Genomic DNA, 57,124 nt, shown 5'->3' with positions numbered 1-57,124 from the left:
CGCGACCGCGACAGTGCCGATCGAGCAGATGAACGAGAAGATTCCGCTCATCGTTCCAATCAACGTCCCCCAGTGAATCATGAGGTTTATTAATAGGGTAGCGAAGTGCAATAGTGCCTGACTATTACGATTGCCGAGCAACCGAAGCCGATGTTTCGGCGGGACCATCGACAACAGAATGAACTCGAACAGCACATTCATCGCTCCGAACAAAATCACTGCATCGATCATTGGATGCTCCTATTTAAGTAGCATGAGAGCTAAGCCCCATGCGGGTTTGCGCCGCGCACGAAGTGCGCAGCTACTAAATCAATAGCGCGAGGCCTAAGCCCCGCGTGCGTTTTCAGTGCGCGGCCTCAACGAGGCGCGACGTTGCGTGGCTGCCCACGCGCGTCTTCTCCCACACGCGCCCTGCGCGGTCGGTGTAGCGCGACACGGTGGGTGTCGCGGCAGGCTTGGCCCCGCGCGTGTTGAGCGCGGCCTCGAGCTCGGCGATGCGCGCCTTCTGGTTGACATACACAGTGCGTGCGGTGTCCAGCCGTGCATTGAGCGCGGCGATCTGTGCCTCGGCGGCGATGAGTGCTTTGGACTTGGCCATGAATCTCTCCTAGATAAACGATTTCGGTGAGCCCCATGGGCCCATGCTCTTCGGGGTTTGTGTTGAGCCCCGAGGGGCTCAACACTGCGTTACGCAGTGACGCGGCGCTTGGACTTGGTGACGGTGATCGCCACGGGCGCTTGGCGCTGCGCAGCCAGGGCCAGCCGACGCTCGGCCAGTTCGCTGGCCTTCGAGGTGTAGCCCTCGGTGGTACCGGCGAGGACGTCCTGGCCGAAGCGGCCTGTGCCCTGCGCGGTGCGGATGGCGGCATGTGCCGTGTAAGCGGCGCTCTTGCCGATAGCTGCGCCAATGGAACGGCCGAAGGTGGTGGAAGCGGACATGGTGGAACTCCAATGAAGATGAAAGAGCAAGATCGCTCAAACAACGCACACAGACGACCAGCTTGCTGGTCGTGGTATTCGGGCTTAGGGTCCCCTATCCCGGAGCTGGAAGCCGAATCCGAAGTGGGGTAGCGGATCGGCGCGGGGTAGGGGAGAGCCTCACGCAGCCGCCCGCAACAAAAATTTTCCAAAAAAACCCCGCACCCAGATTCTTGCTATCGTTTCTATAGCACGTAATCTTTCATCTACAATCGACGACGATGCCAAAAGCCACCGCACCAAAGACCAAGCCCGTGAAAGCCACGCGCCCCCGCGCCAAGGACCAAGATACCGGGCGCAAGGTCGCCGTGCGGGCCAAGTACCCAGAGACCACGACCATGGCCGCCGCCGCCCTGGTCCCGGCAGACAAGCCCCTCACCACCCAGCAACGTGAGTTCGTCAAGCACTGGGCCGCGGGCGACAGCATCCCGAACGCAATGGCCCGCGCTGGGTACAACGACCAGCCCTCCTACGGCTACCGTATGGCCAAGATGCCCAACATCCTGGCCCTGTACAACGAAGAAAAGCGCCTCTACGAGGAGGCGAGCCAGATGACCCGCAAGCGCGTGATGGACATGCTGGTCGACGCCTACGACATGGCCAAGCTCATGTCCGAACCGGCGTCGATGGTGTCCGCTGCGCGCGAGGTGGGCAAGATGTGCGGCTACTACGAGCCGGTCAAGACCCAGGTGAACGTGACCGTGAACGGCCAGGTCAGCATTGACCGCATGAGTCGTTTGTCTGACGACGAATTGCTGAAGATCATCGAGCAAGGAGCCATGAATGACCCCCAATCAGCCCTCGGGTATGACCCCCAAGAACCCTGAGCCCCACCAAGGCCTGTTTGGCCGTATCTGGGCCCGTTGGCAGCGCATCCAGCGCCCAGCCCCTGCCACACCCTACTCCCCGGGCCTGTCGGCCCTTGTAGACCCGTTCCTGGCCACCGAGGCTGTCTCCGAGGCCAACCGCCCCGGCGCCGTGGCCCAGGCCCAGCGCACCCGGCAGCTCATGGACCGCGTCTGCGCCGTGAACAACGCCAACGTGACCCGGGACTACGGCACCCACACCGAGGACCTGACCCACGTCGGCATGGTGCCGCCCGACCTGAGCGGCGACGAGCTGGCCGACGCCAAACGCCTGCTGGACGTTCGTGTGGCCGCCGAAGAGCCCGCAAGCCCCTAAACCACCCTGCACGAAGGCGCCACGCTGGAAAGGATCACATGATTCGAGGATCAGATGGCCTTGACTACGAAGACCTCGCCGCGCGCCTCGTCGGCGAACCGGCCAAAACGAGCCGCAACAACGTCCTCACCGCCCCCTACAGCCAAGCCTTCAAAGACGCGTTCCGCGAAACCTTCGACCGCCACGAAGCGCAAAGCTGCTCCGCGCTCGAGTGCCACCGCGCTGCCTTCGCCCACGCCTGTATCACCGCCGGCCGCGCCTACCTCTAGCCCAGCCCCAGCCCTCACCGCCCACCAGGCGGCGCAGGTCGAGATCGCCGCCCGGGTGCTGGCCAAGCGCCGGCTGCTGCCGTTCGTGCAGCGCCTGAACCCGCGCTACGATGCTGGCTGGGTCCACAAGGACATCTGTCGACGCCTGGAGAAGTTCAGCGACGACGTGGCCAAGGGCCTGAGCCCCCGGCTGATGATCCTGATGCCGCCGCGGCACGGCAAGAGCGAGCTGGCCTCCCGGATGTTCCCCGCCTGGCACCTGGGCCGGCACATGGACCACGAGGTGATCGCCTGCGCATACAACGTGTCGCTCGCCATGTCCTTCAGCCGCAAGGTCAAGGAAGCCATGGACGACCCGTCCTACCAGAGCGTGTTCGAGGCCCGGCTGAACCCTGAATTCCGCTCCAACGAGGAGTGGGGCCTGGCCAACGGGCGCGGCGGCTACGTCGCAGCCGGCGTGGGCGGCGGTATCACCGGCAAGGGCGCACACGTCCTGGTCATCGACGACCCTATCAAGAACGCCGAGGAGGCCGACAGCGCCGACGTGCGCGAGAAGTTGTGGGATTGGTACGGCTCCACGGCCTACACCCGGCTGGCCCCCGGCGGCGGTGTGCTGGTGATCCAGTGCATGACGGGCGACACACCCGTGAGGCTGCCCGATGGCACCGAAAAACGCCTCGATGCGCTGCGTGCGGGGGACGAAGTTGCGACCTATGACGACGGGCGCCTCGGTGTCTCCACAGTCGCGGCCTGGAAGAGCAATGGTCGTGATTTAGTCTACAAAATCACGATGAACTCCGGTAAGATGGTGCGGGCGAACGGCCGGCACCCGTTCCTCGTTTCCACCGACGGAGGGCTCAAATGGGTAAGGACGAAGCACCTGACTACGGACCACACAATCGTGGCCTGTCTGGACAGCGGGGGAAGTGGACTGGCAAGACCTGCGCTGCAGACGGGTGCGAACTCCCCGCCAAATGCCGCGGCCTCTGCGCTTCCCACTACGGGAAGAAAAAATGGGCTGATGGGCACCGCCCGCCGTCCGTCAACCCAGTGTCCCAGCGAGAGCGGCACCTCAAGCACCGGTACGGCCTCACGCCTGAAGCGCATGCTGAACTCCTGGCTGCGCAGGGCGGCAGATGCGCTGTCTGCGGCGACCTCGAAGACGACCGGACGCCCGGGCACTGGCGCGGGAAACTCTGTGTCGACCACGACCACGACACCGGTAAAGTCCGTGGGCTGCTGTGCAACGACTGCAACGCCGCCGCAGGGCACGCCGGTACCGAGCGCGTCGCCCTCGCACTGGCCGAGTACCTCCGACTTCATGCTGGACGGCGTCCGCAGCGTGGAGCTGGCCGGTGAGGAGGAGGTGTTCGACGTCCAGATCGACCGGACCGAGAACTTCATCGCCAACGGCCTGGTGAGCCACAACACTTGGTGGCACGACGACGACTTGGCCGGGCGCCTGCAGACGGCCATGGCCACGGACGACGAGGCCGATCAGTTCGAGCTGGTCAAGTATCCGGCGGTGGCCGAGGCCGATGAGTACCTCAGCCTCTCCACCGACCTGATCGAGTACGACGTACCCAGCCTGGTCCCGGGCGCGGACGGAGTCTACGCCTCGACGGAGTCCGGGGAGAAGTTTCGCCCGCTGCGCGCCAAGGGCGAGCCCCTGCACCCCGAGCGCTACGACCTGGTCAAGCTCAACCGCATCAAGAAGACCATCCCCGCGCGGTTCTGGGCGGCTCTGTACCAGCAGAACCCGGTGCCAGACGACGGGGCGTACTTCACGAAGGAGAACTTCCGCCGTGGGCAGCCGCCGCAGCTGCGCAACTCGAATATCTTCGTCGCATTCGACTTCGCCATCAGCGAAAAGAAGCAGAACGACTACACCGTCGGGGTCGTCGGGCTGCAGGACTATGACGACGTCCTCCATGTGGTGGACATGGTGCGGTTCAAGAGCGGTGACGGCATGTTCATCGTCGAGTCGATCTTGAATCTTTGTCAGAAATGGTATAGTCCGCACCTACAGCTTGGGTTCGAGGACGGGCAGATTTTCCGCGCCATCGAGACGCTCCTCAAAAAGCGCATGCGGGAGCGCAGGTTCTACCCCTCGTCCGTGCTGCTGAAACCCATCACCGATAAGATGGCCCGGGCGCGACCGCTCCAAGGGCGCATGCAGCAAGGGATGGTGAGTTTTTCCGACAGCGCCGAATGGTATGAAGGCGCACGGGCAGAGATGCTGCGCTTCCCGGCCGGTGTGCACGACGATCAGGTCGACGCGCTGGCTTGGATGGCGACGATGGCGGTCAACAAGGAGCCTCCACGCAGGCCGAAGACGAAGGAACCAGAATCATGGCGCAAGAAACTCAGCGTGGCCGGCGGGGTGGTCAGTCACATGTCGGCGTGAACCTATGAGCTGCCCCCAGTTCGTCGCCGACAGCATGGCGCTGCGCACCGCAGCCCACCTGGCCCACCTCTCGACCGAATCCTACGCTCAGCACGTCGCCCTCGGCGACTTCTACAGCGCCCTCCTGCCGCTGATTGACCAGTACGCCGAGGTCTACATGGGCACCGAGAGCCGGATCAAGTCGTTCCCTGCCACCAGCCTGCCCTCGGGCAACCTGATCTCCAGCCTGACTGCATACCTCGACAAGATCGCGGCCGAGTTGGCCGAGGACGGCAAGAACCAGGCCCTGGCCAACATCCTGGACGAGCTGCAGGCCTTGACGGCGCAGACCTTGTACAAGCTGAGATACCTGAAATGAGCGCGCCCTCCCCACAAACACACGAAACCGGCCTGATCGGCACGGCGGACCACTCGCGCGAGCGGGTCCGCCACCATGACACCTAAAGAAAAGAAGGCCGCCTACGACCGGGAGCGCCGCTCCCGCCTCAAAGAGGAGATCGCCGCCCAGAAGCGCAACAAGTTCGAGGAGGCTCGCCATGCCGATTGACACGCAACTGGCTACGAAGCAATGGACGCGGTTTTGTTGGTGCAGGGACAACGGCCACGCCCAGTTCGTCCAGAAGGCCGAAAAGTGCGATGCCTTCTTCCGGGGCGACCAGTGGGACCGCGCCGACAAGGCCCGCCTGGAGGCCGTGCGCCGCCCGGCACTGACGATCAACAAGATCCTCTCCACGATCAGCAACGTGCTGGGCGAGCAGATCTTCAACCGGGCCGAAACGAGCTTTCGGCCGCGCTCCGGGGCCCCCAGCGAGGTCGCCGACATCCTCACCAAGGTCTTCAAGCAGATCAGCGACAACAACCAGCTCGACTGGAAACGCAGTGACATGTTCGCCGACGGCGCCATCACCTCCCGGGGCTTCCTGGACGTGCGCATCGGCTACGGCGACAGCATGCAGGGTGAGGTGGTCGTCGACAACCTGAACCCCAAGAACGTCATCATCGACCCGGACGGCGAAGAGTACGACCCGGACAGCTGGAGCGAGGTGTTCACGACCAAGTGGGTCACCGCCGACGACATCGCGGTGCTCTACAACAAGGATGACGCCGAATACCTGCGCAACCGCGAGCAGAGCTTCTTTCCCTACGGCTACGACAGCATCCAGGCCTTCCGCGACCGGTTCGGCGACCGGTTCAACCCGATGTACACGGGCGACTACGACAACAGCTCGGTGATGCGCAACATCCGCCTGATCGAGCGCCAGTACCGCCTGCTGGACCGCCAGAAGCACTTCGTCGACCCCGCCACGGGCGACATGCGCCCCATCCCAGACGACTTCGACCGCAACAAGATCGCCCTGATGACGAGCCAGTACGGGCTGCAGGTCACGACCAAGCTCGTGCGCCGCATCCGTTGGACGGTCATTGCCGACAACGTGCGCCTGCACGACGACTGGAGCCCCTACAAGCACTTCACGGTGGTGCCGTTCTTCCCCTACTTCCGCCGCGGTACAACGATCGGCTTGGTCGAGAACCTGCTGGGCCCCCAGGAGCTGCTGAACAAGGTCTCCAGTCAGGAGCTGCACGTCATCAACACCACGGCCAACAGCGGCTGGAAGGTCAAGACCGGCTCGCTCACGAACATGACCGTGGAAGAGCTGGAGGAGAAGGGCGCCCAGACCGGGCTGGTGGTCGAGGTCAACGACGTCAACGACATCGAGAAGATCCAGCCCAACCAGGTGCCCACCGGCCTGGACCGCATCACCTACAAGGCCGAAGAGCACATCAAGACGATCTCCGGCGTATCGGACTCTGCCCAGGGCTTCGACCGCGAGGACGTGGCCGCCAAGGCCATCCAGGCCAAGCGCCAAGCCGGCGCAACGAACCTGGCCAAGCCGATGGACAGCCTGTCGCGCACCGACCACATCCTGGCACGCAACATCCTCGATCTGGTGCAGCAGTTCTATACCGAAGAGCGCATCATGACGATCACCCACGACGAGGCCACGGGCGAGACCGAGACCTTCGCCGTGAACGAGGTCTCCCCTGAAGGCCAGATCGTCAACGACTTGACCCTGGGCGAATACGACGTCGTGGTCAGCTCCGTGCCGCGCCGCGAGACTCTGGAAGACAGCCAGTTCGAGCAGGCCATGGCCCTGCGCGAGATGGGCGTGATGATCCCCGACAGCGTGCTGATCGACTCCAGCCGCCTGATGAACAAGAAAGACATCATCAAGCAGATGCAGGGCGACCAGGAGAGCCCCGAAGCCCAGGCCGCAGCCGAGCTGCAGCGCCGCGCCCAGGAAGCCGAAGTCGGCAAGGCCGAAGGCGAAGCCGCCCAGAAGCACGCCGATGCCCAGCTCAAGGGCGCCAAGACCCAGGAGACGATCGTCAAAGCCCAGGTCCTGGCCAACACGCCGCCGGATGCCCCAGACGCCGGCAATCCTGAGCTGGAGGCGGCCAAGGCCCAGCACGAGGCCGACCTGGCCGAGCGCGAGTTCGAGCACCGCCGCGTGCTGGACTACCAGAAGCTCGGCCTGCAGCGCCAGCAGCACAACGACAAGCTGTCCCTCCAGGCCCAACAGCAGGCCCAGGAGCGCCTGGACAAGCGCGCAGAAGCATCCCGCGAGGCCGCCATGGCCGCACAGAAACCCCAGACCACCCAACCAACCAAAGGACTCCGATGAACCCGCTCTTGCAGAAACTCCTCTCGCGCTACATGGCCCCGGCGGGCGATGATGGCTCCGACACCGGCGGCTCCGGCGTGACTGACCGGGGCGACGACTTCGTCTCCACGGAAGACGAGCCCGCGCCGGCCGCAAAGCCCACCCCCAGCGCCGCGGACTCGGACGACGACATCGACCCCGAAGACCCAGACGCCGACCCGGAGGCCGAGGAAGAGACCAAGGCCGAGAAAAAGCAGCGCGAGCAGCGCATCCCGCTGTCCCGCCACAAGGACTTGCTGGAGAAGGAGCGCGCCAAGCGCGCCGACCTGGAGCGCCAGCTGTCGCAGTTCCAGCGCGGCACCGAAGTGGCCTCCCTGAACCAGGACATCACCCAGGCCGAGGAATCGATCCTGGCCATGGAGAAGCAGTACAACGCCCTGCTGGGCGAAGGCGAGCTGGACAAGGCTGCGGCCCTGATGTCCAAGATCCGTCAGGCCGAGCGCAGCATCGGCGACGCCAAGAACGACATGAAGATCGCGGCGGCCGAAGCCCGCGCCACCGAACGCGCCCGCTACAACGTGGCCCTGGAGCGCATCGAGGCTGCCTACCCCAGCCTGAACGAAGACCACGCCGACTACGACGAAGGCTTGATGGAGGACGTGATCGACCTCAAGGGCGCCTACGAGCGCAAGGGCTTGACCCCCACCGCCGCCATGCAGAAGGCCGTAGACAAGCTGCTGGGCACCTCGACCAAGAAGCAGGAAGCTGCCATCGACACCACGCCGCGCGTGGCCGACAAGGACGTGGCCGCCGAGCGCAAGAAGGACGCCGTGAAGAAGACCCTGGACGCCGTAGGCAAGACACCGCCCAGCACGACCAAGGTGGGCATGGATAGCGACAAGGCCGGCGGCTCCCTGACCGCCAAGGACGTCATGAAGCTGAGCCAGGACGACTTCCGCAAGCTGCCAGACGACGTGCTGGCACGGATGCGCGGCGACGAACTGTGACCCCACGCAAATAAATCACGGCGGCGCTTCGGCGCCGCTTGTCGTTTATCTTTTTTGGATTAGAATGCGGCTCATCGGTTAAAGGCAAAGATCCCGACAGCATCTTTCCACTTTCGTTGGTCGAGACGACACATCGGCAAAAGGCAGGCCCTCCAGGCCGATCGTTTGTCTACCAATGAAAGGGCGCCACCATGGCACTCACCAACTTTGGACTGTTGACGTCCGAACAGAAGACCGTCTGGTCTATGGACCTGTGGAAACAGGCCCGTAACCACTCCTTCATCAACCGCTTCCTGGGCAAGGGCCCCAACAGCCTGATTCAGCACATCACCGAGCTGAAGAAGTCGGAAAAGGGCGCCCGCGCAGTCATCACGCTGCTGGCCGACCTGACCGGCGACGGCGTTGCCGGCGACCGCACGCTGGAAGGCAACGAAGAGGCGATGCAGACCTTTGACCAGGTCATCCGCATCGACCAGCTGCGCCACGCCAACCGCCACGAAGGCCGCATGGCCGACCAGAAGTCCATCGTCGAGTTCCGCGGCAACAGCCGCGACGTGCTGAGCTACTGGCTCGCCGACCGCATGGACCAGCTGGCATTCCAGACCATGGCCGGCATCAGCTACGCCAAGAAGCCCAACGGCGCCAACCGCATCGGCTCCGACCTCCAGTTCCTGGAGTTCGCTGCCGACGTGGCTGCTCCGACCGCTGCCCGCCGCCTGCGCTGGGACGGCACCTCGGCCACCAAGACCCTGGTGTCCGCAGCTGCCAGCTCCGGTGTGGCCGCCACCGACACCCCGATGTGGGAAATGTTCGTGCAGCTCAAGGCCTACGCCAAGGACCGCTACATCCGTGGCGTGAAGGAAGACGGCGGCGAGGAAACCTTCCACGCCTTCCTGACGCCCCAGGCCATGGCCAAGCTGAAGATGGACCAGAACTACATGCTCAACCTGCGCCACGCGCAAGAGCGTGACAAGGCCAACCCGCTCTTCACCGGCGCGACCGTGAAGATCGACGGCATCTACCTGCACGAGTTCCGCCATGTGCCCAACACCACCGGTGCGGCCAGCGGCTCGAAGTACGGCGCGGTGGGCACGGTCGACGGCTGCCAGGTCCTGTTCTGCGGCGCACAAGCCCTGGGCATGGCCGACATCGGCGCACCCGAGTGGAACGAGAAGGGCTTCGACTACGAGAACTCGCAAGGTATCTCGGTGGGCAAGATCCTCGGCTTCCTGAAGCCCAAGTTCGGCAACATCTACGAGAACGGTTCCGTCGAAGACTTCGGCGTGATCTCGTGCTACGTGGCTCAGTAAGGAGGGCATCACCATGGCTCTGAAACAAGCAACCCGTGGCGCACAGCCCGTCATGTCGGCTGAATTCGTGTTCAGCTTCAACGACACCATGAAAGACACCGCCGGGGCCCTCAAGACCTTCGGCTCCGTCTACACCGACGCCGGTGTCTTCGAGGTCATCAACCTGCCCCAGGGTGCGGTGGTGGTCGGCGGCGAACTGATCGTCGAAGAAGCGGGCGTGGGCCCTACGGCCTACACCGCCGCTGTCGGCACCTCGGCCTCCGCCGCTGCCCTCTTGGCCGCAACGACCTTGCTGTCCGCAGCCGGTACCCGGGTCGCCCTGACCGGTTTGGGCCTGGCGGCTGTGGACGGTAAGAACGTGCGCGTGACCATCGCCTCGACGGTGGCCAACGCCACGGCCGGCAAGTTCCGTCTCCGCGTGAACTACACGACCGACGGCCGTATCACCGAAGTCAACCCGAACTGATCGGGACCATGAAGACGGGGCCTTAGCGCCCCGTTCTTCCATCACCTGGAGATCGTTATGAAGTTCACCCTCAACCGCGACCGTGTCCACGCCTCCGTGCTGGGCCTGTCCGTCGAATTCAAGAAGGGCGTGCCCACGCACGTCCCACCCGAGCTGTACGCCGAGGTGCAGGCCTTCGGCGCCGTGCCCGACGACGAGATCGAAGACGCGCCCAGCGCCGTCAAGACCAACGAACCCCAAGACCCGAACAAGCGCAAGGACGACGTCTTCGCCGCGTTTGAGATGCTGGCCCTGCGCAACTCCCGCGAAGACTTCACTGCCGGCGGTGCCCCGCACGGCGGCGCCCTCGAGTCGATCCTGGGCTGGAAGCTCGGCGCCAAGGAGCGCGACATCCTGTGGGCTGAGTTCAAGGTCGGCAAGGACGACTGAGCGTCATGGACACGACAGAACTCCTCGGCCTGTTCCGCGCAGAGATGCGCGACCAGGAGCAGCCGTACCTGTTTGCGGATGAGACGGTCTACGCCTACATCAACGCAGCACAGGTGGAGTTCTGCCGCCTCACAGAAGGCATCGAGGACGGGCGCAGCTTCAAACTGAGCGTCGTGCCCGGCTCCGAATGGTATCCGCTCAACAAGCGCATCCTGAAGTTGCGCAAGGCCTACCTCGCCAGTACGGGGCGCCCGGTTGACATCGTCAACCAGGAGCGCACCGAGCAGGGCGGTATTCGTTTTGACGGTCGCCCCGGACCCCTGAAGGCTCTGGTGACCGGTATCGAGAAGGGCATGCTCCGCGCCTGGCCCCTGCCGAACGAGGCAGCCGAGGTCGCGCTGGACGTGTTCCGCCTGCCAAAGCCGGTGGGCGAGGGGGACTCTTTCGAGATTGAAGATCAGCACCACATGGCGTTGCTGTACTGGGTCAAGCACCTTGCATACAACGTCCATGACGCCGACACCTTCGACCGCCGCAAGGCCGAGGACTACGAGGCGAAGTTCTTAGCCTACTGCGAGCGCGCCGACGCTGAGCAGACCCGGGCAAGGCGCCAGGTCGGCTCTACCCAATACGGAGGCCTGTGATGGCCATCAAAAAAGACCCCAACGCAGTCCTCGACTACACGGTCGATTGGACGGACTGGCTCGCCCCGGTGGCGGACGTGATCGTGTCCGTCGATTGGGTTCCGAGCGCGGGTGTCACCGTGGTTTCATCCTCTAACACAAGCACCACCGCCACGGCGTTTGTCTCCGGCGGCGTGGTGGACGCCGACGAGTTCGTGACCTGCCGCATCACCACGGCAGGCGGGCGCACCGACGACCGCACCATTTATTTCTCCATGACCGAACGCTGAAGGAAGCACCATGTCCGTCATTTACTCTGCCGCCACCAAGACCGCCCGCATGAACGCCGTGGTGACCACTATTGGCGCCTCTGGCAAGCTCAAGCTGTTCACTGCAGCCGATGCACTGCTGGCCACATTCCCCCCTGGCGGCCACGGCTGGCACGGTGTCTGGCTCCGTGCTGACGCTCTCGGACGCCAACGGCGCCACGGCAGGCATCCTGAACACCACCGCCTCGGCGGCCGGCACGGCGGCCAAGGCCAGCATCACCACATCGGCCGATGTGGATGTGGTTACCGGCCTGACCGTGGGCACGCTGCTGGCCAATGAGGTGGGCGCCACAGTGCATGTCTATGCCGTGGCCACAGGCAACAAGGTGGTGACGAAAACCGCGCAGACATCCGATGCATCCGGGGTCATGGCCGTGACGGACGCCGCCTTGGTGGCCGCCACTGAATACCGCTGCGTGATCGTGCTGGCATCGGGCGCCGAAGGGCTGCAGAAAGCGACCGCAGCATGAGCACCCGCGTCGATACCACCAGCCTGATCGCAGGCGCTACCGTCTGCGGCCACCGTGGCCTCGGGGTGCTGGGATCGACCATTCTTCTGACCACCGGCACCGGCACGCACGGGCCTGGGGTTCTTTACAACGATGTAGAAACGGGCGACGAGGGTAAGGAGTTTCGCGCCTACGTGACGACGCCGCCGGCATCGGGCACGTTGGTGATGGACGAGGACGGGTCTTTCGACTACACAGGGGCACTGCCGGCATCCTTCGCTTACCAGCTCTATGTGGATGGGGTTGCCATTGGCACGCCTGCCGCAGTGACCATGGGTGCAGCCACGTCGAACACGCTGGCCGCTACGGAAGCCGGGGGCGATACCTTTGCTGCAACAGGCGGTGCGCTGGTGCAGGGCGCGCTGGCGGCGGCAGAAGTTGGCAGCGATACCGCAGCGATGGCGGGCGGCGCATCTACCATTCAGGGCGCTATGGCGGTTTCCGAAGCAGGCAGCGATGCATTCGCCGCCACGGCATCGGCAACAGCGAGTGGGGTGCTGACGGCAACCGAATCCGGCAGCGATACGGCGACCGCGACAGGATCGGCCTTGGCGGCTGGCGCGCTGGCGGCCGTGGAGTCTGGTGCGGACACCTTTACCGCATCCACCAGCACGACGGCCGCACTATCGGGCACCTTGGCCGCCACGGAATCGGGCCAAGATGCCGCAGCGTTGTCTGGCGCAGTGCTGGCGCAGGGTAGTGTGGCCGCCGCGGAGTCCGGTCCGGACATTGCAGCGCTCGCTGGAGCGACGCTGGCGCAGGGCAGCATGTCCGCCACGGAAGCCGGACCGGACATTGCCGCCCTGGCAGGCGTTGCCGCTGTCCAAGGCGCATTGACCGCCACGGAGTCGGGGCCAGACAGCTTCTCAGCCACGGGCGGCGACATTGCAAGAGCGCAGGGCGCCCTGGCCGCTACAGAAACAGGTTCGGATGCGGCGGCGGCTTTTGTCACCGCGCTGGTTTCGGGCGCCATGGCCGCCATCGAATCCGGGGCGGACACGCTCTATGCCGCGGGCTCGCTGCCAACATCCAGCGGGGCCATGACCGCACAGGAGGCAGGCGGCGACACGGCATCAGCCACTGGCGCAGCACTGGTCAGCGCCTTGCTGGCAGCTGTTGAAGCCGGGCAGGACACGGCAGCCATCGCCGGCCAGATCTATGCCGCTGGCCTACTGGCCACTCAGGAAATCGGCGCGGACACATTCACGGCGCGAGAAAGCGCCCCACTGACCTCGCCGGCCCGCACGCTGGCTGTGGCGGCAGAAGCCCGCACGCTGGCTGTGGCGGCAGAAGCCCGCACGCTGGCTGTGGCGGCAGAGGTGCGCAGGACAACCATTGCATAGGACAGAGCCATGAGTGAAATTTCAAACCAGGCCGCCCAAGCCGCCAGCGACACCGCCCTGGCCAAAATCGCCACCAGCATGTCCGTCGGCGGGGGCAGCACCGCCTTCATCGGCGGCCTCACGCTCAATGAGTTCGCCATGGTTTTCGGCATGATCATCGGCCTGCTGGGTCTGTGCCTGCAGGCCTATCAAGCTCTGCATCGGCGCCGCCTCTACATCGAAGAGCGCAAGCTGATCGAAGAGCGTGCACAGCGCGAGCGCGAGGAGCACGCCGTCAAGATGGGGATGTACGAATGACGCGCGGCGCACGCATCGCTGTCGCTGCGCTGAGCCTGTCGGCGGCGGCGTTCGTAGGTATCGTGGTCGACGAGAGCTACGTCGAGAAGGCCATGATCCCGACACGCAACGACCGGCCCACGGTCGGCTTCGGCTCCACCTTCCATGAGGACGGCCGCCCAGTGAAGATGGGTGACACCACCACCCCCGTGCGTGCGCTGGTCAAGGCCCAGGCCCATGTAGCGCGCGAGGAGAAGGTCTTCCAGCAGTCGCTGGAGGGCGCGTACCTGCATCCGGGCGAGTACGACATCTACATGAACTGGGTCTACCAGTACGGCACGGGGGCGTGGGCGAAGTCCAGTATGCGCAGGAACATCCTGGCCAGCGACTACGTGTCCGCCTGCCACTCGCTGCTGCTCTACAAGTTCTCTGGCGGATACGACTGCTCGACCCCAGGCAACAAGATCTGCTCCGGGGTGTGGACTCGGCAACAAAAACGGCATGCCGAGTGCATGGCACTGCAATGATCTACACCCACCTCGCCGCAGCCGTCATCGCGGCGCTGGCCGCCTGGTTCTTCCAGGACAACCGCTACACCGCCGAACTGGCTGAACTGCGGCTGGAACATGCGAACGCCGTCATCAAGGCCACGTCTACGCTGCGCGCCGAGCAGCATGCCATCACCACGAAATACCAAGGAGCCCTCAATGCTGCTACCGAACGCGAAACCATCTCTCGCCGTCATCTGGCCGCTGCTGCTCGTGAGTCTGACGGGCTGCGCGAGCAACTCAGCGACACCGCCCGGCGCATCGCTGCAGCTCCCCCCGCCGCCGTCGCTGAGTACGCCACTACCGTCAGTGGACTATTCGCTGACTGCAGCCGAGACTATCAAGAGCTGGCAGGCACGGCTACGGGCCACGCGAATGATGTCCGAAAGCACCGCGACGCCTGGCCGGTGACGCCGCCCGAATAACCGAACAATGGCGGCTGCCCCAGCAGGGGGTGGGAGCCATTCGCGGGGCATTCATCCCTCGCTATCCAACCCCCTGCCGTACCGCAAAGCCTTAACTCCGGGGCTTTGCGGTACACTCCCGTTTATCTTTCAAAGATCGTTGGCGGACGCATGAAGCCCTCGGTGCAGACCCCTCACAAGGAACCACCATGGCCAACGCCCTCTATCCCAAAGGCAAGGAAAAGATCCTTTCCGCCGCAATCAATTTCGCGTCAGACACGATCAAGGCGGTAGTCGTTACCAATGCGTACACATACAGCGCAGCACATGAGTTCCTCAGCGATCTCGGCGCTGCACTGGTCGGACCCGCTCAGGAACTCACCAATAAATCTGTCGCCAACGGCGCATTTGATGCGGATGATGTGACGTTTCCGACTCTATTGGCTGGAAACACAGTGAAAGCAGTTGTTCTTTACAAGGACACCGGAGTCGCGGGCTCGTCAGTGCTGATCGACTACATAGACGACGTGACCGGGCTGCCCTTGGCGACCAACGGCGGCGATGTGCAGATCCAGTGGAGCAACGGCCCCTACCGCATTTTCTCGCTGTGAGGCGAAGTCATGCAAGCATTCTCGAACAACGCCGTCGGTACGCTGCTGGACCCGATCGCTTTTTCGCAGTCGTTCAGCCAACTCCTGCTCTCGCCGGAGCATATCGCGCTTTTCGCGGACGTGGACCCTGCTACGGGATTGATACAGGCGATCACACTCAGCGACCCAACCGACCCGAGCGTATATGAGATCGTGTACGCGACAGAGAAGGCGGGGAACGCACTCTTCGTCACGCGCGGCCAAGAGGGGACAGTAAAGCAGTCATGGGGCGTCGGAACTGTTGTTTCGGCCCGTATCACCGCCGGCATGCTGGACTCCTTCGAGCAGAAGAAGCCGCCGCCAGACGGGAGAGTCGCATTGGGCGCAGGGTCTGCAGTCCACGGCGCGTCTGGCGTTGCCATCAACGCATCGTCTGATCGTAGCGGGCTGGTGGCCATCGGGGGGTACCCCGCCGTAAGGTTCCGCACGCCGGAGCCGCGCGACATGAGCAAGAACGTGCTCGCCTACGAGGCTGTGACGACGACCGCGATGCTGGAGCTTGTCGCCAGTGGGTTAGAGGCGTGGGAACCAGGGATCTTGGTGGGTGAGTCATACCCTATGGGACCCACCATCCCGGACGGCAACCAATACGTACTGACCATTGACGACTTCCCCGCGGTAAGCCAGGTCCAGTCGGGCGCCACTGAGCCCGCCTGGAACACGACGGGGCAATACACTGAGTTCACCCAGGCGAGCGAGCCAGGCGTGAGTGGTCGGTGGTCCCGGACCAACCTCGCAGTAGGGGTCGTGCAGGAATTCGGCGGGTCCATCCTGCTCTTCCCGACCGAAGTAGGGTTTATCTCCGACTCGGTCTCACTCGGATCGACCCCGGTATATGTGACCATAGAGGACGCCACCAGTGGCGAGTCCCTGGTGCTGAACCAGCCACTCACCGGCATACTGGGCAACAACCATTGGCACAGGTTCACGTCTATACCCAATAAAGGGTTGCAGAGCATCCGGTTCAAGGTAGTTTCCTCGGGCGATGCCGTATACGTAATGGGGCGGTTCTACGCCAAAGGCGTCTTTGTGTCCGTGGGCACACCGACCCCATGACCTACCCGCTCATCAACGGCGCAGAAATAAACGGCATGGCCGGCGCCAGCAGCGGCGCGCGGAAGCTGTACGCGGCCTCAGTCCCCGAGGCGACCGCCTACGGCACTGCAGTGGCAGTGATGGAGGCTCTCGTGGGGCCGGACATCGCAATAGCGCGACAGAGTGGCCCGCGCACAACGCACGGCATCCCGATGGCGCTCTACATGCCCGCCGCGAGTGCGGCCCGGACTGTTTCTGCTGCACGCTCCGCCCCCAGTACGGCGCATGGAAGGCCGGGCGCAAAAGGATTCACGCCGCTGCAGGCGGCAGGAGCGCTTCCGACTGTCGTACACGGAACTGTCAGCGCAGCTTCGGTGGTGCGCGCGCTTGGGGCCTCATCGACGCAGCATGCACACGCCGATGCGCTGGCGATCGTGCGGGCTTCTGGAGTCCGCGGGACATCCCACGGAACCGCCAGCGCCGCAGCAGTCTTGAGCGCCGTTGGGAATCTGGCGACTCGCAGCGGCGCCCACACCATCGTATTGCCTGTCATCCGCCTTTCGGCCATTGGGCATGGTGGCGCGCAGCACGGCACGTCGCGCATCGGCCGCGTGGGAATGTACGCCTTCTCTAGCCTTGCTGGCATGCGCCACGGAAAACCAACCGTGATCCGGGGCAACATATGCTGACATTCAATGAATTTAGCGGCATTAATAACGTCCAGACGCAGGAGCGCCTGGGCGAAGCTGCGCTGGTTCGGGCGGAGAACGTAGACATCGGGCTGAGCGGGGAGATAGCTCGGCGTGGCGGCTTCATAGGGCTGTCTGAACAGTGCCACAAGAATCTCCATCAGGCCCGCGGGTTCATGCTGGCGACGGTCAATGGCGATCTGACGGCCATCCACCCCAGTGGGGCCAGGAACATAGTGGCGCAGTCCATCGGGACGGATCGCGTCTGGTACACCGATCTCCCAGACGGATCGACGCTGTTCAGCAACGGCTTGATAAACGGCAGCACTGATGGACTTGCCGGGCATGGCTGGAGCATCCCGGCGCCGCATGCGTATGGGGCCGTGTCGCCCATCTCCGGGCGGCTGCACCCGGGCAGCTACACCTACTACGTGACCCATGTGCGGCTGTCTGACGGCCTGGAGGGGCCGCCCACCATGGCGCCGCCAGTGCAGGTAGATCTCGGCGGGGTGTTCCTGATGGGCCTCCCGGTACTGGACGGCCACAAAACCAACGTGTACCTGAGCGGCCATGGCGGCGAAGGCGCTTACCTGGCCGGGAGCACGGCGACAGACGCACTTGTGTTCTCCGGGGGCAACAACACGCTGACCCTCCCGTGCCGCACGATGGGGTTGAGTGCTGCCCCAGTAGGCATACTCGGCGCGTTCTGGCGCGGTCGTGTACTTGTGGCCCAGGGAGACACCCTATGGGCGTCAACGCCTCACTCCCACCACATATTTGACCTGCGCCGGGACTTCAAGCGGTTCGGTGCGAGCATCACCATGGTGCAGCCTGTGCAGGACGGCATCTATGTCGGGACTGCACAAGACCTCTTTTTTCTCGGTGGGCAGACATTCGACCAGCTCACGCTAGGGGCGAAAAACCACGGCCCCGTCGTGCTTGGCTCCGGCGTGCGCGCGCCAGGCAACAAGGTCAAACTCGGGGATGCAGCGGGAAGTGGGGAAGCGATGCTCTGCATAGCCGGAGGCGCCATCGTGGCAGGTTTCAATGGCGGTCAGACGTACGCCATTACGGCCGGAACGTACCATACTTCAGCCAAGGAGGTGAGCGCCACGTTCCGCGAGGTCAACGGAGTCCCGCAATACATCGCGGTGCCACAATGAGGCCGTGGAACCCATCCCCTTTTAATCGCGGCGGGGACCCTATCACGGGGAGCACCCCGGTGCGATTGGTGGTGCAAGGTGGCTCGCTGACCGGCGCGCAGTCTGCAGCGGTTCAGTCATTCTTCATCGCCTGCTGCGAAGAACACCGACTCTCCGTAGCCCCGAGCTTTTCGAGGTCCCGCACACTCGCAGATGGGGTGTGGGCGAAGGTCAACATCATCGGCGGTGTCGCCAGCGTCCTCGTCTCCGTACAAGGCGAACAGGGTGCGGCGGGCATAGGTATGCGCCTCGTCGGGTGGGACGGTGCACCGATCCCTGAACTCTCTACGGGCGGGGTTGCGCACTACTACCTAGCCGCCCTAGACGCCCAGGGGAAGTGGAATATCACGCGCAGGGCATCGCTCGTTGGTGGGCAATCCGTGTGGGTCGGTACTGACCGGACCCGGTGGTTATCTACCGTCCTCTCTGAGGGCGATGATGCTAGTGGTGCCAGCGCGCTGACGTACTTCAGGAATAGGGAAGTCTCTGACACCGCTCGCCCGTCGAACATTTACCCGGCGGCGGTGCGCGCCGCCCGCCGTGGCGCCGCTGCAGCAAACGAGCCTAACCCCGTGTCTTTCCTGAGCGTCAGTAACGGCACAATCGAGCTGCTGCAAAGGGATGCAGAGGGGGCCTATGTCGCCGTTGACACTGTCCAGGTGGATGGCGGTAGGGTCAACGTACTCTCGGCGGCGGGTAACTTCGCCCTGGCGACTGCAGGAGACTCCGCCCACCTCATCACACTGTCGCCTGCGCTTGAGGTCGTTGAGGAGCGGGCGATCGCTGCGACGGAGGGCATCACTTATACATCCTCCGGCACGGTGTCTTACGCAGGCACCATACTAATCACGCCATCTTCCACGCCGAAACAGTGGAAGATGTCTGACCTCTCGGCGCCGCCAGACCTAGAGTCAGTCACAGTAGTCATAGACCTCCCGAGTAATTCTCCCTGGAGCCCGGGGGCCGAGATATCGCAACTGCGGACCAAGCACGAACTCGCCGGTCATGAACCAGTCAGCTGCAGGGTTTACCAAACCAGCCTGTCCCCGCATGTGGAAGGCGCGATCGACTTCTGCCCAATCTACTGGGTAGACAGCTGTACCATCGGGGTATGGGGCAAGCCTGTCCTGATTAATGGGCTTGATATAGGCCCCAGCTCCTCTAGCGCGCAAGCGACCTACACAGAGTCGTATGTCGGCAGCGGGGTTATAAGCACGTCCGTCGCCGCGCACGGCATCAAGCATGACGGTAGCCCCTGGCAAATCAACCGCTCAACATCAGTGGAAGAAAGTATCGAGGGGACAAAAACTTTCACCGACGCATCCCCATCTGTGCGCAAGACAGTCACATGGAAGGAAACTGAAACCTGGACACTGCCAGAAGGGCAAGTTGTTGGGGTCAGTTCCGTATCTGAGGTTTTTGCAGAGGACACGTCAGTTAACTACCCCAGCATGTGGCCGGCTGAGGGCGAAGCCTCGGTGACCAGTACCGTCAGTCGCACAAAGCTGGTGCTCCTGCACTATGACGCAGACACCGACTGCGCCGTGTTCTCCAAGGAAGTCGCAGTCGGTGGCGGTGTGAGGTCCTGGCGCAGGTCCTCATACGCAGCGGGCGCGACCATGAATTCCTCCCCACTAGGCAGCTATTTTTGTGACGCCGGCGACGACATCACAAATACTTTTTCAGGGACCGCCACCGTATCGGTTTGCGTCTACCAGTCTGGAGTGCTGGCTTATGAGGAAGTGCTGGCGAGCGGGCCATGCAGCGGCGGCTCCACCAAGTACGAGCCAAAGGCCTACCCTGATATGAGGTTTGGGTTTGGGTCCGGCGCACCCAAGCCGTCCGCCGGCGCCTGGCCTGAAGCAACAGTTGTATATGGGCCAAGTGCGCCATACACCAAGTTCACCTACGAGGAGAGGGTCCTATACGGCTCGGTGGACACACAAGTGTGCGAATTAGTCCCATTAGACGACAGCGGCTCAAATATGTTGGCAGTATGGACGACGGTGCCAGCCGAGACTTACCAGCATCCGGTCGCCGGGCTGACGACACACCAAATCGAGCGGGAGCTTCACATCGACCGTAGCGACGTGCTGACCAACACGCATGCGGAAATCTACCAGGCCAATGCGTCTATGTCCGAGCGGTTCGATGTGTCCGTCGGCACCGCAAAAGACGCGCGCACTGGCGGCCTCGCACTGGAGATCCACTACTCCTACGATGGCTTCGCAGAGCCCAAGGACCGTGCCCGTATTCTGCTTGTAAGTAGCGGGGGTGTGACACAGCTAGACGAACTACTAAAGCCCTCCGACGGCGCAGAAAAGTTCGAGTTCAAAACCACTTTCCTGGCAACTATATGAACACCATCGTACTCAACACCCTGTCAGGCGCCGTAACCGAGTACACGGGATTCGGCTTCCACTCCATCACGCCAACGCATGCGGGCTCAGCCACCGGGCTGTTCGCTTTCGGCGGCGACCTGGACATCGACCGGCCTATCGTGAGCGACATCCGCACCGCCACAAAATTACGCAGCACGACCCTCAAGAAAGCCATCAGCGCCATCTATTTCTCCATGTCGGGGGAGGGCGTTGGCGAGGCCACGGTGTTCGGCAGGGCCGCGCAGTGGAGCTATGAATTTCCGGTGCGCGCGGCAGGGCAGTCCCGCGCCCCGACAGGCCGCGGGATACGCGAAAACTACCTTGGTTTCGGGTTCCGCAACCCAGGCGGTGAAGCGTTCAGGATCGACCGCATAGAGGCGCTAACCAATGAATCACAGAACCGGAGGATATGACATATGGTAACTACCACAGTAGGGGGGCCCGCAGAACTCGTGATGGACGCCTACAACCGCTCGGTCACGATGGCAGATACTGCAAAGCAGCAGCTCACGGGATTTGTACAAGCGCTGAACTCGACCATCTACGCCCCGCCGACTCTCAGCGTGACCTGGAACGCCCCTGCGCCGCCAACCCCAATCACAGTACCGGACGCCCCGACCCTGCCGGGAATATCATTCAACGCACCTACTGAGCCGGCCACCACCTCGGTGGCGGGCATCGACGACATAACCGTTGACGATTTCACGGCAGTTGCGCCGACCTTGAGCTTTGGTGCAGCGCCGACTTTGTCGTTCGGCTCCACACCGGTGGTCCCACAGGTGCGCGACGTGTCCGTGCCAGACGCCCCACAAATAACGCTGCCACAAACGCCGCAGTTCCTCGTCATCGCAACGCCGGCCTTCGGCGGCGTGAACCTGCACGAGGACTGGCTCGAAAAACTGGACGACATCCCCGAGCTGAACCTCATGCAGCCCGTGCCGCTGCGTTACGAGCGCAGCGCGGCTTACACGTCGGGGTTCTTGGCGAACATGCAGGCGCTGCTGAACGAGCGCCTGCGCGGCGGAACTGGTTTGGACGCAGCCGTCGAGCAGGCGCTGTGGGATCGTGCCAGGGACCGGGAAACACAGATTGCGTTGGCAGGCGAGGCGGAAGTCATGCGCAGCGCAGAAGCCATGGGTTTTTCACTGCCCGCAGGGACGCTCGCCGCGCAATTGTCAGACGGGCGCCGCGCTTACTACGACAAGCTGTCCGGCCTGTCGCGCGACATCGCCATCAAGCAGGCCGATCTGGAACAGGAGAATCTGAAGCAGACCATCGCCGCCGGAATCCAGTTGGAGGCGCAGCTGATGGACCACGCCATGAAAATCGAGCAGCTGGCGTTTGAGTCGGCGAAGGCCGTCGCAGAGAACGCTGTGCAGGTCTATAACGCGGGGGTGGAGTACCACCGTTCTTTGCTGGCGTCGTACCAGGCATATGCAGCGTCCTATAAGACCGTCATCGACTCCGAGATGACCAAGGTCGAGATATACAAGGCACAGCTCCGAGGCGAGCAGACCAAGGCTGAGATCAACAACTCCGCCGTGCAGCAGTACAAGGCCCAAATCGAAGGCGCCATGGCGCACGTTGAAATCTACAAGGCGCAGATCGGCGCGGCGAACACGCTGGTGCAACTTGAGCAAAGCAGGCTGCAGGCAGCCAGCGAGCAGATCCGCGCCTTTGTGGCGACCGTCAATGCGGAGGTTTCCAAGGTTGAAGCGTACAAGGCCACCATCAGCGCAGAGGTGTCAAAGGTCGAAGGCTACAAAGCGCTCACACAAGCGTACAGCGCAAAGGCTGGCGCCCAGGCCGAAAAGGCGCGTGTCGGCATCGCGCGGTTCTCCGCGATGAGTCAGCACAATACCAACCAATGGGATGGGTACCGGGCTCGCGTTTCCGCAGAGACCGCCAGGATCGAGGCATTGTCGCGCCAGTCGTCGGCGATGGTGGATGGCTACAAGATTGCCTCGATGGCTGCATCGAGTCATGCTGAACTGGCTGCCAGGGTATGGGAATCCAACGTGAAGCAATACGAGGGCGCGCAGAGCATCGGCATCCAGACAGCAAAGCTCAACATGGATGCCGCGCTGAATGCTAGCAGTGCGCGACTGGATGCGGCAAAGACCGGCGCACAGATCTTTGCCCAGCAGGTTGCCAGCGCTTACAACATCGTCAACACCAGCGCTTCGATCTCCGCCGGGTCGTCTTGGGAGTGACGGTACGAAAGGCAGGCACGCAGGTCTATGCGCAACTCACTTCCAGCGCCTACGGAATGATGCACGCCAATGCAGGTATCAGTGGCAGCGCGTCCATGAGTGTGGGCTATAGCTACGGCGGCGAAGTGGCTGGCACGGTCTCGCCACTAACGTCGATAGGGTAGACTGGGGGCCTCAAGGAGAACGGACATGAAGAAGTTCAACGACCCGGTGGAGAAGGCCGGAGAGTGGCTGGGCGGCACGGACGAGGGTACGCCACGCTGGTGGCTCGTCCTCAAGATCCTGGCTGGAGTAGTTGGTCTCGGCGTGCTGGTGTACATACAGGTCGCCCCGCACTTAACGCGGTAAAATCCCCGCATCTCACCGGAGCCTCGCGGCCATGAAGGTGTTCCAACAAAGGAACACCTATGGCCCAGCGCCCACAACCCTCTCTCCGACTCGCTGACGGCGGCAGCTTTATCACCCGTTGGGCGCAGAGCGTCATGCGGCCGGGCGCAACGGCCAAGCGCCTGCGCGAGGCAGACGCCCCTCCCCCGGCCCCGGCCCCTGCGCCTGCGCCGCCCCCACCTCCGCCACCACCCAACGCCACGCCCGACAACCCTGCGGGCATCCGCTTTCAGGACGGCGGTCATGTGCCGGGCACGGGCCGGGGCGACAAGATCCCTGCCAAGTACGAGCCGGGCGAGTTCGTCGTCTCCAACGACATGATCGACGACAACCCCGGACTGCGCGAGCAGCTGTCGGGGTTGCGCGCCGAGACCCTGGCGGCGCGTGGCAAGACCGTGGAAGAAGCGGACGCGAAGGCGTTGCGCTACCATGGTGGGCTACGTGGAGGTGAATATGGACAAGAAACCCGAAATGAAGAGCTTCCGGCTGCACATGCCGGAGGGCGGGATTTTCAGCGGCTGGACGGGCAGAGTAATCACGTTCTTCATAGCCGTGGGGGCGATACTCAAGGTGTACGAAATGCTCAAGTAACCCTCCGTGCCGTCGAGGGGTTCGGCGGTTCCGCCGACCCTGACTTCTGGCGCGGCAACCCTAACCCCCTCCAGGGCAGTCAGGCCAACCAGAGCCTGCTGGACGCCGCCCGACAACGTATCGACCCGGTGCAGTCCGCTGCTGCCCAGGCTGCGCCCGAGGGGCCGTCCGCCCGCCCCACTGCCCCGCTGCCCCCCGACGCTGCTGCGGCGTACGACGCCTCGCCCGAAGGGCGGGCAACGAAGGCCCAGGCCCTCAAAGACACCCGGGGCTACTTTCAGGGCAACCCGAGCGCAGCCCCGACAGGCACCGCGCCTCCCGCCAATACCCCCAGCACCGCCTCGAAATGGTTCGGCGCAGCCGACGACTGGAAGAAGTTCGCCAGCGGCCCTGCCGACAGCCCCCACAAGTCAGGGCGGATGACGGCGCCTGGGGCGCCCGGCTGGCTGGGTAAAGCTGGCGGCGCCGTCCAGGGCGTCATGGGTGCGAAGAACGCCTACGACGGCATCCAGGAAGGAGACGCCTGGAAGGCAGGCGTCGGTGCCGCCGACGCCGTGGCCGGCGCGGCGCTGTTCACCCCCGCTGCACCTGTCGCGGGGGCCTACCTCGGCCTGCGCGGCGCCTGGGACACAGCCAGGACGGCCGGCGGCGCCATCTACGACAACCTCAGCGAGGGCGCGAAAGACACCATCGGCGGCTGGGCCAACCAGATCGCGCTGAATACGGGGTTGGGGGGCGTGAACGACGACGCCAAAATGCAGCTGGACGCTGCCGCCCCGACGACCCTGCGCAAGACAGCCCCAGGCGCAGCCACCACCGCCTCAGCCACGACCCCGCGCACCCGCCCTGAAGACGCCTTCGCCGGTCCGCCCGAATCGGCGCGCTCGCCCGTGGGGGACACAGTCGTGTTCGGCAGCGACGCTAACCCCGGCAACGTCACCCGCAACGGCAACGAATACAGCGGTACGAATGTGCGCGGTGACATCACGGTCAACGGCTTCGCCCCCGGCGCCGGCCTGGGCCTGGGTAGCGGCCCGAACGCCCAGAACATGGCTGCTGCGAATAACCTCGCTGCAACCGACTCTCTGCGCAGCCAGGGCGCAGCGCTCAGCGGCCAACTCGCCGGTGGCTCTGGCGTCCCGGCGATGCCGCAGACCCTGCACTCGGGCAACGACTGGGCGTCGCGCAAAAACCTTGAGAACCTGCGCACGTCGGCCAGCAGCATCTACGACAGCCAGTCGCAGTGGGGCAACAAGGCGAAAGCCGCCGCAGACGTGAGCGCATACCAGAACGCCCAGGCCATGGACACCGCCGCGCGAACCGGCTCTGACCCCGGCTCCGTCTCCCGCACCAACGCCCAGGCGTCCATGTTCGGCAGCAAGACCGCCGCCGACGCGTCGCGCTACGGCTCCGACAACTCCCTGCGCGGCCAGATGTACAGCTCCGACGCTCAGCTCGGCGCCAAGCGCATGGAGATGGAGCGCGGCCTGCGCCAGCAGCAGTTGGTGGGGGAAGTGTTCCGCCGCAGCGGTGGCGACCCTGTCGCTACGGCCCGGGCCCTGGCCGGCGCCGGGCTGACTGACGCAGCCAAGTCGTTCCAGGACATGGCGGGGGCCGACCAGACGCGCACCCAGAACAACGTGAAGGACGCGCGGAGCACGTTCGAGAACATGTTCACCCGTGACGGGAAGAACGGCCCCGAACGTGACGAGAACGGCGAGGCCCTGGCCCACCAGCTTGCCAGCCAGATCGTGCCCGGCTGGGAGAACATGAGCGCTGAGCAGCGCGCGGCCAACCGCACCAAGGTGGTGGAAGCTACCCGCATGGTGCAGGGCATGAACTCGCTGCGCAACAACGGTATCGGCCAGAGACTCGGTATTGACGACCAGACGCCAGCCTACAGCCAACTGCCGGACATGAACGGTGCGGTTGTGGGCGACGTGGGCTGGTGGGATGGGATGACGACCCCCGGCGTCAGCAAGGGCGACAAACGCATCACGCTGCGCGGCGGACAAGAGCGCTACCTGCCGCAGGGGTCCCTCACGGAAGCCCAGCTGCGCATCCTGCAAGAAAACGGCGCACGCCCACAGAAATAAGGCTCCGACATGGCAACCCTCCGCGACCCTCTGTTCGGGCTCGATAACGCCCCATCCGCCGAATGGCAGGCCGCTGAGGCCGAAGCCGCCCGACCCAACTCTCTGCGCGGCGGCTGGGAGGCCGGCCGCATCGGCTCCGAGCGCAATGCGCTGGGTATCGACGAACTTGCCGCTCGTGCTGCGGGCGACATCCAGCGCGCCGAGACCCTGCGCATGCAGAACGACGCCCTGGGTCAAGCCCAGGCCCGGGTGGCCCCAGAAGTCCAGCGGGTCGAAGACATCGACAGTATCGGCACCGGCCTGAACTGGCTCGGTGGCCAGGTGGGGCAGGGCGTGGCCTCGATGGCCGAGCCTGTCGCCGCAGCCACTGCGCTGGGCGGCATCGGCCGCGTGGCCGGCATGCTGCCGGGCACAGCAGGCAAGGTGGGGCGTGCCATCGGCACCGTCGGCGCACCAGCGGCGGCGCTCGGCATCAACCAGCGCCAGATGGCCGGCGAGTTCGCCAACGACGCCATGCAGGACCAGGAGCTCATGGCGCGCACATCGCCGCAGGACCTGTACCGGACCGCGAACGTCGTCGGCGGTGTGGCGGGCTTGGCGGATACGGTCCTCCCAGGCGTCATCGGCCACCAGCTCACGGGCGGCGCGTTGCGCGCCGGCATGAAGGCTGCGGGCGCAGGCATGGGCCCTGCGGCGAAGACCGGGCTCGGTATGCTCGGCGAAGGTGCGACGGAGCTGGGGCAGGGCGAAGTCGGACGCTACGCGCTCGGCCAGCTCAACCCGAACCGTGGCACGGGCAGTGACAACTCTGACCGCCTGAACGAAGCCGCCGGAGGCGCAGCAGGCGGCGGCCCGCTCATCGCCGCTGGTGCCTACGCCGACGCAGGCTACCGCCGCGTGGGGCAGGCTGCAGACATGGTCGGTACCAAGACCGGCGAGCTGGTCGACCTGGCCAAGGAGAAATACGAAGGCAGTGCGCTGCAGGGCGGTGTGGACAAGGTCGTGGCCGCAGGCAAGCGGAAGGCTGGTGACCTGATCGACCTCGCGCGCGGCGACGACGGCCAGATCAGCCTGACCAAGCTGGCCGACACCGTGCGCGAAGGCGCCGACGATCTGGTGCAGCGCTACAAGGTCTCGGCCGAAGAGCGCGACATTCTCGAAGGGGTGCCGCCTGAGGACGTGGCCGCAGACCCTGTGAAGTACGACGCGTGGAACGCAGAGAACACGGGCAAGCGGATGAACTTCATCGCGCAGCGGCTCGACCAGATGGCCGAGAACGACCCGAGGGCTGCCGAGCTCTTTGACCGCCTGGCGAACGAGCAGGACCCGGTCGCACAGGAGGTAGTGGCGCAGGAAGCGTCGAAGCACATCCTCGAGACCAACGAGATCGAGCAGCTGGCCAGCCGGGGCGAACGCGCCGCTGCGGCCATGGGCGAGATGGCCTCGAAGGGCGCAAGCGCGCTGGGCAAGGGCGCCGTCGCCGTGGGCAAGGGCGCGATGAAGTTCGGCAAGGCCGTGTTCGACGGCGCGTCCGCCGAAGCACGCAAGAAGAATGCGCAGGGTGGGGATTACGCCGCCCAAGGCTACGAGGCCTGGCTCGAACGCACCGGCCGCGCCGCCACCGAGCGCGTGGTGCAGGGGGCCAAGAACAGCCCGGCTGCATCCCAGGTCAAGCGCCGGGGCGAGGTTTTCGGTGAGATGCTGGCGACGGAGACCCAGGCTGCGTTGGCTGCTCGCGGCTTCGACGCCCAGCGCATGAACAAGGTCACTGGGCTGTTGCGCGACGTTGGCTACGACCTCGCGCACCTGTCCAGCAAAGGCGGGCCACAAGGCCCAGGTGCCGCGCTGACCGTGGGCCGCATCGCCAACACCTTGCGTACTGCCCTGGGGGCACGCGCCGAGGGCGTGGTGGGCCAACTGCAGGCCCTGGCCGACCCGAAGGCCGCCAAGATGTTCGAGCAGCTGAGCAACGAGATCGCCAACGGGCGCAGCTTCTCTGGGCGGCAGCAGGCCGAGCAAGTCCGTAACGCCACGGCCAACCAGCTGGTGGCGATGCTGCCCGCTGCCGACATGCAGGAGGTCATGCGCAGCGAAGCCGCTGGCGGCAAGCTGAACCGCCACTGGCTGCTCGACACCATCGAGGGCCTGGCCAACGGCCACGAGTCGCCCCAGCTGCGCAAAGCCCTGGAGCAGAAGTTCGGCCCCGAGGCTGTGGGTCAGATGCTGGCGCTGGTGGGCGACGAGCTGCCTGCGCCGACGACGGTGTACGGGGCAGGCGCTGACTACGACGCGCGCGAGCGTGAAGACGGCGAGAAGAAAGTCGAGAAGGGCTCCGGGCCCAAGGTGTACGGCTTCGCCAAAACCGCGGGCCAGTCGCTGCGCGGCAGCACCGACCGCCGTGACCCGTTCTCACCCGTCAGCAAAATGTCTCCGTCCGAGGCGCTGGCCTTCAAGGACGAGAACCTGCAGCGCAAGGCCGAAGGGCTGGAGCCGCTGGCCGGCGCGCCGGTGAAACGCCCTGGACTGTTCAAGCTGACGGACACCCTGTTCGCTGGCGGCAACGCCCTCGAGAAGAAGCTCGCCGACATGGAGGCCGCCACCGAGAAGACCGGCCACCGCGTGAGCGCGCAGTCTGCGCTCGAGGTCATGCAGGGCCTGAACTTCCAGCCCGCCAAGATCCTGTCGGTCTACCGCGACTACCTGCGCCAGGACGCTGGCAACGAGGGGCTGTCTGATGCCGAGCGCAAGGCGCTGGCGGCCATGGCCAACAAGGCCAACCGCGCGGTGTTGGACGCGATGGACCAGGAGGGCGAAGGCAAGACCGCATATCGTCTGTCTGCCGGAGATCGCAAACAGATTGCCGAGGCCGCCGAGGCGTACTTCAAGGAACGCTACGTCGCTGTGGCCGAGCAGCTCAGTGACGCCGTGCCCGACCGCATCGAACTGACCGAGTTGCTGAGCATGGGCCGCGACGGAGCCAAGGCCGTGGCGTTCGCGCGGGGGCAGGGCGACCAACAGTTCTCCGTCCTCGACGAGGCCAATCTCATCACGTTCCAATCGGACCTGCTGAAGAACAAGGACCGCGGGCTGCACGTCCGCGCCGACACCCTGGTGAACTGGGTGCGGGCTCAGCGCGCACGCAACGAGACCAAGGCCGACGCCAAGGAAGATAACTCCAACCGCGCCAAGAACCAGGCTTACCTGGACGACCTGCTGGAAGGCATCACGGCGGTGACGACCAGCGGGGCGGTGGTCGAGAAGATGCCCACCCGCATCAACGCCAAGGGCGAGTACGAGTCGTTCGCCAAGAGCATCCCCCCGAGCCTGCGCCTGGTCACCTCGACCTACGGCGCCATGATGAAGGGCAAGGCACAGCGCGCCGAGGCACGCGGCCGCGTGGAAGACCCGCTCGGGCCGAACGAGGAAGACGTGGCCCAGGACCAGGCACGCAACGAAGAGTTCTTCGTGGCGGACCCGCTGGAAGGCCTGGAGCCTGAACCCGCCGCCAGCCGCGCGCAGGGGCAGACGATGACTGCCGAGGAAGAGGGGCAGTTCGCTGCCCTGAACACCGCTAAGGAGCGCCGCGAATTTCTCAAGGGTTTGGGCCTGAAGAAGAGCGGCGAGCAGTTCGGCGACGCGCGCTCGGAGGAAGCCAAGACTGACGGCGATGACGCCGCGCCGCTGGACTTCTTCCCCAGGCAGAAGGCCGGCGCGGTGCCCGACGAGTTCGCCGATCAGCAGTTCCGCACCACCAAGAAAGCCGCCGACGTGGCCGTCGGCCCCGAGAACAAGATGTCGGCCATGGCCAAGGCCCCCGAGCGCGGGGCTGAAATCGCCCGTACGCTGAACAAGGACTTCGCGGCCGGTGTGGCGATGATCGAGTCCCGCCTGCGCAGCGCCCAGCGCCCCGAGTTCATCGCCGACAAGAAAGCCCGCGAGACCTCCGCGGTGGGCGGCCAGCACTACGTGATGCCGCTGGCCTACGCGCTGAACGCTGACACCATCAGCAAGCTCGACCTGGGCCCAGCAGAAGCTAAGAAGCTGACCGCATTGCGCGGTGAGGCTGCCAAGATCATCCTGCTGGCCGACAAGCTGAAGGAGAACCAGAAAGTTGCGCTCACCAAGGCCATGGCCCCCGCCGCCTCGGTCGACAAGGTGAACCTGGCCAACTACGCGAAGCTGCTGCAGAAGGCCTCTCCGGCTGCCCCGGAGGTGGCGGCAGCCGGAGCCCCAAAATCCCAACCGAAGCCCAGTGGGGCGGCTGACTGGTCTGACACCGGCGCGCGCAAGCTGAGCGCCATGTCGTCCGAGATCCACAACGACCTCGAGCGCGGCGGGTTCGCTGCCACGCACGACTCGCCCATCCGCCACGAGGGCAAGTTCAACTGGCGCGAGCACACCGGCAAGGGTGAGGGCAACGCTGCGTTCGGCGCGGGCACATACCTGTCGACCGGCGACAAAGTCCACAACTTCTACAAGAAGATGATGACGGAGAAAGTGCGTGGTGAGGCGTACCTCAACGACCCGCAGCTCCGTGACATGAACGCAGAGTTCAATGACATCAAGGGACGGGTCCGCGGCGCGGTAGGGCCCGACAAGCAGGCGCTCGTGCAGCGAGCGCATGAGCTGAGTAAGTTGATGGCTGCGCGAGAAGAATCGCTCAGCCCGAAGGCCCCCACCTATCACGTCTCCGTCAACGCCATGAAGGCGCAGCTGCTGAACTGGGACAAGCCGCTGTCGGGGCAGAGCAGCTACGTGCAGAAGCGACTGGAGGGTGTGGTTCCAAACGACCCGTGGGGCAATGATGACATGGCCGCGCTCATAGCCGGTGTATCCGATGGGTCCTCTGTGCGGATCGACCCGGCGTATCTCCGTGGGGAGGGAGACCGATTTCTGGTGCGCCACGACGGCAAGGTGGTCGGGTACTTTGTGACGGAGGCAGAGGCAAAAAACGGTGCGCGACAAGCGCTGGCGGGGCAGGGGCTGACACTAGTGGCCTCACCAACAGGGCGTGAGCTTTACGGGCAGCTCACCGACGAACTCGGCTCCCAAGCCGCTGCGTCCGACTACCTCCAGAGCCTGGGCATCCTGGGCCATGAGTACGCCGCATCCAACGGGCGCGACGGCAAGACGCCGAACTACGTGATCTACGACGACAGCAAGATCACCACGAACTACGTTCACTTCAACCGCCAGGGCGGCAACGCCCGCGTCGCCACCCAGGCCGAGATGGATGAGGCCGTAGCCTACATCCGCAAGGTGCTGGGGCCGCAGATCAAGGTCGAGTTCAAGGACATCACCGGCTATGCGGGCGAGTGGCTCGACACCGAGCAGGCGATCCAGATCAGCACCACCGCTGCCCCAGGCGTCCTGCACACGGCCTACCACGAGGCGCTGCACGGGTTTTTCAGCAAGTTCGTGAAGAATGACCCCCGCGCGCTGGACGTCCTGCGCAGCCTGGCCGAGAACGACAAGATCCTGGCCCGCGTGGCTGCGCTGCTGGCCGGGCACCCTGCGGCGATCGACCAGCTCAAGAGCGGCGAGGAGCGGCTGGCCTACATCTATCAGTTCTGGGCCGCCGGCAAGCTGGACCTGCCCATGGGCAAGCCCCGCACGCTGCTCCAGAAGGTGCGCAAGTTCTTCCGGCGTGTGCTGGGCTTGGTCAAGGACTCCGAGCGCGCTGTAGCCCTGTTTGAGGCCTTCCACGGGGGTCAGCTGGCCGAGCCGAGCGCCGCCGGCAAGGTCATTGCCCGGGTACTGGATGAAGGTACAGGTGTTTTGAAGGCCCGGCGCAGCATGGATGGCCTGACCCAGTGGCTGGCGGCAAAAACCATGCCATCTGAGACCGTGCTGGCGACCAGTGAGAGCAAGGCCGCTCAGGCCCTGGCCAAGGAGTTCTTCACGAACCCAGGCGACGAGGACGCAGGCAAAGAGGCTGAGGGCTACCTGAACGCCCGCCGCCGTGTGGCCGCCCGCTACAACAACACCTTCGCCCAGGCCATCCGGGGGCTGAGCGACCGCGACCTGACCGAGGTAGCCAAGCTGCTGCAGGACGAGGCCGAGCTGGCGGACATCCCGTACGCTCCGCACCGCGAGGCTGTAGGCAAGATCCGTGGCCTGCTGCAGCGCTTCTACAAATACATGAGCGACGAGCGCGGGCTGGAGCTGGGCCACGCCGGGGACAAATACTTCCCCCGCGTGTGGAACACCCACCTGCTGCACGAGAAAAAAGACCAGTTTGTGCAGATGCTCGCCACCCACTACGACGCCGTGCTCGAGCAGGGTGCCCAGGGCAGCAAGGGCAAGCTTTCCAAGGAGCAAGTGGCAGAGCGCATCTGGCGCGCGCTGGTGGACCGCGAAGGCGTGAACGACAAGCTCGACGCCCAGCGCCAAGACGGCGTGCTGGCCCCGTTCTTCGCCAGCAAAGAAAATCGCACTTTGGCGTGGCTGTCCGGTGAGCACGTCCAGCCGTTCCTCGAGAAGAACCTCGTGGCCACGCTGAGCCGCTACTTCCATCAGGGCGTGCGGGCGGCGGAATACACCGACCGCTTCGGCGCTGACGGCGAAGCCCTGGAGGCCAAGCTGATGGAAATCCAGGGCGAGCTGACCGAGCTGTCGATGGCCAAGCTGCAGCGCAAGGAGTTCAAGGACGACGCCGCCCGCGCCAAGTGGGTGTCCCGCCAGTACCGCGACGTGGCCGAGGCCGTGGGCGCAATGGAGGGCACGCTGGGCAAGGATGTGTCGCCCACGGTGCGCAAACTCAACAGCTGGATGACGGTCTACCAGAACGTGCGCCTGCTGCCCCTGAGCCTGTTCGCCTCGTTCGTCGACCCTCTGGGCATGGTGGCCCGGGGCGCGACGATGAAGGAGGCCTACGACGCATTCCTGCGCGGCATGAAGGAGGTCACGAGCAACTGGGGCGACATGTTCCGCGAGGAGCCCAAGGAGCGCCAAGCCGACCAGTGGGAGAAGCTGGCCGAGCACGTCGGGGCGGTGGACGCGGCGCTGTTCGCCCACCACGTGAGCGACGAGTATTCGTCGGTGTACATGGAGCGCGGCGCCAAGACCATCAACGACACGATGTTCAAGCTCAACGGCATGGAAGCCTGGAACCGCGGCATGCGCGTGGCCGGGGTGAAGAGCGCGGTGGCTTTCATCGAGCGCCATGCTGGCGGTGCAGACAAGGTCCACAGCACGCGCTGGCTGGAAGAGCTGGGGCTGGACCCGAAGAACATCCCGCTGGACACCGAAGGCAAGCTCATCACCGACAAGAGCGTACTGATGCAGCAGAAGGGCATGGGCAAGTCCCAGGCCGAGCGCGAGATCGACGCGGTTCACTACGCGATCAACCGCTGGGTCGAAGGCGCCATCCTGACGCCCAACGCAGCGCAGCGCCCAGCGTGGGGCAGCGACCCGCACTACAGCATGTTCTTCCACCTCAAGCAGTTCAGCTACAGCTTCCACCAGACCATCCTCAAGCGCGCAGTGAAGGAAATGAACCACGGCAATCTCGCCCCCATGGGCGCGTTCGTCTGGTACATCCCGACCATGATCGCAGCGGACATCACCAAGGGGCTGATCCAGGGCGGCGGCGAGTTGCCTGCGTACATGAAGGGCTACGACGCGGGCGACTGGATGATGCACGGCGTGCAGCGTGCGGGGCTGCTGGGGGCCGGACAGATCGGCGTGGACGCGGGCGAGGACATGTTCTCGCTGGCAGGGCCGGGCGTAGAGCAGATGATCGACGCGATGCGCGACCCGCTGAGCGAGACGACGATCAAGGCGCTGCCCGCGCACGGGCTGTACGCGGCGGCGTTGCGCTGAACCCCGCGCCCCATAAAACCTGAGTCAAAAAGAAAAGAGCGCCTCGGCGCTCTTCTTTCATTACGGTCTGTTCCGTAAACTCTGTATAGGTTATTTCTTCTATCTACTACTTATATAAATATTTTATTTTCTCGAAAGAAAGTAAATATAAGTATAAGAATACAAGGGATAGAAAAGAGTCATGCAGCCCTGGCGGCCGCGCGTTTCTTCTTGGCCCACTGGTACGTGCCGTGCGCGACGAGCAGGATGCCGACGGCAGCGCGGAGTGCTTTGTAGGCTGCGCGCAGCAGGCGGGCGATGGCGAAGAAAGTGGTCATTGGTCGTCCTCTGGTTCGTCTTCGAGCTGGACGACTGTGTCGTCCCAGGTCTCGTGGGTGATGACCACGACCGAGCCCTGTGAAGGGTCGGTAGGGTCGATGAGGTAGCGCGACAGGATGGTGCCGGTGCGCTTCATTGCCACCTCGTTGCGCTTGGCTTCGCGCGGCGTGATGTTGCCGTGGTCATTGATGGCGTGTCGTGCGATCAGGTCCAGCGGCAAGCGCTTGAGCTTGATCTTCGCCGCCTCAGTGACGCGTAGGTTGCCGAGCAGAAAGTTGGCATACATGGTCAGGTCCTTTTCCACGGCACCATATTGGCGATGCAGCCGACGGCCAGCACCACCGGCGTGCCGAACACGCCCAGCTCCAGGAACCCTCCGTCGCCGGTGTAGAGCAGGGCCATGAGGCAGGCACCGGCCCAGGTGAGCGCGGCGCCGAGCGGCCAGGGGCGCAGGTACGGGCCCAGCGCCGCAGCGGCAGTGATGCCGATGACCAGCCCAGGGTGCGACGCGGTGGCGTAGAGCACGTACCCGCCCAGGGCGATCCACAGGACGAAGAGGGCGAAGCGGGCGATCTTGATGGCTTCCATAGGGTTCCTTCAGGCGGCGAGGTTGTGTGCCAGTCTGCCACTGTTCTTGGAAAAACCGCAGCGGCTGTCATAGTTAGATGTCATAGTCGTGCTCAAATCAAGGCTGCACGCGGGCTGCGAGGCTACCATCGTCACCTTGACATGGTGGGGGTCGTTGGTTCGAGTCCAATCGCGCCTACCAACTAACCATTGGTAAAAGCCTTCCAAGTATATGACTTGGAAGGCTTTTTTTATTGGTGTCGCAATTACCAGGCCTTGGATCGTGAACACGTTCTTGCGCTGTTGGGCGCCGGCTGAAAACCGGCTGGCACCCGCTCTGGCGAGCACGCAGTGGCCTGTGTCCAGGTTGGCGTGGCAGTGGCGGGATGTTGTCTGACGGCGCCACAGTCTCCTGGCCCACGCGAACGGCGTGGCGTGGGATTTACAACGGTGGTGCAGCGAGCATTTCGCTTGCCTGCGCGTCAACTTCCCAAGGAGCGCACATGAACTCATCCACTATTCAGTCGACCGGCGTCAAGCCGGTTGACCCAGACCTTGCCGAGCAGGCCGTTCCGGGGCATGGTGTGCCATCCCAGGATCCAACCCCCGCAGCCCAGGTGGCCCTCAATCCCGAGGAAGCTGAGCGGGAGTCAAAGTCCACCCTCATCGGGGGCGGTGTCGTGGCGGGTTCGGCTGCGGGTGCCGCTGTTGGCGCCGCGGTGGCGGGTCCGGTCGGCATCTTGGTCGGCGGCACGCTGGGCGCTGTGGTCGGAGCGCTCGGCGGCGGCGCGGCTGGCGAGCTGGCCAATCCAGAGGGCGCGGACAATGCAGACGATGTCCGCAAAGATACCGATGACACCCAAGACCGCAGGCCGCCGCGCTGAGGCGCCTGGTAAGCCAGTCCGATGGAAGCCGCAGGCTGGGCAGCAGGCCATGCCGGTTGGCGCGATTCGCGCACCGCTGCTGCCATGAGGCCAGGGCTGCGGGAATCGCTCTCTGGTGGCCATCAGGGTAATCCTTTGCCGGGCAGGGGGCTCTCACTCTCTAGAATCTGCTGCACTGCAATAAATGGGCGTCGAGCCCGAGGAGTCCGTCTTGCCCGACCAGAACAGCGCCACCGCCGCCAAGACAGCGCAGCGCGTGATCAAGAAATACCCGAATCGCCGCCTGTACGACACGGATACCTCCACCTACATCACCCTGGCCGAAGTGCGCCAGCTCGTCATGGCCCACCAGAACGTGGTGGTGCGCGATGCCAAGACGGGAGAGGACCTCACGCGCAGCATTCTGCTGCAGATCATTCTGGAAGAAGAGGCCGGCGGCGCACCCATGTTCACCGAGGCGGTGCTGGCGAACATCATCCGCTTTTACGGTCACGCCATGCAGGGTTTCATGGGGGCATATCTGGAGAAGAACGTGCAGGTCTTCACCGATGTGCAGGCGAAGCTGGTCGAGCAGTCGCAAAACGTCACGCCGGAAATGTGGGCGCAGTTCATGAGTCTGCAGTCGCCCATGCTCAAGGGCATGATGGGCAGCTACGTGGAGCAGTCGCAGTCGATGCTCAACCAGATGCAGGAGCAGATGCAAAAGCAGACCGAGCAGATGCTGAGCGCCTTTGGGGTGAAGCGCTGAACAGGGCCAAATCCGGCCGCCCAACCCCCTTGGGCGCCGGAACTGGGACAATACGGGGATATGAGCGAAGCACTCTCCCCCACCAAAACACCCAAAGTCGGATTCGTCAGCCTCGGTTGCCCCAAGGCCCTGACGGACTCTGAACTCATCCTCACGCAACTGAGCGCCGAGGGCTACGAGACCTCCAAGACCTTTGAGGGCGCGGACCTGGTCATCGTCAACACCTGCGGCTTCATTGACGACGCCGTGAAAGAAAGCCTGGACACCATTGGCGAGGCGCTGGCCGAGAACGGCAAGGTCATCGTCACCGGCTGCCTGGGCGCACGCGCGGGCGAGGGCGGTGGCAATATGGTGCGGCAGATGCACCCCAGCGTGCTGGCTGTGACCGGCCCGCATGCCACGCAAGAGGTGATGGACGCCGTGCACCTGAACCTGCCCAAGCCGCACGATCCGTTTCTCGACCTGGTGCCGGGCAGCTTTGGCGTGGCGGGCATCAAGCTCACGCCCAAGCACTATGCCTACCTCAAGATCAGCGAAGGCTGCAACCACCGCTGCACCTTCTGCATCATCCCCTCGATGCGTGGCGACCTGGTGTCGCGCCCCATTGGCGATGTGCTCAGCGAAGCCAAGGCTTTGTTTGAAGGCGGCGTGAAAGAGCTGCTGGTGATCAGCCAGGACACCTCGGCCTATGGCGTGGATGTGAAATACCGCACCGGTTTCTGGGATGGCAAGCCCGTCAAGACGCGCATGCTGGAACTGGTGCAGACGCTGGGCGAGATTGCCGAGCCTTATGGTGCCTGGGTGCGCTTGCACTATGTGTACCCGTACCCGAGCGTGGACGATGTGATCCCGCTCATGGCCACGGGCCGCGTGCTGCCCTACCTGGACGTGCCCTTCCAGCACAGCCACCCCGATGTGCTCAAGCGCATGAAGCGCCCCGCCAGCGGTGAGCGCAACCTGGAGCGCATCCAGCGCTGGCGCGAGGCCTGCCCCGAGATCGTGATCCGCAGCACCTTCATCGCCGGTTTTCCGGGCGAGACCGAAGAAGAGTTCCAGCACCTGCTCGACTTTGTGCGCGAGGCGCAGATCGACCGTGCCGGCTGCTTTGCCTACAGCGACGTGACCGGCGCGGTGGCCAACGAGCTGCCCGGCATGCTGCCCCTGGAAGTGCGCGAAGAGCGCCGCGCCCGCTTCATGGCCGTGGCCGAAGAAGTGTCGATCGCCAGGCTGCAGCGCCGCGTGGGCGCCACCATGCAGGTGCTGGTCGATTCAGCCCCCGGCCTGGGCCGCAAAGGCGGTGTGGGCCGCACCTATGCCGACGCACCCGAGATCGACGGCACCGTGCAGCTGCTGCCGCCCGAGAAGATCAGCAAGACCATGAAGGTGGGCGAGTTCACCAAGGCGCGCATTGTGGGCGTGCGCGGGCACGACCTGGTGGCGCAGCCGATCTGATGGGCTGAGATTGCTATTGAATAAATAGCTGAAGGCGCTTTCTGGACGGGCGCTATAGGCTAAAAAGACACAAAAAAGGCTTCCCGAGGGAAGCCTTTTTGCTGTGCGCGGCACGATTACACGCGCTTGCGGTATTCGCCGGTGCGGGTGTCGATTTCGATCTTGTCGCCCTGGCTGACGAACAGCGGCACGGGCACTTCGAAGCCGGTGGCGATCTTGGCGGGCTTGAGCACCTTGCCGGAGGTATCGCCCTTGACGGCGGGTTCCGTCCAGGTGATTTCGCGCTCGACGCTGGTGGGCAGTTCGACCGAGATGGCCTTGCCGTCGTAGAACACCACTTCCACGGTCATGCCGTCTTCCAGGTAGTTCAGTGCGTCGCCCATGTTTTCGGCTTCGACTTCGTACTGGTTGAATTCGGTGTCCATGCAGACATACATGGGGTCGGCGAAGTAGGAGTAGGTGCACTCCTTCTTGTCCAGGATCACGTTGTCGATCTTGTCGTCGGCCTTGAACACGTTTTCGGTGCCGAAGTTGCCGATCAGGCTCTTGAGCTTCATGCGCACGGTGGCAGCGCCGCGGCCGCCGCGGGCGTATTCGGTCTTGAGGACGACCATGGGGTCCTTGCCGTGCATGATGACGTTGCCGGCGCGGATTTCTTGAGCGATTTTCATAGCAGGTTGCTTGGGTTGGGGCCGCTCAACGCAGGGGCTGGTGGCCTTCAGGGACAGAAGGCGCGCCGTGCCGATGCATGTTCCGCGGCGGGAATGCGCGGGATGGGGGCACTGACGCGCCGCACCTGTTTTGCGCAAAGCCCTGTATTTTACCGTTTTTCGGCGACAAAGCTTAAAAGTTGTGCAACGAGATTGTCCTGCGTCAGTAGGCGTGCACGGGCGGCTTCAACGCACGCAGTCCATTCGGCCAGGGTGTCGTCGTCGGGCCATTGCAGCGGCGCGGCGTCCAGCCCGTTCCAGGTGGCGTGAAACCGTCGCAGCGAAGCCGGGGCCTGCAGCCAGTCCAGAAAGGCCCAGAGCTTGTCGTGGTGCGCGTTGTCGTGCTGCGGATAGATCTGCCAGACCAGCGCCTGCCCGGCCCACAGCGCCCGCACCAGCGAGTCCTCGCCACGCACGGCGTTGAAGTCGCAGGCCCAGAGCATTTCGTCAAACGCAGGCTGCGGGCGGTGGGGGAGGTATGAAATGGATAGCTGCTCGCGCTGATCGGACAAGCGCTTGGGGGTGATTGGACCCATATCTTCTGCCAAGGCCGCCAACACCGCCGCCGTCGGGCGGCCGGGGGTGACCAGCAAGTGCGTGGGTTGCTCCTGCATTCGCTGCAGGAGCTGGGGCAGGGCGGTGGGCTCGTAGCAGAACAGCGACACCCAGCGCTGCCCCGGCGCGCCATCGCCCAGGCCGAACGCCGCCGCGTGTGCGGCCCGCCAGGCGGTGCGGTCAAACGCTTCGCGGCGCGCTATCAGGTCGTTCTCGCGCAGCAGCCCGCCGGTGGCGGGGGTGAAGCCCGGGTAGAAGAACCAGCGCGTCCAGCCTGCAGCGGGGCCGGACAGGATGGGCGACGGCAGCCGGTGGTTGCGCTCCACATAGCTTTCAGCCGACAGGTATTCCAGGTTGATCCAGATGGGTTTTGGGTGATTTTGGCCTCTAACGCTTTCCTGGAAAGCGCTATAAGCTATGAATTCAGGAGCGATATCACAACCGAATGCCTCCAGCATCACATCGGGTGCAGGTTCCTCGGGGCCGGGCGGTGGCGCGCCCCAGGCGCGCAGCTCCACACCCGGGCAGCCCTGCGGCGCCATCCACTGCAGGGCCGAGGCGTCGTCCGTCCACAGGCGCACCTGCTGGCCTTGCGCGGCCAGTTGCGTGGCCAGGCGCCAGCACACGCCGATGTCGCCAAAGTTGTCGATCACGCGGCAGAAAACATCCCATTGCAGGGTGGCGAAGGGCTGGGTCATGGCGTGGCGGTAGTGCTTGGCGGGTTGCGCAGGTGGTCCACCAGCAGCCGCGCGACGCTGGACAGGGATTCGTCGGCGCGCACGCACAGCACCAGCCGGCGCTGCGCCCAGGGCTCGTTCAGCGTGATGGCCCGGATGGCCAGCGTGCCGCGGTAGAGCGCGGCGCTGCCGCGCGGCATCACGCCAATGCCCAGGCCGGCGGCCACCATCAGGCACAGGGCGTCGTAGCTCGTGACCTGGATGCGTAGCTTGAGCGGCAAATCCGCCTCGGCGGCGGCGCGCATGAGCTGGTTGTTGACGGCGCTGCCCGGGTGCATGCCGACAAAGTCAAAGGGCAGGGCCTCGGCCAGGCGCACCGCCTTGCGCCGGGCCAGCGCATGGCCGGTGGGCACCACCAGCACCAGTTCGTCGCTGCGGTACGGCAGCAGCGTGATGCGGTCGCCATAGTTGCCGTTGTTCAGGATGCCCACATCGGCCGCGTTTTCGGCCACCGACTGGGCTATTGATGTGCTGATCTGTTCCTGCAGGCGCACATCGACCTGCGGGTGCAGCGCCAGAAAGCTTTGCAGCTCGCCAGGCAAAAACTGCGTGATGGCCGAAATGTTGGCCACCACGCGCACATGGCCGCGCACGCCGGTGCCGTATTCGCGCATCTGGCTGGCAATGCCGTCGAGGTCGTTGAGCACGCCGCGCGCCAGGTTCAGCAGCGCAAACGCTGCCGCGGTGGGCTCGGTGCCCCGGTTGCTGCGGGTGAACAGCGCCACCTGCAGCGCGGCCTCCAGGTCGGCCAGGCGGCGGCTCACGGCCGATGCGGCCAGGTGTTCGCGCGCGGCGGCGGCGGTGATGGTGCTTTCTTCCATCACGGCAACAAACAGGCGCAGGGAGACGGGGTCGAGCTTCATGGGGAGGTGATCGTACCCCGCCATGCCGCTTTGCGATGGCAGCTTCGCGCATCAGCGTTTTGCGGCCGGGGCGGGCATGCGCATGATGCGGGCCGAAACAACTCAGGCGGCATGCCTGCGGAGACAGCACTGCATGGATTCCTCGCAATCACTTCCTTCCCCCGCCGCGCTCGCTGGCGTGCGCGTGGTCGAAATGGGCCAGCTCATTGCCGGCCCGTTTTGCGGCAAGACGCTGGGCGAGTTTGGTGCTGACGTCATCAAGATCGAGGCACCGCAGACGGGCGACCCGCTGCGCAACTGGCGCCTGATCAAGGAAGGCACCTCGGTGTGGTGGCAGGTGCAGTCGCGCAACAAGCGCTCGGTGGCGCTGGACCTGCGCAAAAAAGAGGGCCAGGCCATCGCCCGCCAGCTGATTGCCGAGGCCGATGTGCTGGTCGAGAACTTCCGCCCCGGCACGCTCGAAGCCTGGGGCATGTCGCCCGAAGAACTGCACGCGCTCAACCCCGGCCTGGTGATGCTGCGCATTTCGGGCTATGGCCAGACCGGGCCGTACCGCGACCTGCCGGGCTTTGGTGCCATCGGCGAGGCCATGGGCGGCCTGCGCCACCTGACGGGTGAGCCTGGCCGCGTGCCGGTGCGGGTGGGTGTGTCGATTGGCGACACGCTGGCCGCGCTGCACGGCACCATCGGCGTGCTGACGGCGCTGTACCACCGCAAGGTCAACGGCGGCCAAGGCCAGGTGATCGACGTGGCACTGCACGAGGCCGTGTTCAACGTGATGGAAAGCCTGATCCCCGAATACAGCGCCTTCGGCGTGGTGCGCGAGGCCGCCGGCAGCGCGCTGCCCGGCATTGCGCCGTCCAACGCCTACCCCTGCCAGGACGGCTGGGTGCTGATTGCCGGCAATGGCGACAGCATTTTCAAGCGGCTGATGGACACCATTGGCCGCCCCGACCTGGGCGCCGCGCCGGATCTGGCCGACAACGCGGGCCGCGTGGCGCGGGTGCAGGAACTCGACGCCGCCATTGGCGCCTGGAGCGCGCAACGCAGCGTGCAGCAGGTGCTGGATGCGCTTGCCGCTGCGCGCGTGCCCGCCGGCAAGGTCTACACCGCCAAGGACATCGCCGAAGACCCGCATTACCGCGCCCGCGACATGCTGTTGACCCAGCAGACGCGCGACGGCTACACGGTGCAGGTGCCCGGCATCGTGCCCAAGCTCTCGGCCACGCCCGGCACCATCCGCAGCAGCGCGCCGCACCTGGGCGATGACACCGATGCCGTGCTGGCCGAGGCGGGCTTGTCGCATGAACAGATTGCGCTGCTGCGCAGCAAAGGAGTCATTCAATGAGCGAGCAGCGCAACACCGTATGGCAAGGCGCGGGCCGCCGCATCCACCTGCAGGAAGTCGGCCTGCGCGACGGCCTGCAGATGGAGCAGGCCTTTGTGCCCACCGAGGACAAGATCGCGCTGTGCAATGCGCTGTCGGCGGCTGGCCTGTCCAAGATCGAGGTGACCTCGTTCACCTCGCCCACGGCCATCCCGGCGCTGAAAGACGCCGAGATCGTGATGCGCGAGATCACGCGCCGCCCTGGCACTGTTTACACCGCGCTGGTGCCCAACCTGCGCGGCGCTGAGCGCGCCATCGAGTCGCGCACGGACGAGCTGAACCTCGTCATGTCGGTCAGCGCCACGCACAACCTGGCCAACCTGCGCATGGCGCAGGAACAGTCGTTCGCGGCGCTGGCGCAGGTGGTGGCCCTGGCGCAGGCGGCTCAGGTGGCCGTCAACGTGTCACTCTCCTGCGTATTTGGCTGCCCCATGGAAGGTGACGTGCCCCAGGCCGATGTGTTCGGCTGGGTGCAGCGCTTTGCCGACCTGGGCGTGCGCGGCATCACGCTGTGCGACACCACGGGCATGGCCTACCCCACGCAGGTGCACCAGATCACGGCGTCGGCCCGCGCGCGCTGGCCGGGTGTGGAGTTCACCCTGCACTTTCACAACACACGCGGCATGGGCCTGGCCAACGTGCTGGCGGCCATTGATGCGGGTGCAGACCGGTTCGATGCCTCGCTGGGCGGTTTGGGCGGCTGCCCGTATGCACCGGGCGCCAGCGGCAATGTGTGCAGCGAGGAAATCGTGCACGCGCTGCAGCCCATGGGCTACGACACGGGGGTGGACCTGGGCGCGCTGGTTGCCGCTGCGCAGCGCCTGCCGGCCCTCATCGGCCATGACATCCCGAGCCAGATCGCCAAGGCGGGGCCGCGCCTGGCGCTGCACCCGGTGCCTGCGGACTTCGAGGCGATCCGCGAACGGGCGTCGTCGCGGTCTTGACGCGCGCTGGACGATTTCTATTTCAGAAACAACAAGGAGACAGAAACATGAACCTCAATCGCAAACAATGCACCACGCTGGCCATCGCGGCCCTCGCCCTGGGCACGATCGGCAGCGCGGGGGCGCAAGGCGTCTATCCCGCCAAAACCGTGACCATGGTGGTGCCCACTGCAGCGGGCGGCACCACCGACCTGTCGGCCCGCATGCTGGCCCAGGCGCTGGCGCCGGTGCTGGGCCAGTCGGTGGTGGTGGACAACAAGGGCGGTGGCAACGGCAACATTGCCGCCAGCATCGTCAAGCGCGCCGAGGCCGATGGCTACACGTTGCTCATGCAGTACTCGGGCTACCACGTCATCTCGCCCCACCTCACCAAGGTGCCGCAGTGGGCGCAAAGCGACTTTCAACCGGTGGCCAATGTGATATCGGCGCCGCAGATCATCGTGGTGCGGGCCGACCTGCCGGTGAAGACGCTGCCCGATCTCATCGCCTATGCCAAGGCCAACCCCGGCAAGCTGAACTACGCCTCGTCGGGCAACGGCTCGCTGCAGCATGTGACCGGTGCCATGCTGGAGCTGCAGGGCGGCATCAGGATGGTGCATGTGCCTTATAAGGGCACGGGCCCCGCGCTGCAGGATTTGCTGGGTGGCCAGGTGGATCTGACCTTTGGCACCGCGCCGCCCTTCATGCCGCACATCGCCGCGGGCAAGCTGCGCGTGCTGGCCGTGACCGGCAAACAGCGCCTGCCCAGCCTGCCCGATGTGCCCACCACCGCCGAGGCGGGCTATCCCAAGGTCGACGCCACCTCGTGGTTTGCCGTGTTTGCCCCGGCCGCCGTGCCCAAGGCGGTGGTGGACAAGCTGACGGCTGACATCCGCACTGTGGTGCAGAACGCCGCCTTCCAGCAAAAGGCGCAGGAGCAGGGCGCCACGGCCGACTACCAGGCACCCGCGCAGCTGGGGGATAAGGTGAAGGCCGATCTGGCCAACTGGGCCTCGGTGGTGAAAAGCTCGAAGATCGAAGCAGAATAATGGTCAAATGGGCCGCTAGCGCTTGATGGATAAGCGCTAACAGCTATTGATTGTGTAGCGTTTGGGGGTGGCCGCTGGGTGCTGCCCAGCGCGCGGCCACAATACGTGCCATGTCTGATGTGCATTCCGAAGAACTGCTGGCGCAGGTGGCTGCGCTGCCCGCGCTGCCCGGTGTTTACCGCTATTTTGATGCGCAAGGTGCGCTGCTTTATGTGGGCAAGGCGCTCAACCTCAAGCGCCGCGTCTCGAGCTATTTTCAAAAGAACCATGGCGGCACGCGCATCGGCCACATGGTCGGCAAGATCGTGCGCATGGAGACCACGGTGGTGCGCTCGGAGGCCGAGGCGCTGCTGCTGGAAAACAACCTCATCAAGTCGCTGAACCCCAAGTTCAACATCCTGTTCCGCGACGACAAGAGTTATCCCTACCTCAAGATCACGGGCACCGCCAATGGCACGGGCGATGCGCCAGGCCAGGTGTTTCCGCGCATGGCCTATTACCGCGGCGCGGTCGATAAAAAGCACCGCTATTTCGGCCCCTACCCCAGCGCCTGGGCGGTGAAGGAAACCATCCAGCTGCTGCAAAAGGTGTTCCGGCTGCGCACCTGCGAAGACACGGTGTTTGCCAACCGCACGCGGCCCTGCCTGCTCTATCAGATCAAGCGCTGCACGGGGCCCTGCGTCAACCTGATCTCGCCCGAGGCCTATGCCGCCGACGTGCAGAACGCCGAGGCCCTGCTGCGCGGCGAAACCCAGGAGCTGCTGCAGGCACTGGAAGCGCGGATGATGGCGCACTCGGACAAGCTGGAGTTTGAACAGGCCGCGGAGGTGCGCAACCAGATCCAGGCGCTGTCGCGCGTGCTGCACCAGCAATCCATCGAGACCATCGACGACAAGGATGTGGACATTCTGGCCGTGCGCGTGCAGGGTGGCCGTGCCTGCGTGAACCTGGCCATGGTGCGCGGCGGGCGGCACCTGGGCGATAGGCCTTACTTTCCGGTGCATGTGGAGGATGCTGCCGCCGTCTACAACGCGGAAAGCCCCGAGGATGCAGGGCCAGCGGCTGATGGTTCGGGGTGTGACGAGGGCGCGGCCCTTGTCTCGGCCGCCGCTGCGCGCCCGGTGGAGGCGCTGGTGCTGGAAGCCTTCATCGCCCAGCACTACATCGGTGTGCCCGTGCCGCCTTTGCTGGTGACCAGCGTGCCGGTGGACAAGGCCCTGCTGGCGGCGCTGACCGAGCAAAGCGGTGTGCGCGTGCATGCCATCCACCAGCCGCGCGAGCAGCGCCGCGCCTGGCTGGACATGGCGCAAAAGAACGCTGACCTGCAACTGGCCCGGCTGCTGGCCGAAGAAGGATCGCAGCAGGCGCGCACCCGCGCGCTGGCCGAGGCACTGGACTTGCCACCCGAAGACCTGGACCAGCTCACCATCGAGTGCTTTGACATCTCGCACACGGCGGGCGAATCCACCCAGGCCTCGTGCGTGGTGTTCCACCACCACAAGATGCAGAGCAGCGAATACCGCCGCTACAAGATCGAAGGCATCACGGGCGGCGACGACTACGCCGCCATGCGCCAGGTGCTCACACGCCGCTACAGCAAGGTGGCCGAGGCCGCGCGCGAGGCCGGGGGCATCGACTTTGCGGCCAACCCTGCGCCTGGGGTCGAGGAGGCCGCCAGGCCCAAGGGCGTGGCGCGCCTGCCTGACCTGGTGCTGATCGACGGCGGCAAGGGCCAGGTGGGCGTGGCGCGCGAGGTGTTCACGGCGCTCGGGCTGGACCTCACGCGCATCGTGGGTGTGGAAAAAGGCGAGGGCCGCAAGGTCGGGCTGGAAGAACTGGTGTTTGCCGACGGGCGCGAAAAGGTCTATCTGGGCAAGGATTCGGCCGCGCTGATGCTGGTCGCCCAGATCCGCGACGAGGCCCACCGCTTTGCCATCACCGGCATGCGCGCCGCGCGCGCCAAGGTGCGCGTGGGCGGCGGGCAGCTCGAAGAAATTGCCGGTGTGGGCCCCAAGAAGCGCGCCCGGCTGCTGCAGCGCTTTGGCGGTGTGCGCGGCGTGGCGGCGGCCAGTGTGGAAGACCTGGTGACGGTGGACGGCATTTCGCGCGAGCTGGCCGAAGAAATCTATCGCGCACTGCGCTGAAATCGGCCGGGCCAGCGTGACACAATCACGCCCATGTTTTTCACCATTCCCACCATCATGACCTGGACGCGCATCGTCGCGATACCTTTGATCGTGGGGGTGTTCTACGCGCCGCTCGACCCGGCCACGCGCAATCTCATCGCCACCGTGATGTTCGTGGTGTTTGCCGCCACCGACTGGCTCGATGGCTTTCTGGCGCGCAAGCTCAACCAGACGTCTTCGTTCGGCGCTTTTCTCGACCCGGTGGCCGACAAGTTTTTGGTCTGCGCATCGCTCCTGGTGCTGGTGTATCTGCAGCGCGCCGATGTGTTTGTGGCGCTCATCATCATTGGCCGCGAGATCGCGATCTCGGCCCTGCGCGAATGGATGGCGCAGATCGGTGCCAGCAAGAGCGTGGCCGTGCACATGATCGGCAAGGTCAAGACCGCGGTGCAGATGACGGCTATCCCGTTCCTGCTGTACGACGGGCACCTGTTTGGCGTGATCGATACCGGGGTGTGGGGCACCTGGCTCATCTGGGTATCGGCCGTGCTCACGGTGTGGTCCATGGTGTATTACCTGCAAAAGGCACTGCCTGAGATTCGGGCCCGAGTGAAGTAGTTTTTAAGTATTTTTGGCCGCTAGCGCTTGATGGGTAAGCGCTGATAGCTATATTTTCAGGAGCGAGTGAATGGCGAAGCATCGCATCGCAGTGGTGGCCGGTGACGGCATTGGCAAAGAGGTCATGCCCGAAGGCCTGCGCGTGATGGACGCGGCGGCCCGCCAATTCGGCATCGACCTGCAATTCGACCATTTCGACTTTTCGAGCTGGGACTACTACGAGAAGCACGGCAAGATGCTGCCCGACAACTGGAAGGACCAGATCGGCGGCCACGAAGCCATCTATTTTGGCGCCGTGGGCTGGCCCGAGAAAATTGCCGACCATGTGTCGCTGTGGGGCTCGCTGCTGCTGTTCCGTCGCGAGTTCGACCAGTACATCAACCTGCGGCCCGCACGCCTCATGCCCGGCGTGATCGCCCCCGTGGTGCGGCGCGATGGCTCACCCCGCCTGCCCGGTGAGATCGACATGCTCATCGTGCGCGAGAACACCGAGGGTGAATACTCCAGCATCGGCGGTCGCATGTACGAAGGCACGCCGCGCGAGATCGTGATGCAGGAGACGGTGATGTCCCGCCACGGCGTGGACCGCGTGCTGAAATTCGCGTTCGAGCTGGCCCAGTCGCGCCCTAAAAAGCACCTGACCAGCGCCACCAAGTCCAACGGCATCGCCATCACCATGCCCTATTGGGACGAGCGCGTGGCCGAGATGGCCAAGTCCTACCCCGATGTGAAGGTGGACAAGTTCCACATCGACATCCTTACCGCGCACTTTGTGCAGCGCCCAGATTTTTTTGATGTGGTGGTGGCCAGCAACCTGTTTGGCGACATCCTCTCGGACCTGGGCCCGGCCTGCACCGGCACCATCGGCATCGCGCCCAGCGCCAACCTCAACCCCACGCGCACCATGCCTTCGCTGTTCGAGCCCGTGCATGGCTCGGCGCCCGACATTGCAGGGCAGGGCATTGCCAACCCCATCGGCCAGATCTGGTGCGGCGCGATGATGCTCGACTTTCTCGGCTACCGCGCTGCGCACGATGCCGTGCTGGCTGCCATCGAGGCCGTGCTCGATCCGCAAGGCGGCGGCCCGCGCACGCCTGATCTGGGTGGAAAAGCCCGCACACAGGACGTAGGGCGCGCCATCGCCGCGGCGCTGTAGCCAGCAACACCCGTGCGGTGTCAATCGGGAATGTTGCCCATGCTGCGGCTTTGAGACAAAAGCGCCTTGCAAGCCCCGTCGTACCGTGAAATGCGACTAGAATTCCAATCAACGCTGCGTCAAACCAGCGTGTTGTATTGACACCCGGAAACTCGATGGCTTTAATCTGATGCAGCAGCGCCTGCTGCATACGCCAGTCATTCCCCCGTCTGATGCCCACCAGCCCGAAGGGTTGTGCTTTTGGACGTGTGAGGACCAGATATCCGCGAGACATTCCATCAACTCTTTTCCGAGAGGCTTCTTGTGAACAAAACCGAACTGATCGAGCACATCGCTACCAACGCCGATATCTCCAAGGCCGCTGCAGCGCGCGCCCTGGAATCCACGATTGAGGCCGTCAAGAAGACCCTGAAGAAGGGCGGCACTGTTTCGCTCGTCGGTTTCGGCACATTCGCAGTTGGCAAGCGGGCTGCTCGCACGGGCCGCAATCCCCGTACCGGCGCTGCGATTAAAATCAAAGCTGCTAAAGTTCCGAAGTTTCGTCCAGGCAAGGCTTTGAAAGACGCCTTGAATTGATGGCCAGTTAGGTTGGGGTCCTTAGCTCAGTTGGTAGAGCGGCTCCTTTACACGGAGTAGGTCGGCGGTTCGAGACCGTCAGGACCCACCACCACCGAACAAAGGCGAACGAAAGTTCGCCTTTTGTTTTTTTGTCACTGAAAGATCGACCATGTTTGAATCCATCCGCAAGCACTCTAAGATCGTGATGCTCTTGTTGTTCTTGCTGATCATTCCATCGTTTGTGCTGGTGGGCATTGACAGCAACTACTTCTCCGAAAAGAGTGCTGTCGTTGCACGCGTTGATGGTCACGACATCAAGCAGACCGACTGGGATAACGCACACAGGATGGAGACAGACAGAATCCGTGCCCAGTCACCCACGCTGGATGCCAAACTGCTCGACTCTCCCGAGGCACGTTATGCAACCTTGGAGCGTATGGTGCGAGACCGGGTATTTCTGGCAGCAGCACAGAAAATGCACCTCGTCACCAGTGACAGTCGCCTGGCCCGCAGTCTGCAGGAAATACCGGCCATTGCCGCCCTCAAGCGCCCCGATGGATCGCTCGATGCCGAGGCCTACCGCGCCCTGGTTGGCGCCCAAGGACTGACGCCGGAAGGCTTCGAAGCCAACGTGCGCCGGGAAATTTCAGTGAACCAGGTCGTCGGCGGGGTCATGGGCTCCGCCTTCAGCACCGATGCGCAGGTCAAGCTGTCGCTGGATGCCTTGTACCAACGCCGGGAGGTGCAGATTGCACGCTTCAATCCTGCCGATTTTTCAAACAAGGTAACGCCAACGGATGCAGATCTGGAGGGCTATTACAATTCCCATACGTCCGATTTCCAGCAGGCCGAACAGGCTGCCGTGGAATATGTGGTGCTGGATCTTGACAGCGTGCGTGCTGGCATTACCTTGAACGAAGACGACCTGCGTACCTATTACAAGGAAAACGTGGCCCGCCTTGCCGGCAAGGAAGAACGCCGCGCCAGTCATATCCTGATCAATGCGCCCAAGGATGCGCCGGCCGCCGACCGCGAGAAAGCCAAGGCCCGTGCAACGCAATTGCTGGAGCAGGTGCGCAAGGCCCCCGCCACTTTTGCGGAGGTTGCCAAGAAGTCGTCCGAGGATTCAGGGTCTGCCGGCGCCGGTGGCGATCTGAATTTCTTTGGACTGGGTGCCATGGTCAAGCCGTTCGAGGAAGCGGCTTTTGCGATGAAAAAAGGGGATATCAGCGATGTGGTGGAAACCGATTTCGGCTACCACATCATCTTGCTGACGGATATCAAGACACCGCCTCAGCCGAGCTTTGAAGAACTGCGCCCGTCCATGGAAGCCGAACTCAAGCAACAGCAAGCGCAGCGCAAGTTTGCCGAGGTGGCCGAATCGTTTGCCAATGGCGTTTACGAGCAATCCGACAGCCTCAAGCCCGTGGCTGAGAAACTCAAGCTCAAGGTGCTGACCGCATCGGGTGTCACCCGCACGTCGGCGCCTGGAGCGACGGGCCCCTTGGCCAATGGCAAGCTGCTGGAAGCGCTGTTTTCGTCGGACTCCATCGCGAACAAGCGCAATACCGAAGCAGTAGAGATCGGACCCAGCCAGATGGCAGCCGCCCGCATAAGCACCTACACCGCTGCACGCACCCTGCCGCTGGATGAGGTGCGACCACGTGTACGTAGTCTTTACGTCGCCGAGAAATCGGCCGAACTGGCGCGCAAGGAGGGCGAGACCAAGCTGGCGGCATGGAAAGCTGCGCCGAACAATGTTGCTGACCTCCAGCCGGCCATGGTTATCTCGCGTGACCAACCCCAGAATCAGCCGCGGCCTGTGGTGGACGCTGTGTTGGGCGCCAGTGCGGCCACCTTGCCAGCCTGGGTTGGTGTGGACCTGGGAGCGCAGGGATATTCGGTAGCCAAGATCAATCGACTGGTTCCACGCGAGGCACCCAACGAACAAACCGCCCGCCAAGAACGTCAGCAATACCTTCAGTGGTTGAGCAATGCCGAGGGGTTGGCCTATTATGAACTGCTGAAAGATCGTTTCAAGGTGCAGATCAAGGCTTCGCGCCCCCAGTCCACACCGGGCTGATCGGAAATTTGACAAATATTTGCGTGAATCCCGGTATTTTCGGGCTATAATTCAAAGCTACGGTGGCTGTAGCTCAGTTGGTAGAGTCCAGGATTGTGATTCCTGTTGTCGTGGGTTCGAGCCCCATCAGCCACCCCAAGAAACGCTAGTAAAAACAAGGACCTTCGGGTCCTTGTTTCGTTTCAGGGGTATCGAAAGCGCGGAGCGCGACGCGCAGTTCGACGACGACAAGATGCGCAGTGCAGGCATTCGACTGATCTACACGTCTAGCACTGCGACGCTCGCTGGGGTCAAGGACGGTATTCTGCTGGAGCTGGGGTTCGACGGCACGGCGCTGAATCGTTCGGTCACGATCTCGTCCTGGGCTCTGGATGTGGCCATGGCCCGTGGGGTGGCCTTGTACGTGGGCAGCCGAGATAGGCGTACGGGTCGTGCCCGTTCATGCGCGCTGACTGGATCAGGCTCATCACGGCGGCGGCCCGCTGGCCCGCGCGCAGGCTTTCTGCGAATAACCAATGCGAGCGCCCGAGGGCAATGGGTCGGATCTGGTTCTCGATCCAGTTATTGTCCGCCGGTAATTGCGGGTCATAGACAAAGCGCGTTAGCGCTATCCATCGTTTGAGGCTGTGGTCCAGCGCCTTGGCCGAGTTGCCCGCCACCTGCTGGCGCTGCAGCAACATCCACTGGTACGGGTCTGATGGCTGGGCCGCTCGCTCGCTGGCTGGCGTCTGTTTGGCTGCGGGCGATTGGACGGGCAACACCTTGAAAGGGGTGCGGCTAACAGCTCGTGGGCATCGTTACCCAGGCGGAGCTGGTGCGCGCACTGGTCGGCACCATGCACATTCTGAAAGAAGGAGCTGTGGTCCCTGTCGCACCGTTTGGTGCAGCAGCATAGGCAGGATGGGGACATCACGCTACAATCGACAAGCTCATGCACAGCGCCTCGCCTGTCCATTGAAGCCGTCTCCCCGGCCTCTTTTCTGATCTGCGCCCCGTGTGCAGCGACTCTCCCGCCCGCAAAGCACCGTGCTCCGAGCCTCAGAAGGCACGGCGGCGGTTGTGGATGCACGATGTGCTGGCGCACCAACCACAGAATATTGTTTTTAAGAGATAACCATGGCCAAAGAAGAACTGATTGAAATGCAAGGCTCCGTGACGGAAGTTTTGCCGGACTCGCGTTTTCGCGTCACCCTGGAAAACGGCCACCAATTGATTGCCTATACCGGGGGAAAAATGCGTAAGCACCACATCCGCATCCTGGCGGGCGACAAAGTGTCGCTGGAGCTGTCGCCCTACGACCTCACCAAGGGCCGCATTACGTTCCGCCATCTGGCTGGTCGTGGCCCGGGGCCCTCCAGTCGCTGATGCATCAAAAAGTGGGTTCTATCGCAGGAAAGACATAAAAAAGAAATGTGACAGATATCAAACCCGTTCGATTTACGGGATAGAATAAGAGCTGTCGGAGCGTAGCGCAGCCTGGTAGCGCATCTGCTTTGGGAGCAGAGGGTCGCGAGTTCGAATCCCGCCGCTCCGACCATTGTTCAAAGGACTTGCAGCATATGCTGCAAGTCCTTTTTTTGTTGGTGCGCTCAGTATGGGCGCACGCCTGCCCACACTGACGGTCGAGTGACTGCACTGGCTGCTCGATGGCATTGACTTGTCGGTCACACAGCGACACCCGCAGCCTTGCCGCGCGAGGTGGTGCGTCACGAACTGCCCGAGTTTGAGCGCGTCTGCCCGCACGACGGGGTCGTCCTGCCCCCTTACATTTCCCGTTGCGTATTGCCAAGACCACCGGCCGCATTGGACCACGGGCCAGGGAGCGCAGGCCAAAGCCATTGCCACTACTGACTGTGCCGCGTTCGGTTGCGCGTGAACAGGCCAGGGCTGAACGTGCTTAAGGTAGTGCCATGGTGTTCAGATACGAAGTGCCGACACGGACTGATGCTGCTGATGTGGGACAGAACCGCGATGGCGAATGTTGAAGTGGCTCATCTTGCGCTTGACGCCGCGCGGGTTGGAGCGCCCGCGACTGCTCACGCAGCGGCCTGCGGAGATTTTCTTGGGCATCGCATCGCGCCAGGCCGCTCGCGCCATGAGTTGACGGATTGCGAAGTGCGCTAGCAGCCCCTACAACTCCTGCTGGACCAACTCCGGCGTTTTGCTGCGCAGCACCGTGCTGTTGGCGCGCAGGTGCGTCTTGAACTCGTTGAACACCCCCTCGATCTCCCACCGCTCCCCCTGTGCCAGCAAGGCCTGCTGGCCGATAGCGTTCTAAAATTTGACATGTCCATATTTCATATGCCTGCCTCGGCCCACACTGTGGCTACCTTGCTGGGCGCTTGTGCGCTCAACGCAATGTTGTCCCCCTCAGCGGCCGCAAACGAGACACTAGAGGTGCCGCGCCTGGAAACGGTGGAGGTGCGTTCGGCGACAGGCTCTTCCAGCCTGCAGGCACTGCCCACTTCCGCCACCGTGCTTGACGGCGAGCAAATCCGTGACCGCCAGTTGCAGATCAATCTGTCGGAGAGTCTGGCGAGCGTGCCTGGACTGCAGATCAACAATCGGCAGAACTATGCGCAGGACCTGCAGCTGTCTATCCGCGGCTACGGCGCACGTTCCACCTTTGGCCTGCGCGGGGTGCGCCTGTATGTGGACGGTATCCCTGCCACGATGCCGGATGGGCAAGGCGCTCTCTCGCACATCGACATCGGCAGTCTGGAGCGCATAGAAGTACTGCGTGGCCCGTATTCGGCCTTGTATGGCAACTCGGCCGGTGGTGTGGTCAGCATGTACACCGAAACTCCAGAAGGCCGTCCTGCGGTGGAGGGCGGTTACTCCGTGGGCAGCAACGGCCTCAAGCGCCTGTCCGCCAAGGCCAGCGGACAGACGGCCCAAGGGCTCAGCTATGTGCTGAGCACCAGCCGGTTTCTGACCGATGGCTATCGCGACCACAGTGCGGCGGACCGCAACATTGCCAACGCCAAGCTGTCTACGGCCATCGGCGAGGACGCGCGCCTGACCATCGTGGTCAACACCATGGAGTCGGATGCGCAGGACCCGCAGGGTCTGGCTTTTGCCGACTGGCAGAAGAATCCGCGCTCAGTCTCCGCCAACACGCTGATCTACAACACTCGCAAGGCGCTGAAGCAGACCCAGGCTGGCGCCACCTATGAACGCACCCTCGACGGCGTCAACAGCCTCGCGCTCATGGTGTATGCCGGTCAGCGCTCCATGGAACAGTACCAGTCGATCCCAGCATTCGCCCAAGCCGCTGCCGGTCACGCGGGCGGCGTGATCGACTTGGCGCGTGACTATATGGGCACGGATGCACGCTGGACAGGCAAGTTTGTGGAGGCTCCCATTCCCGTCATCGTGACCGCCGGCCTGGCCATGGACTACGTGCAGGAAGACCGCAAGGGCTATAAAAATTTCGCGGGAACGCCTTCGGCCCCGACAGCGCTGGGCGTGAAAGGCGGCTTGCGCCGCAATGAAAAGAACACGGTCACCAACATCGACCCCTATGTGCAAGCAACCTGGCAACTGGCCCCCCAATGGAGCCTGGACACCGGCCTGCGCTACAGCCGGGTGAAGTTCAAGTCCGAGGATCGCTATGTTGTACCTGGTAACCCGGACGATACTGGTCAGGTCAGCCACCGCAAGGTGTTGCCCGTCGTGTCGCTGGCCTACAGGCTCACGCCCGACCAGACTTTGTACGCCAGCGTGGGTCGTGGTTTTGAAACCCCGACGTTTGCCGAACTGTCTTACCGCACCGGAAGCTTCGCGTTCGCGGCGTTACCGGCCTGCGGGTTGCGGACGCATCGGTCATCCCCTCATTGATCAGCGGCCACACCATTGCCCCCGCCGTGATGATCGGCGAACGCGCGGCGCAACTGATCCGCAACGCTGCCTGAGAAGCGGTCAGCCATGCCCTGAGCTGGGCACCGGGAAAGTTCATGTTCTGGTGCCCGGCCTCCTCGTAGAGCGCAGCGTCGCCGAAGCAGCCAGAGGTAGATTCTCAACACTGTGTTTCTGTCGAAGCCAGAGCAAGTGAGGGCAGGGCGATGTCATATGAGGATATGGCTAAGAGCCCTTTGCGGCTCTCGTGCTCGTGCGTCGGCACAATGCTTGGCTTGTTTCTTTTTTTGCGCTCCATGACCTGACCCGCGAGGGCGTTCCCTGGGGTCGCGCTATACCCGATGAATACTTTTCTTCCCTGCGCAGCGGTGCCAGCTGGAGGCGCTGCAACATGAATTCGCCCTCCGACTTCTGGCCCTATTGCGGCTTTCAGTCGCTTGCGCGAGACACGCGTGGTTGGCTGTTGCCGACGGACGCGTACTTCCAGTGGATATTGGCCAGGCCCGAACTTGCCTTGGTGCCCGAGTCATGCGCTGCAGAGGTGGCCCTGCACCAGTCTTTGGCCAAGTCGCCATTGCGGCCCGTGGCGCCGCAGGAACTGGTGGCACTGGCGGATGACGACGCACGCGAGAACTACGCCGTATTCCTGCGATTTCGCGATGCGTTGGTGCGCGCGGGCACGCTGGAGGCTTTCTATCTGCAGCTCATGCGCAGCGGGGCGGTGAATGTGCCGGCCGTGTTCATCGATGCCGTGGTGCAGGCGCTGCTGCGTAACCTGCTCGACAACTGCAATGACGCCTTCGAAGCCCGCGCCGCCGAAATGCTGTTTCGGCCTCAGCGCATCACCTTGCACGAGGGGCAGATGCTCGCGGGCGACCGCGCCACGCTGGACATGCTCAACGAAACCGCGGGCCTGGGCGACATGGGGCGCCTTTTGCTGGAAAGCGGTGCGCTGCAGCCGACAGCGCAGGTTCAGGTGCTGGCCGCCGACAACGCTGGCCAGTATTGGCAGGCGAGTGATCGCCACCACTTTCTGCTCGACCTGACCCACGAGTTGACGCAAGACCTGAGCCATGGATTGACGCTCAAGATGACCCGCGCCCGATCAGGCCTGAAGGCGCTGGCGCGGGTATTGGAGCGCTGGGTGGCCCACCTGCTGGGCGTGCAAGTGCAAATTGAGCCCGTGCACCAGGTCACCGACAGTGCGTGGCGCTGGCATGTGGGGCTGGATGTGGAGTCCACCGCCATCCTCAATGACCTGTACCAGGACCGGCCGGTGGATGCCGAACGCATGGCGCGTCTGGTGAGCTTGTTCACGCTGACCTTTGTCAACCCGGCCGAAATGCGGGCCGATGTGGCGGGCAAACCGGTGTATCTGGGGCTGGCGACCAGTGCCGAGGGCGTGGTGCGCATCAAGCCGCAGAACCTGTTGCTCAATCTGCCGCTGGCATCGGCATTTTGATTGCTATTTAATCAATAGCTGCTAGCCCATGCTTAGTAAGCGCTAGAGGCTAGTTTGATTCAAATTTCTCTACGATGACTGGCCGTCCGGTGCTGGATGCTCATCCCATCGTCATCAGGCTCGCATTGCCTCCGGCTGCTGCTGTGTTCACGCTGAGTGCCCGCTCGATGAGCAGGCGCTCCAGCGGGATGTCCGTGGCTCCGGGTTGCAGCGCGGTCACGCCCACGATGGGCCCGGCGCGGCGGGCGAGGGCGGTGCACACGGCCTGCAGCGATGGGGCGTCGCCATGGTGCAGCACGGCGTCTAACTCCAAAGTGCTGTCGTTCAGTGTGTTGTCCTGCAGCATGACCTGCGCTTGCACCAGCATGGGCAATTGCGTGCGCAGGCTGGTTTGGTCGGTAGGCCACAGGGCCGTGCCGCCGCTGGCGAGCACGGCGGCGGTCTGCACCAGCAGGTCGTCCACACTTTGCGCCAGGCACAGCACGCGGGCGCGTGGGGCCAGGGTGTAGACATTGCGCTCGCCCGTGGGGCCGGGCAGGGTGCGGGCAGTGCCGCTTTGGGTTTGCTGGGCAAACCGCTGGCAGGTGCTGGCCAAGTTCGCATTGCCTTGTTGCTGCGCCCATTGCTGCAGGGTGGTCAGGGGCGCCAGCAGGCGCGCGCGCACAGCATCTTCGGGCGGTGTGGCGCGGTCGGCTTCGGCAAAGGTGCGTGCCAGCGCATCGGCCGGGCGCTGCGACAGCAGGCGCAGCAGGTACAGCGGACCGCCCGCCTTGGGGCCCGTGCCGGACAGGCCTTCGCCGCCAAACGGCTGCACGCCCACCACGGCGCCCACCATGTTGCGGTTCACGTACACATTGCCGGCATGGGCGCGGTTCACCACGCGGGCAATGGTTTCGTCGATGCGGGTGTGCACGCCCTGGGTCAGGCCGTAGCCGGTGGCGTTGATCTGGTTCAGCAGTTGGTCCAGGTCATTGCGGGCGTAGCGCACCAGGTGCAGCACGGGGCCGAAGACTTCGCGCTGCAGCTCGCCAATGTGGTTCAGATCGATCAGCGTGGGCGGCACAAAGGTGCCCTGTGCGCTGGCAGCCGACACATGGTTCGGGTGCTGGAACACGCGGTGGCCTTGGGCCTTGAACTTTTCGATGTGCTGGACGATGCCTGTCTGGGCTTCGGCGTCGATGACGGGGCCCACGTCCACGCGCAGTTCGGCGGGGTTGCCCACGCGCAGCTCGCCCATGGCGCCTTGCAGCATCTCGACC

The 57,124-nt window shown here is 64.1% G+C and carries 50 protein-coding genes, 4 tRNA genes and 3 pseudogenes (2 of these 57 only partly in view); 45 read left to right on the top strand and 12 right to left on the bottom strand.

What is annotated here, in order from left to right; all coding sequences use genetic code 11:
- From CCX87_RS11120 to CCX87_RS11110, 3 genes are all read right to left on the bottom strand, one after another.
- Window positions 1-231, bottom strand: the 5' portion of a protein-coding gene (locus CCX87_RS11120) for a hypothetical protein (protein WP_087746314.1). The gene continues 81 nt to the left of window position 1, outside the view; only the first 231 of its 312 coding nucleotides appear in the window; it begins with the start codon at window positions 229-231; the stop codon falls past the left edge of the window.
- 112 nt (window positions 232-343) lie between these two features.
- On the bottom strand, window positions 344-598 hold the full coding sequence (locus tag CCX87_RS11115) for a hypothetical protein (protein ID WP_087746312.1): 255 nt from the start codon (window positions 596-598) through the stop codon (window positions 344-346).
- 89 nt (window positions 599-687) lie between these two features.
- Entirely contained in the window at window positions 688-939 is a 252-nt protein-coding gene (locus tag CCX87_RS11110) for a hypothetical protein (RefSeq protein WP_087746310.1), read from the bottom strand.
- 260 nt (window positions 940-1,199) lie between these two features.
- Between CCX87_RS11110 and CCX87_RS11105 the strand changes: the two genes are divergently transcribed.
- The 26 genes from CCX87_RS11105 to CCX87_RS10985 all read left to right on the top strand — a co-directional run bounded on the left by CCX87_RS11105 (window position 1,200) and on the right by CCX87_RS10985 (window position 33,811).
- Window positions 1,200-1,805, top strand: coding sequence for a hypothetical protein (locus CCX87_RS11105; protein ID WP_087746308.1), 606 nt, complete (start codon window positions 1,200-1,202; stop codon window positions 1,803-1,805).
- Entirely contained in the window at window positions 1,762-2,160 is a 399-nt protein-coding gene (locus CCX87_RS11100) for a hypothetical protein (RefSeq protein WP_143218369.1), read from the top strand. Before CCX87_RS11105 ends, CCX87_RS11100 begins: the two co-directional genes overlap by 44 nt.
- Window positions 2,161-2,198: 38 nt before the next feature.
- Window positions 2,199-2,429, top strand: coding sequence for a hypothetical protein (locus CCX87_RS21105; protein WP_158211991.1), 231 nt, complete (start codon window positions 2,199-2,201; stop codon window positions 2,427-2,429).
- A gap of 55 nt (window positions 2,430-2,484) precedes the next feature.
- Window positions 2,485-4,836 (top strand): terminase large subunit domain-containing protein, encoded by a 2,352-nt coding sequence (locus CCX87_RS11095; protein WP_158211992.1) that lies wholly within the window; start codon window positions 2,485-2,487, stop codon window positions 4,834-4,836.
- A gap of 4 nt (window positions 4,837-4,840) precedes the next feature.
- Window positions 4,841-5,194 carry a DUF5856 family protein gene (locus tag CCX87_RS11090; protein ID WP_087746302.1) on the top strand — a complete coding sequence of 118 codons (354 nt, stop codon included), beginning with the start codon at window positions 4,841-4,843 and terminating at the stop codon, window positions 5,192-5,194.
- 178 nt (window positions 5,195-5,372) lie between these two features.
- Window positions 5,373-7,520: a portal protein gene (locus tag CCX87_RS11085; protein ID WP_087746300.1), complete on the top strand. Its 2,148-nt coding sequence runs from the start codon at window positions 5,373-5,375 to the stop codon at window positions 7,518-7,520.
- Window positions 7,517-8,506: a hypothetical protein gene (locus CCX87_RS11080; protein ID WP_088132911.1), complete on the top strand. Its 990-nt coding sequence runs from the start codon at window positions 7,517-7,519 to the stop codon at window positions 8,504-8,506. The genes CCX87_RS11085 and CCX87_RS11080 overlap by 4 nt, the downstream gene beginning before the upstream one ends.
- Before the next feature lie 191 nt (window positions 8,507-8,697).
- Window positions 8,698-9,816 (top strand): N4-gp56 family major capsid protein, encoded by a 1,119-nt coding sequence (locus tag CCX87_RS11075; protein WP_087746296.1) that lies wholly within the window; start codon window positions 8,698-8,700, stop codon window positions 9,814-9,816.
- 13 nt (window positions 9,817-9,829) lie between these two features.
- Window positions 9,830-10,282 carry a hypothetical protein gene (locus CCX87_RS11070; protein WP_087746294.1) on the top strand — a complete coding sequence of 151 codons (453 nt, stop codon included), beginning with the start codon at window positions 9,830-9,832 and terminating at the stop codon, window positions 10,280-10,282.
- Between the two features lie 57 nt (window positions 10,283-10,339).
- On the top strand, window positions 10,340-10,711 hold the full coding sequence (locus tag CCX87_RS11065; protein WP_087746292.1) for a hypothetical protein: 372 nt from the start codon (window positions 10,340-10,342) through the stop codon (window positions 10,709-10,711).
- Window positions 10,712-10,716: 5 nt separating this feature from the next.
- Complete coding sequence (locus CCX87_RS11060) at window positions 10,717-11,355, top strand: phage adaptor protein (protein ID WP_087746290.1); 639 nt, start codon at window positions 10,717-10,719, stop codon at window positions 11,353-11,355.
- Window positions 11,355-11,624: a phage fiber-tail adaptor protein gene (locus CCX87_RS11055; protein ID WP_087746287.1), complete on the top strand. Its 270-nt coding sequence runs from the start codon at window positions 11,355-11,357 to the stop codon at window positions 11,622-11,624. The genes CCX87_RS11060 and CCX87_RS11055 overlap by 1 nt, the downstream gene beginning before the upstream one ends.
- Window positions 11,625-11,734: 110 nt before the next feature.
- The gene (locus CCX87_RS11050; protein ID WP_087746285.1) at window positions 11,735-12,133 is read left to right on the top strand and encodes a hypothetical protein; all 399 of its coding nucleotides are present in this window, start codon (window positions 11,735-11,737) and stop codon (window positions 12,131-12,133) included.
- Window positions 12,130-13,515: a hypothetical protein gene (locus CCX87_RS11045; RefSeq protein WP_087746283.1), complete on the top strand. Its 1,386-nt coding sequence runs from the start codon at window positions 12,130-12,132 to the stop codon at window positions 13,513-13,515. Before CCX87_RS11050 ends, CCX87_RS11045 begins: the two co-directional genes overlap by 4 nt.
- 9 nt (window positions 13,516-13,524) lie before the next feature.
- Window positions 13,525-13,812 carry a hypothetical protein gene (locus tag CCX87_RS11040; RefSeq protein WP_087746281.1) on the top strand — a complete coding sequence of 96 codons (288 nt, stop codon included), beginning with the start codon at window positions 13,525-13,527 and terminating at the stop codon, window positions 13,810-13,812.
- A gap of 92 nt (window positions 13,813-13,904) precedes the next feature.
- Window positions 13,905-14,318, top strand: coding sequence for a glycoside hydrolase family protein (locus tag CCX87_RS11035; protein ID WP_232476385.1), 414 nt, complete (start codon window positions 13,905-13,907; stop codon window positions 14,316-14,318).
- Window positions 14,315-14,764, top strand: a complete 450-nt coding sequence (locus CCX87_RS11030) for a hypothetical protein (protein WP_087746277.1) — start codon at window positions 14,315-14,317, stop codon at window positions 14,762-14,764. The genes CCX87_RS11035 and CCX87_RS11030 overlap by 4 nt, the downstream gene beginning before the upstream one ends.
- Before the next feature lie 188 nt (window positions 14,765-14,952).
- The gene (locus tag CCX87_RS11025; protein ID WP_087746275.1) at window positions 14,953-15,354 is read left to right on the top strand and encodes a hypothetical protein; all 402 of its coding nucleotides are present in this window, start codon (window positions 14,953-14,955) and stop codon (window positions 15,352-15,354) included.
- Window positions 15,355-15,363: 9 nt separating this feature from the next.
- Entirely contained in the window at window positions 15,364-16,449 is a 1,086-nt protein-coding gene (locus tag CCX87_RS11020) for a hypothetical protein (protein WP_087746273.1), read from the top strand.
- Window positions 16,450-17,110: 661 nt separating this feature from the next.
- Window positions 17,111-18,280 carry a hypothetical protein gene (locus CCX87_RS11010; protein ID WP_087746269.1) on the top strand — a complete coding sequence of 390 codons (1,170 nt, stop codon included), beginning with the start codon at window positions 17,111-17,113 and terminating at the stop codon, window positions 18,278-18,280.
- A 197-nt stretch (window positions 18,281-18,477) separates the two neighbouring features.
- Window positions 18,478-20,679: a hypothetical protein gene (locus tag CCX87_RS11005; RefSeq protein ID WP_087746267.1), complete on the top strand. Its 2,202-nt coding sequence runs from the start codon at window positions 18,478-18,480 to the stop codon at window positions 20,677-20,679.
- Window positions 20,676-21,113, top strand: a complete 438-nt coding sequence (locus CCX87_RS11000; protein WP_087746266.1) for a hypothetical protein — start codon at window positions 20,676-20,678, stop codon at window positions 21,111-21,113. Before CCX87_RS11005 ends, CCX87_RS11000 begins: the two co-directional genes overlap by 4 nt.
- A gap of 42 nt (window positions 21,114-21,155) precedes the next feature.
- Window positions 21,156-22,913, top strand: coding sequence for a hypothetical protein (locus tag CCX87_RS10995; protein ID WP_232476384.1), 1,758 nt, complete (start codon window positions 21,156-21,158; stop codon window positions 22,911-22,913).
- Between the two features lie 189 nt (window positions 22,914-23,102).
- On the top strand, window positions 23,103-23,261 hold the full coding sequence (locus tag CCX87_RS20855) for a hypothetical protein (RefSeq protein WP_157667125.1): 159 nt from the start codon (window positions 23,103-23,105) through the stop codon (window positions 23,259-23,261).
- A gap of 59 nt (window positions 23,262-23,320) precedes the next feature.
- Complete coding sequence (locus CCX87_RS10990) at window positions 23,321-25,987, top strand: hypothetical protein (protein WP_157667124.1); 2,667 nt, start codon at window positions 23,321-23,323, stop codon at window positions 25,985-25,987.
- 9 nt (window positions 25,988-25,996) lie between these two features.
- Window positions 25,997-33,811, top strand: a complete 7,815-nt coding sequence (locus CCX87_RS10985; protein WP_087746262.1) for a hypothetical protein — start codon at window positions 25,997-25,999, stop codon at window positions 33,809-33,811.
- A 179-nt stretch (window positions 33,812-33,990) separates the two neighbouring features.
- On the opposite strand, the gene CCX87_RS20850 is transcribed toward CCX87_RS10985, so the two are convergent.
- Genes CCX87_RS20850 through CCX87_RS10975 form a run of 3 tightly spaced genes read right to left on the bottom strand, consistent with a single transcriptional unit; the run spans window position 33,991 to window position 34,717 of the window.
- On the bottom strand, window positions 33,991-34,128 hold the full coding sequence (locus CCX87_RS20850; RefSeq protein WP_157667123.1) for a hypothetical protein: 138 nt from the start codon (window positions 34,126-34,128) through the stop codon (window positions 33,991-33,993).
- Window positions 34,125-34,415: a hypothetical protein gene (locus CCX87_RS10980; RefSeq protein WP_087746260.1), complete on the bottom strand. Its 291-nt coding sequence runs from the start codon at window positions 34,413-34,415 to the stop codon at window positions 34,125-34,127. The genes CCX87_RS20850 and CCX87_RS10980 overlap by 4 nt, the downstream gene beginning before the upstream one ends.
- A gap of 2 nt (window positions 34,416-34,417) precedes the next feature.
- Window positions 34,418-34,717: a hypothetical protein gene (locus CCX87_RS10975; RefSeq protein WP_087746258.1), complete on the bottom strand. Its 300-nt coding sequence runs from the start codon at window positions 34,715-34,717 to the stop codon at window positions 34,418-34,420.
- A gap of 111 nt (window positions 34,718-34,828) precedes the next feature.
- Between CCX87_RS10975 and CCX87_RS20845 the strand changes: the two genes are divergently transcribed.
- The 4 genes from CCX87_RS20845 (at window position 34,829) to rimO (ending at window position 37,780) form a co-directional block, all read left to right on the top strand.
- A tRNA-OTHER gene (locus tag CCX87_RS20845) sits at window positions 34,829-34,898 on the top strand.
- Window positions 34,899-35,199: 301 nt separating this feature from the next.
- Window positions 35,200-35,580, top strand: a complete 381-nt coding sequence (locus CCX87_RS10970) for a hypothetical protein (RefSeq protein ID WP_087746257.1) — start codon at window positions 35,200-35,202, stop codon at window positions 35,578-35,580.
- 184 nt (window positions 35,581-35,764) lie between these two features.
- The gene (gene phaR / locus CCX87_RS10965) at window positions 35,765-36,328 is read left to right on the top strand and encodes a polyhydroxyalkanoate synthesis repressor PhaR (RefSeq protein WP_198314703.1); all 564 of its coding nucleotides are present in this window, start codon (window positions 35,765-35,767) and stop codon (window positions 36,326-36,328) included.
- 60 nt (window positions 36,329-36,388) lie between these two features.
- Complete coding sequence (rimO, locus tag CCX87_RS10960; protein ID WP_087746255.1) at window positions 36,389-37,780, top strand: 30S ribosomal protein S12 methylthiotransferase RimO; 1,392 nt, start codon at window positions 36,389-36,391, stop codon at window positions 37,778-37,780.
- A gap of 116 nt (window positions 37,781-37,896) precedes the next feature.
- On the opposite strand, the gene efp is transcribed toward rimO, so the two are convergent.
- From efp to CCX87_RS10945, 3 genes are all read right to left on the bottom strand, one after another.
- The gene (gene efp / locus CCX87_RS10955) at window positions 37,897-38,451 is read right to left on the bottom strand and encodes an elongation factor P (RefSeq protein ID WP_087746252.1); all 555 of its coding nucleotides are present in this window, start codon (window positions 38,449-38,451) and stop codon (window positions 37,897-37,899) included.
- A 149-nt stretch (window positions 38,452-38,600) separates the two neighbouring features.
- Window positions 38,601-39,743 carry an elongation factor P maturation arginine rhamnosyltransferase EarP gene (gene earP / locus CCX87_RS10950; protein WP_087746250.1) on the bottom strand — a complete coding sequence of 381 codons (1,143 nt, stop codon included), beginning with the start codon at window positions 39,741-39,743 and terminating at the stop codon, window positions 38,601-38,603.
- Complete coding sequence (locus tag CCX87_RS10945) at window positions 39,740-40,645, bottom strand: LysR family transcriptional regulator (RefSeq protein ID WP_087746248.1); 906 nt, start codon at window positions 40,643-40,645, stop codon at window positions 39,740-39,742. The genes earP and CCX87_RS10945 overlap by 4 nt, the downstream gene beginning before the upstream one ends.
- A gap of 133 nt (window positions 40,646-40,778) precedes the next feature.
- Between CCX87_RS10945 and CCX87_RS10940 the strand changes: the two genes are divergently transcribed.
- From CCX87_RS10940 to CCX87_RS10895, 10 genes are all read left to right on the top strand, one after another.
- Window positions 40,779-41,993 (top strand): CaiB/BaiF CoA transferase family protein, encoded by a 1,215-nt coding sequence (locus tag CCX87_RS10940; RefSeq protein WP_087748298.1) that lies wholly within the window; start codon window positions 40,779-40,781, stop codon window positions 41,991-41,993.
- Window positions 41,990-42,976, top strand: coding sequence for a hydroxymethylglutaryl-CoA lyase (locus tag CCX87_RS10935; RefSeq protein WP_087746246.1), 987 nt, complete (start codon window positions 41,990-41,992; stop codon window positions 42,974-42,976). The genes CCX87_RS10940 and CCX87_RS10935 overlap by 4 nt, the downstream gene beginning before the upstream one ends.
- A 47-nt stretch (window positions 42,977-43,023) precedes the next feature.
- A complete protein-coding gene (locus CCX87_RS10930) occupies window positions 43,024-44,004 on the top strand; it encodes a Bug family tripartite tricarboxylate transporter substrate binding protein (RefSeq protein WP_087746244.1) in 981 nt (326 codons plus the stop codon).
- A gap of 110 nt (window positions 44,005-44,114) precedes the next feature.
- Window positions 44,115-46,148 carry an excinuclease ABC subunit UvrC gene (gene uvrC / locus CCX87_RS10925; protein ID WP_087746242.1) on the top strand — a complete coding sequence of 678 codons (2,034 nt, stop codon included), beginning with the start codon at window positions 44,115-44,117 and terminating at the stop codon, window positions 46,146-46,148.
- Window positions 46,149-46,181: 33 nt separating this feature from the next.
- Window positions 46,182-46,748: a CDP-diacylglycerol--glycerol-3-phosphate 3-phosphatidyltransferase gene (gene pgsA, locus CCX87_RS10920; protein WP_087746240.1), complete on the top strand. Its 567-nt coding sequence runs from the start codon at window positions 46,182-46,184 to the stop codon at window positions 46,746-46,748.
- 70 nt (window positions 46,749-46,818) lie between these two features.
- The gene (locus CCX87_RS10915) at window positions 46,819-47,904 is read left to right on the top strand and encodes a tartrate dehydrogenase (RefSeq protein ID WP_087746238.1); all 1,086 of its coding nucleotides are present in this window, start codon (window positions 46,819-46,821) and stop codon (window positions 47,902-47,904) included.
- Window positions 47,905-48,207: 303 nt separating this feature from the next.
- Window positions 48,208-48,480 carry an HU family DNA-binding protein gene (locus CCX87_RS10910; RefSeq protein WP_024815362.1) on the top strand — a complete coding sequence of 91 codons (273 nt, stop codon included), beginning with the start codon at window positions 48,208-48,210 and terminating at the stop codon, window positions 48,478-48,480.
- A 15-nt stretch (window positions 48,481-48,495) separates the two neighbouring features.
- Window positions 48,496-48,571: transfer RNA gene (locus CCX87_RS10905), tRNA-Val, on the top strand.
- Window positions 48,572-48,631: 60 nt separating this feature from the next.
- Entirely contained in the window at window positions 48,632-50,545 is a 1,914-nt protein-coding gene (locus CCX87_RS10900; RefSeq protein WP_087746236.1) for a SurA N-terminal domain-containing protein, read from the top strand.
- Between the two features lie 62 nt (window positions 50,546-50,607).
- Window positions 50,608-50,683 (top strand) — tRNA-His (locus CCX87_RS10895).
- 209 nt (window positions 50,684-50,892) lie between these two features.
- Here CCX87_RS10895 and CCX87_RS10885 read toward each other — a convergent pair.
- Window positions 50,893-51,234, bottom strand: a pseudogene (locus CCX87_RS10885) (IS66 family transposase); the annotation flags it as partial.
- Between the two features lie 427 nt (window positions 51,235-51,661).
- Here CCX87_RS10885 and infA point away from each other — a divergent pair.
- Together infA and CCX87_RS10875 are read left to right on the top strand one after the other, a co-directional pair.
- Window positions 51,662-51,910: a translation initiation factor IF-1 gene (gene infA, locus CCX87_RS10880; RefSeq protein WP_024815327.1), complete on the top strand. Its 249-nt coding sequence runs from the start codon at window positions 51,662-51,664 to the stop codon at window positions 51,908-51,910.
- A gap of 95 nt (window positions 51,911-52,005) precedes the next feature.
- Window positions 52,006-52,082, top strand: a tRNA-Pro gene (locus tag CCX87_RS10875).
- A 380-nt stretch (window positions 52,083-52,462) separates the two neighbouring features.
- Here the strand turns inward: CCX87_RS10875 and CCX87_RS21650 are convergent.
- Window positions 52,463-52,783 (bottom strand): annotated as a pseudogene (locus tag CCX87_RS21650) (hypothetical protein); the annotation flags it as partial.
- A 48-nt stretch (window positions 52,784-52,831) separates the two neighbouring features.
- Between CCX87_RS21650 and CCX87_RS10865 the strand changes: the two are divergent.
- The 3 genes and pseudogenes from CCX87_RS10865 (at window position 52,832) to CCX87_RS10855 (ending at window position 55,865) form a co-directional block, all read left to right on the top strand.
- Window positions 52,832-54,385 (top strand): TonB-dependent receptor domain-containing protein, encoded by a 1,554-nt coding sequence (locus CCX87_RS10865; protein ID WP_335622356.1) that lies wholly within the window; start codon window positions 52,832-52,834, stop codon window positions 54,383-54,385.
- Window positions 54,322-54,459, top strand: a pseudogene (locus tag CCX87_RS10860) (GMC oxidoreductase); the annotation flags it as partial. The gene CCX87_RS10865 and the pseudogene CCX87_RS10860, both read left to right, overlap by 64 nt.
- Window positions 54,460-54,794: 335 nt before the next feature.
- On the top strand, window positions 54,795-55,865 hold the full coding sequence (locus CCX87_RS10855) for a DUF6352 family protein (RefSeq protein ID WP_087746234.1): 1,071 nt from the start codon (window positions 54,795-54,797) through the stop codon (window positions 55,863-55,865).
- 100 nt (window positions 55,866-55,965) lie between these two features.
- Here CCX87_RS10855 and putA read toward each other — a convergent pair whose 3' ends face one another.
- Window positions 55,966-57,124 carry the final stretch of a trifunctional transcriptional regulator/proline dehydrogenase/L-glutamate gamma-semialdehyde dehydrogenase gene (gene putA / locus CCX87_RS10850; RefSeq protein WP_087746232.1) on the bottom strand. 2,603 nt of this gene lie beyond the right edge of the window, so only the last 1,159 of its 3,762 coding nucleotides appear in the window; the start codon falls outside the window, past its right edge; its stop codon occupies window positions 55,966-55,968.

The organism is Acidovorax sp. T1 (genome assembly GCF_002176815.1).
GTDB lineage: Bacteria > Pseudomonadota > Gammaproteobacteria > Burkholderiales > Burkholderiaceae_C > Acidovorax.
The sequence above is the reverse complement of the archived record's forward strand: the minus strand, read 5'-3'. Positions and strand labels throughout refer to the sequence as shown.

Bases quoted from the DNA above. Each gene is read 5' to 3' on its own strand.
- CCX87_RS11115 (WP_087746312.1), bottom strand. From the start codon at position 598: ATGGCCAAGTCCAAAGCACTCATCGCCGCCGAGGCACAGATCGCCGCG.
- CCX87_RS11110 (WP_087746310.1), bottom strand. From the start codon at position 939: ATGTCCGCTTCCACCACCTTCGGCCGTTCCATTGGCGCAGCTATCGGC.
- CCX87_RS11105 (WP_087746308.1), top strand. From the start codon at position 1,200: ATGCCAAAAGCCACCGCACCAAAGACCAAGCCCGTGAAAGCCACGCGC.
- CCX87_RS11100 (WP_143218369.1), top strand. From the start codon at position 1,762: ATGACCCCCAATCAGCCCTCGGGTATGACCCCCAAGAACCCTGAGCCC.
- CCX87_RS21105 (WP_158211991.1), top strand. From the start codon at position 2,199: ATGATTCGAGGATCAGATGGCCTTGACTACGAAGACCTCGCCGCGCGC.
- CCX87_RS11090 (WP_087746302.1), top strand. From the start codon at position 4,841: ATGAGCTGCCCCCAGTTCGTCGCCGACAGCATGGCGCTGCGCACCGCA.
- CCX87_RS11085 (WP_087746300.1), top strand. From the start codon at position 5,373: ATGCCGATTGACACGCAACTGGCTACGAAGCAATGGACGCGGTTTTGT.
- CCX87_RS11080 (WP_088132911.1), top strand. From the start codon at position 7,517: ATGAACCCGCTCTTGCAGAAACTCCTCTCGCGCTACATGGCCCCGGCG.
- CCX87_RS11075 (WP_087746296.1), top strand. From the start codon at position 8,698: ATGGCACTCACCAACTTTGGACTGTTGACGTCCGAACAGAAGACCGTC.
- CCX87_RS11070 (WP_087746294.1), top strand. From the start codon at position 9,830: ATGGCTCTGAAACAAGCAACCCGTGGCGCACAGCCCGTCATGTCGGCT.
- CCX87_RS11065 (WP_087746292.1), top strand. From the start codon at position 10,340: ATGAAGTTCACCCTCAACCGCGACCGTGTCCACGCCTCCGTGCTGGGC.
- CCX87_RS11060 (WP_087746290.1), top strand. From the start codon at position 10,717: ATGGACACGACAGAACTCCTCGGCCTGTTCCGCGCAGAGATGCGCGAC.
- CCX87_RS11055 (WP_087746287.1), top strand. From the start codon at position 11,355: ATGGCCATCAAAAAAGACCCCAACGCAGTCCTCGACTACACGGTCGAT.
- CCX87_RS11050 (WP_087746285.1), top strand. From the start codon at position 11,735: ATGCACTGCTGGCCACATTCCCCCCTGGCGGCCACGGCTGGCACGGTG.
- CCX87_RS11045 (WP_087746283.1), top strand. From the start codon at position 12,130: ATGAGCACCCGCGTCGATACCACCAGCCTGATCGCAGGCGCTACCGTC.
- CCX87_RS11040 (WP_087746281.1), top strand. From the start codon at position 13,525: ATGAGTGAAATTTCAAACCAGGCCGCCCAAGCCGCCAGCGACACCGCC.
- CCX87_RS11035 (WP_232476385.1), top strand. From the start codon at position 13,905: ATGATCCCGACACGCAACGACCGGCCCACGGTCGGCTTCGGCTCCACC.
- CCX87_RS11030 (WP_087746277.1), top strand. From the start codon at position 14,315: ATGATCTACACCCACCTCGCCGCAGCCGTCATCGCGGCGCTGGCCGCC.
- CCX87_RS11025 (WP_087746275.1), top strand. From the start codon at position 14,953: ATGGCCAACGCCCTCTATCCCAAAGGCAAGGAAAAGATCCTTTCCGCC.
- CCX87_RS11020 (WP_087746273.1), top strand. From the start codon at position 15,364: ATGCAAGCATTCTCGAACAACGCCGTCGGTACGCTGCTGGACCCGATC.
- CCX87_RS11010 (WP_087746269.1), top strand. From the start codon at position 17,111: ATGCTGACATTCAATGAATTTAGCGGCATTAATAACGTCCAGACGCAG.
- CCX87_RS11000 (WP_087746266.1), top strand. From the start codon at position 20,676: ATGAACACCATCGTACTCAACACCCTGTCAGGCGCCGTAACCGAGTAC.
- CCX87_RS10995 (WP_232476384.1), top strand. From the start codon at position 21,156: ATGGACGCCTACAACCGCTCGGTCACGATGGCAGATACTGCAAAGCAG.
- CCX87_RS20855 (WP_157667125.1), top strand. From the start codon at position 23,103: ATGAAGAAGTTCAACGACCCGGTGGAGAAGGCCGGAGAGTGGCTGGGC.
- CCX87_RS10990 (WP_157667124.1), top strand. From the start codon at position 23,321: ATGGCCCAGCGCCCACAACCCTCTCTCCGACTCGCTGACGGCGGCAGC.
- CCX87_RS10985 (WP_087746262.1), top strand. From the start codon at position 25,997: ATGGCAACCCTCCGCGACCCTCTGTTCGGGCTCGATAACGCCCCATCC.
- CCX87_RS20850 (WP_157667123.1), bottom strand. From the start codon at position 34,128: ATGACCACTTTCTTCGCCATCGCCCGCCTGCTGCGCGCAGCCTACAAA.
- CCX87_RS10980 (WP_087746260.1), bottom strand. From the start codon at position 34,415: ATGTATGCCAACTTTCTGCTCGGCAACCTACGCGTCACTGAGGCGGCG.
- CCX87_RS10975 (WP_087746258.1), bottom strand. From the start codon at position 34,717: ATGGAAGCCATCAAGATCGCCCGCTTCGCCCTCTTCGTCCTGTGGATC.
- CCX87_RS10970 (WP_087746257.1), top strand. From the start codon at position 35,200: ATGAACTCATCCACTATTCAGTCGACCGGCGTCAAGCCGGTTGACCCA.
- phaR (WP_198314703.1), top strand. From the start codon at position 35,765: ATGGGCGTCGAGCCCGAGGAGTCCGTCTTGCCCGACCAGAACAGCGCC.
- rimO (WP_087746255.1), top strand. From the start codon at position 36,389: ATGAGCGAAGCACTCTCCCCCACCAAAACACCCAAAGTCGGATTCGTC.
- efp (WP_087746252.1), bottom strand. From the start codon at position 38,451: ATGAAAATCGCTCAAGAAATCCGCGCCGGCAACGTCATCATGCACGGC.
- earP (WP_087746250.1), bottom strand. From the start codon at position 39,743: ATGACCCAGCCCTTCGCCACCCTGCAATGGGATGTTTTCTGCCGCGTG.
- CCX87_RS10945 (WP_087746248.1), bottom strand. From the start codon at position 40,645: ATGAAGCTCGACCCCGTCTCCCTGCGCCTGTTTGTTGCCGTGATGGAA.
- CCX87_RS10940 (WP_087748298.1), top strand. From the start codon at position 40,779: ATGGATTCCTCGCAATCACTTCCTTCCCCCGCCGCGCTCGCTGGCGTG.
- CCX87_RS10935 (WP_087746246.1), top strand. From the start codon at position 41,990: ATGAGCGAGCAGCGCAACACCGTATGGCAAGGCGCGGGCCGCCGCATC.
- CCX87_RS10930 (WP_087746244.1), top strand. From the start codon at position 43,024: ATGAACCTCAATCGCAAACAATGCACCACGCTGGCCATCGCGGCCCTC.
- uvrC (WP_087746242.1), top strand. From the start codon at position 44,115: ATGTCTGATGTGCATTCCGAAGAACTGCTGGCGCAGGTGGCTGCGCTG.
- pgsA (WP_087746240.1), top strand. From the start codon at position 46,182: ATGTTTTTCACCATTCCCACCATCATGACCTGGACGCGCATCGTCGCG.
- CCX87_RS10915 (WP_087746238.1), top strand. From the start codon at position 46,819: ATGGCGAAGCATCGCATCGCAGTGGTGGCCGGTGACGGCATTGGCAAA.
- CCX87_RS10900 (WP_087746236.1), top strand. From the start codon at position 48,632: ATGTTTGAATCCATCCGCAAGCACTCTAAGATCGTGATGCTCTTGTTG.
- infA (WP_024815327.1), top strand. From the start codon at position 51,662: ATGGCCAAAGAAGAACTGATTGAAATGCAAGGCTCCGTGACGGAAGTT.
- CCX87_RS10865 (WP_335622356.1), top strand. From the start codon at position 52,832: ATGTCCATATTTCATATGCCTGCCTCGGCCCACACTGTGGCTACCTTG.
- CCX87_RS10855 (WP_087746234.1), top strand. From the start codon at position 54,795: ATGAATTCGCCCTCCGACTTCTGGCCCTATTGCGGCTTTCAGTCGCTT.